Origin of the sequence: Paraburkholderia sp. J67 (assembly GCF_905220265.1) — a bacterium.
In the GTDB taxonomy this organism is placed as follows: Bacteria; Pseudomonadota; Gammaproteobacteria; order Burkholderiales; family Burkholderiaceae; genus Paraburkholderia.
This window is the reverse complement of record NZ_CAJMZK010000029.1, coordinates 1-56,025: the sequence shown is the minus strand read 5'-3', so window position 1 is coordinate 56,025 and position 56,025 is coordinate 1. Positions and strand designations below refer to the sequence as shown.

At 65.3% G+C, this 56,025-nt stretch carries 52 protein-coding genes; 30 read left to right on the top strand and 22 right to left on the bottom strand.

Going from position 1 to position 56,025, the window contains the following annotated elements:
- Window positions 1-621 precede the first annotated feature (621 nt).
- Window positions 622-870 (bottom strand): hypothetical protein, encoded by a 249-nt coding sequence (locus U5782_RS33925; RefSeq protein ID WP_322048224.1) that lies wholly within the window; start codon window positions 868-870, stop codon window positions 622-624.
- A 43-nt stretch (window positions 871-913) separates the two neighbouring features.
- On the opposite strand from U5782_RS33925, the gene U5782_RS33920 reads away from it, so the two are divergent.
- Window positions 914-2,272: a replication initiation protein gene (locus U5782_RS33920; RefSeq protein ID WP_322048223.1), complete on the top strand. Its 1,359-nt coding sequence runs from the start codon at window positions 914-916 to the stop codon at window positions 2,270-2,272.
- A 112-nt stretch (window positions 2,273-2,384) separates the two neighbouring features.
- On the opposite strand, the gene U5782_RS33915 is transcribed toward U5782_RS33920, so the two are convergent.
- Window positions 2,385-3,446 (bottom strand): ParB/RepB/Spo0J family partition protein, encoded by a 1,062-nt coding sequence (locus tag U5782_RS33915; RefSeq protein ID WP_322048222.1) that lies wholly within the window; start codon window positions 3,444-3,446, stop codon window positions 2,385-2,387.
- A gap of 24 nt (window positions 3,447-3,470) precedes the next feature.
- A complete protein-coding gene (parA, locus tag U5782_RS33910; RefSeq protein ID WP_167070396.1) occupies window positions 3,471-4,133 on the bottom strand; it encodes a ParA family partition ATPase in 663 nt (220 codons plus the stop codon).
- 762 nt (window positions 4,134-4,895) lie between these two features.
- Here parA and arsC point away from each other — a divergent pair.
- The 3 genes from arsC to U5782_RS33895 all read left to right on the top strand — a co-directional run bounded on the left by arsC (window position 4,896) and on the right by U5782_RS33895 (window position 7,610).
- Complete coding sequence (arsC, locus tag U5782_RS33905) at window positions 4,896-5,252, top strand: arsenate reductase (glutaredoxin) (protein WP_322048221.1); 357 nt, start codon at window positions 4,896-4,898, stop codon at window positions 5,250-5,252.
- Between the two features lie 96 nt (window positions 5,253-5,348).
- Entirely contained in the window at window positions 5,349-6,725 is a 1,377-nt protein-coding gene (locus tag U5782_RS33900; protein WP_322048220.1) for a gluconate:H+ symporter, read from the top strand.
- Window positions 6,726-7,055: 330 nt separating this feature from the next.
- Complete coding sequence (locus U5782_RS33895; protein ID WP_322048219.1) at window positions 7,056-7,610, top strand: NAD(P)H-dependent oxidoreductase; 555 nt, start codon at window positions 7,056-7,058, stop codon at window positions 7,608-7,610.
- Window positions 7,611-7,690: 80 nt separating this feature from the next.
- Here U5782_RS33895 and U5782_RS33890 read toward each other — a convergent pair whose 3' ends face one another.
- Both U5782_RS33890 and U5782_RS33885 read right to left on the bottom strand, forming a co-directional pair.
- A complete protein-coding gene (locus U5782_RS33890) occupies window positions 7,691-8,476 on the bottom strand; it encodes a hypothetical protein (RefSeq protein WP_322048218.1) in 786 nt (261 codons plus the stop codon).
- Between the two features lie 184 nt (window positions 8,477-8,660).
- Window positions 8,661-11,024, bottom strand: coding sequence for a response regulator (locus U5782_RS33885; protein ID WP_322048274.1), 2,364 nt, complete (start codon window positions 11,022-11,024; stop codon window positions 8,661-8,663).
- 654 nt (window positions 11,025-11,678) lie between these two features.
- Between U5782_RS33885 and U5782_RS33880 the strand changes: the two genes are divergently transcribed.
- From U5782_RS33880 to U5782_RS33845, 8 genes are all read left to right on the top strand, one after another.
- Complete coding sequence (locus tag U5782_RS33880; protein WP_322048217.1) at window positions 11,679-12,047, top strand: response regulator; 369 nt, start codon at window positions 11,679-11,681, stop codon at window positions 12,045-12,047.
- The gene (locus tag U5782_RS33875; protein WP_322048216.1) at window positions 12,040-12,663 is read left to right on the top strand and encodes a chemotaxis protein CheC; all 624 of its coding nucleotides are present in this window, start codon (window positions 12,040-12,042) and stop codon (window positions 12,661-12,663) included. The genes U5782_RS33880 and U5782_RS33875 overlap by 8 nt, the downstream gene beginning before the upstream one ends.
- Window positions 12,660-13,616 carry a diguanylate cyclase gene (locus U5782_RS33870; RefSeq protein ID WP_322048215.1) on the top strand — a complete coding sequence of 319 codons (957 nt, stop codon included), beginning with the start codon at window positions 12,660-12,662 and terminating at the stop codon, window positions 13,614-13,616. The genes U5782_RS33875 and U5782_RS33870 overlap by 4 nt, the downstream gene beginning before the upstream one ends.
- Window positions 13,617-13,927: 311 nt before the next feature.
- A complete protein-coding gene (gene hpnD / locus U5782_RS33865) occupies window positions 13,928-14,779 on the top strand; it encodes a presqualene diphosphate synthase HpnD (protein ID WP_322048214.1) in 852 nt (283 codons plus the stop codon).
- Complete coding sequence (hpnE, locus tag U5782_RS33860) at window positions 14,779-16,029, top strand: hydroxysqualene dehydroxylase HpnE (protein ID WP_322048213.1); 1,251 nt, start codon at window positions 14,779-14,781, stop codon at window positions 16,027-16,029. Before hpnD ends, hpnE begins: the two co-directional genes overlap by 1 nt.
- 15 nt (window positions 16,030-16,044) lie before the next feature.
- Entirely contained in the window at window positions 16,045-18,102 is a 2,058-nt protein-coding gene (shc, locus tag U5782_RS33855) for a squalene--hopene cyclase (protein ID WP_322048212.1), read from the top strand.
- Window positions 18,103-18,119: 17 nt separating this feature from the next.
- Window positions 18,120-18,827 carry a phosphorylase gene (locus tag U5782_RS33850; protein WP_322048211.1) on the top strand — a complete coding sequence of 236 codons (708 nt, stop codon included), beginning with the start codon at window positions 18,120-18,122 and terminating at the stop codon, window positions 18,825-18,827.
- A gap of 130 nt (window positions 18,828-18,957) precedes the next feature.
- Window positions 18,958-19,443 (top strand): acyl-CoA thioesterase, encoded by a 486-nt coding sequence (locus tag U5782_RS33845; RefSeq protein WP_322048210.1) that lies wholly within the window; start codon window positions 18,958-18,960, stop codon window positions 19,441-19,443.
- Window positions 19,444-19,548: 105 nt separating this feature from the next.
- On the opposite strand, the gene U5782_RS33840 is transcribed toward U5782_RS33845, so the two are convergent.
- Entirely contained in the window at window positions 19,549-20,571 is a 1,023-nt protein-coding gene (locus tag U5782_RS33840) for a VacJ family lipoprotein (RefSeq protein WP_322048209.1), read from the bottom strand.
- Window positions 20,568-23,198: an MMPL family transporter gene (locus U5782_RS33835; RefSeq protein WP_322048208.1), complete on the bottom strand. Its 2,631-nt coding sequence runs from the start codon at window positions 23,196-23,198 to the stop codon at window positions 20,568-20,570. The genes U5782_RS33840 and U5782_RS33835 overlap by 4 nt, the downstream gene beginning before the upstream one ends.
- 205 nt (window positions 23,199-23,403) lie before the next feature.
- Between U5782_RS33835 and U5782_RS33830 the strand changes: the two genes are divergently transcribed.
- Entirely contained in the window at window positions 23,404-24,012 is a 609-nt protein-coding gene (locus tag U5782_RS33830) for an ABC transporter substrate-binding protein (protein ID WP_322048207.1), read from the top strand.
- Between the two features lie 99 nt (window positions 24,013-24,111).
- Here the strand turns inward: U5782_RS33830 and U5782_RS33825 are convergent, their stop codons facing one another.
- Both U5782_RS33825 and U5782_RS33820 read right to left on the bottom strand, forming a co-directional pair.
- Window positions 24,112-24,750, bottom strand: coding sequence for a response regulator transcription factor (locus U5782_RS33825; protein WP_322048206.1), 639 nt, complete (start codon window positions 24,748-24,750; stop codon window positions 24,112-24,114).
- Window positions 24,747-26,246: a cache domain-containing protein gene (locus tag U5782_RS33820; protein ID WP_322048205.1), complete on the bottom strand. Its 1,500-nt coding sequence runs from the start codon at window positions 26,244-26,246 to the stop codon at window positions 24,747-24,749. The genes U5782_RS33825 and U5782_RS33820 overlap by 4 nt, the downstream gene beginning before the upstream one ends.
- Window positions 26,247-26,464: 218 nt before the next feature.
- Between U5782_RS33820 and U5782_RS33815 the strand changes: the two genes are divergently transcribed.
- The 3 genes from U5782_RS33815 to U5782_RS33805 all read left to right on the top strand — a co-directional run bounded on the left by U5782_RS33815 (window position 26,465) and on the right by U5782_RS33805 (window position 29,976).
- Entirely contained in the window at window positions 26,465-27,424 is a 960-nt protein-coding gene (locus U5782_RS33815; protein WP_322048204.1) for a glycerophosphodiester phosphodiesterase family protein, read from the top strand.
- A 233-nt stretch (window positions 27,425-27,657) separates the two neighbouring features.
- Window positions 27,658-29,745, top strand: a complete 2,088-nt coding sequence (locus U5782_RS33810) for a carbon starvation CstA family protein (RefSeq protein WP_322048203.1) — start codon at window positions 27,658-27,660, stop codon at window positions 29,743-29,745.
- 24 nt (window positions 29,746-29,769) lie between these two features.
- Window positions 29,770-29,976 carry a YbdD/YjiX family protein gene (locus U5782_RS33805; protein ID WP_027820406.1) on the top strand — a complete coding sequence of 69 codons (207 nt, stop codon included), beginning with the start codon at window positions 29,770-29,772 and terminating at the stop codon, window positions 29,974-29,976.
- A gap of 233 nt (window positions 29,977-30,209) precedes the next feature.
- Here the strand turns inward: U5782_RS33805 and ispH are convergent, their stop codons facing one another.
- Entirely contained in the window at window positions 30,210-31,154 is a 945-nt protein-coding gene (gene ispH / locus U5782_RS33800; RefSeq protein WP_322048202.1) for a 4-hydroxy-3-methylbut-2-enyl diphosphate reductase, read from the bottom strand.
- A gap of 475 nt (window positions 31,155-31,629) precedes the next feature.
- Here ispH and hpnC point away from each other — a divergent pair, with 475 nt between their 5' ends.
- Both hpnC and U5782_RS33790 read left to right on the top strand, forming a co-directional pair.
- Window positions 31,630-32,499: a squalene synthase HpnC gene (hpnC, locus tag U5782_RS33795; RefSeq protein ID WP_322048201.1), complete on the top strand. Its 870-nt coding sequence runs from the start codon at window positions 31,630-31,632 to the stop codon at window positions 32,497-32,499.
- The gene (locus U5782_RS33790; protein WP_322048200.1) at window positions 32,496-33,674 is read left to right on the top strand and encodes a glycosyltransferase; all 1,179 of its coding nucleotides are present in this window, start codon (window positions 32,496-32,498) and stop codon (window positions 33,672-33,674) included. The genes hpnC and U5782_RS33790 overlap by 4 nt, the downstream gene beginning before the upstream one ends.
- A gap of 119 nt (window positions 33,675-33,793) precedes the next feature.
- Here the strand turns inward: U5782_RS33790 and U5782_RS33785 are convergent, their stop codons facing one another.
- The gene (locus U5782_RS33785; protein ID WP_322048199.1) at window positions 33,794-34,390 is read right to left on the bottom strand and encodes a hypothetical protein; all 597 of its coding nucleotides are present in this window, start codon (window positions 34,388-34,390) and stop codon (window positions 33,794-33,796) included.
- Window positions 34,391-34,545: 155 nt separating this feature from the next.
- Complete coding sequence (gene hpnA, locus U5782_RS33780) at window positions 34,546-35,565, bottom strand: hopanoid-associated sugar epimerase (RefSeq protein WP_322048198.1); 1,020 nt, start codon at window positions 35,563-35,565, stop codon at window positions 34,546-34,548.
- 173 nt (window positions 35,566-35,738) lie between these two features.
- On the opposite strand from hpnA, the gene U5782_RS33775 reads away from it, so the two are divergent.
- On the top strand, window positions 35,739-36,035 hold the full coding sequence (locus U5782_RS33775) for an acylphosphatase (RefSeq protein WP_322048197.1): 297 nt from the start codon (window positions 35,739-35,741) through the stop codon (window positions 36,033-36,035).
- Window positions 36,036-36,098: 63 nt separating this feature from the next.
- Here the strand turns inward: U5782_RS33775 and egtD are convergent, their stop codons facing one another.
- Window positions 36,099-37,079, bottom strand: coding sequence for an L-histidine N(alpha)-methyltransferase (gene egtD, locus U5782_RS33770; RefSeq protein ID WP_322048196.1), 981 nt, complete (start codon window positions 37,077-37,079; stop codon window positions 36,099-36,101).
- Between the two features lie 378 nt (window positions 37,080-37,457).
- Between egtD and rarD the strand changes: the two genes are divergently transcribed.
- On the top strand, window positions 37,458-38,351 hold the full coding sequence (gene rarD / locus U5782_RS33765; protein ID WP_322048195.1) for an EamA family transporter RarD: 894 nt from the start codon (window positions 37,458-37,460) through the stop codon (window positions 38,349-38,351).
- A 48-nt stretch (window positions 38,352-38,399) separates the two neighbouring features.
- On the opposite strand, the gene U5782_RS33760 is transcribed toward rarD, so the two are convergent.
- Complete coding sequence (locus tag U5782_RS33760; protein ID WP_322048194.1) at window positions 38,400-38,945, bottom strand: DUF962 domain-containing protein; 546 nt, start codon at window positions 38,943-38,945, stop codon at window positions 38,400-38,402.
- 110 nt (window positions 38,946-39,055) lie between these two features.
- Between U5782_RS33760 and U5782_RS33755 the strand changes: the two genes are divergently transcribed.
- The 3 genes from U5782_RS33755 (at window position 39,056) to U5782_RS33745 (ending at window position 41,898) form a co-directional block, all read left to right on the top strand.
- Window positions 39,056-39,823 carry a Crp/Fnr family transcriptional regulator gene (locus tag U5782_RS33755; RefSeq protein ID WP_322048193.1) on the top strand — a complete coding sequence of 256 codons (768 nt, stop codon included), beginning with the start codon at window positions 39,056-39,058 and terminating at the stop codon, window positions 39,821-39,823.
- A gap of 135 nt (window positions 39,824-39,958) precedes the next feature.
- The gene (locus U5782_RS33750) at window positions 39,959-40,603 is read left to right on the top strand and encodes an HAD family hydrolase (protein WP_322048192.1); all 645 of its coding nucleotides are present in this window, start codon (window positions 39,959-39,961) and stop codon (window positions 40,601-40,603) included.
- A gap of 56 nt (window positions 40,604-40,659) precedes the next feature.
- Complete coding sequence (locus tag U5782_RS33745; protein ID WP_322048191.1) at window positions 40,660-41,898, top strand: dienelactone hydrolase family protein; 1,239 nt, start codon at window positions 40,660-40,662, stop codon at window positions 41,896-41,898.
- A gap of 54 nt (window positions 41,899-41,952) precedes the next feature.
- On the opposite strand, the gene U5782_RS33740 is transcribed toward U5782_RS33745, so the two are convergent.
- Entirely contained in the window at window positions 41,953-42,213 is a 261-nt protein-coding gene (locus U5782_RS33740; protein ID WP_322048190.1) for a hypothetical protein, read from the bottom strand.
- A 265-nt stretch (window positions 42,214-42,478) separates the two neighbouring features.
- On the opposite strand from U5782_RS33740, the gene U5782_RS33735 reads away from it, so the two are divergent.
- From U5782_RS33735 to U5782_RS33725, 3 genes are all read left to right on the top strand, one after another.
- Window positions 42,479-42,697 (top strand): hypothetical protein, encoded by a 219-nt coding sequence (locus U5782_RS33735; RefSeq protein ID WP_322048189.1) that lies wholly within the window; start codon window positions 42,479-42,481, stop codon window positions 42,695-42,697.
- A 71-nt stretch (window positions 42,698-42,768) separates the two neighbouring features.
- A complete protein-coding gene (locus U5782_RS33730; RefSeq protein ID WP_322048188.1) occupies window positions 42,769-43,614 on the top strand; it encodes a LysM peptidoglycan-binding domain-containing M23 family metallopeptidase in 846 nt (281 codons plus the stop codon).
- 25 nt (window positions 43,615-43,639) lie between these two features.
- Window positions 43,640-44,233, top strand: a complete 594-nt coding sequence (locus U5782_RS33725; RefSeq protein ID WP_322048187.1) for a YSC84-related protein — start codon at window positions 43,640-43,642, stop codon at window positions 44,231-44,233.
- Window positions 44,234-44,302: 69 nt separating this feature from the next.
- On the opposite strand, the gene U5782_RS33720 is transcribed toward U5782_RS33725, so the two are convergent.
- Both U5782_RS33720 and U5782_RS33715 read right to left on the bottom strand, forming a co-directional pair.
- A complete protein-coding gene (locus U5782_RS33720; RefSeq protein WP_322048186.1) occupies window positions 44,303-45,079 on the bottom strand; it encodes a DNA/RNA non-specific endonuclease in 777 nt (258 codons plus the stop codon).
- 306 nt (window positions 45,080-45,385) lie between these two features.
- Window positions 45,386-45,745 (bottom strand): DUF3564 domain-containing protein, encoded by a 360-nt coding sequence (locus U5782_RS33715; protein WP_322048185.1) that lies wholly within the window; start codon window positions 45,743-45,745, stop codon window positions 45,386-45,388.
- A 333-nt stretch (window positions 45,746-46,078) separates the two neighbouring features.
- Between U5782_RS33715 and U5782_RS33710 the strand changes: the two genes are divergently transcribed.
- The 3 genes from U5782_RS33710 (at window position 46,079) to U5782_RS33700 (ending at window position 48,604) form a co-directional block, all read left to right on the top strand.
- Window positions 46,079-46,501, top strand: coding sequence for a rubrerythrin family protein (locus tag U5782_RS33710; RefSeq protein ID WP_322048184.1), 423 nt, complete (start codon window positions 46,079-46,081; stop codon window positions 46,499-46,501).
- 129 nt (window positions 46,502-46,630) lie between these two features.
- Window positions 46,631-47,980, top strand: coding sequence for a heterodisulfide reductase-related iron-sulfur binding cluster (locus U5782_RS33705; RefSeq protein WP_322048183.1), 1,350 nt, complete (start codon window positions 46,631-46,633; stop codon window positions 47,978-47,980).
- A 42-nt stretch (window positions 47,981-48,022) separates the two neighbouring features.
- Complete coding sequence (locus U5782_RS33700) at window positions 48,023-48,604, top strand: DUF3501 family protein (protein WP_322048182.1); 582 nt, start codon at window positions 48,023-48,025, stop codon at window positions 48,602-48,604.
- 14 nt (window positions 48,605-48,618) lie between these two features.
- Here U5782_RS33700 and U5782_RS33695 read toward each other — a convergent pair whose 3' ends face one another.
- A complete protein-coding gene (locus U5782_RS33695; RefSeq protein WP_322048181.1) occupies window positions 48,619-49,080 on the bottom strand; it encodes a GNAT family N-acetyltransferase in 462 nt (153 codons plus the stop codon).
- Between the two features lie 105 nt (window positions 49,081-49,185).
- On the opposite strand from U5782_RS33695, the gene U5782_RS33690 reads away from it, so the two are divergent.
- Entirely contained in the window at window positions 49,186-50,697 is a 1,512-nt protein-coding gene (locus U5782_RS33690; protein ID WP_322048180.1) for a PLP-dependent aminotransferase family protein, read from the top strand.
- A 64-nt stretch (window positions 50,698-50,761) separates the two neighbouring features.
- Here the strand turns inward: U5782_RS33690 and U5782_RS33685 are convergent, their stop codons facing one another.
- The 4 genes from U5782_RS33685 to U5782_RS33670 all read right to left on the bottom strand — a co-directional run bounded on the left by U5782_RS33685 (window position 50,762) and on the right by U5782_RS33670 (window position 55,936).
- Window positions 50,762-51,874 (bottom strand): TAXI family TRAP transporter solute-binding subunit, encoded by a 1,113-nt coding sequence (locus tag U5782_RS33685; RefSeq protein WP_322048179.1) that lies wholly within the window; start codon window positions 51,872-51,874, stop codon window positions 50,762-50,764.
- Window positions 51,875-51,934: 60 nt separating this feature from the next.
- Complete coding sequence (locus U5782_RS33680) at window positions 51,935-52,708, bottom strand: hypothetical protein (protein WP_322048178.1); 774 nt, start codon at window positions 52,706-52,708, stop codon at window positions 51,935-51,937.
- A gap of 617 nt (window positions 52,709-53,325) precedes the next feature.
- Window positions 53,326-54,630 carry an FAD-dependent oxidoreductase gene (locus U5782_RS33675; protein ID WP_322048177.1) on the bottom strand — a complete coding sequence of 435 codons (1,305 nt, stop codon included), beginning with the start codon at window positions 54,628-54,630 and terminating at the stop codon, window positions 53,326-53,328.
- A gap of 13 nt (window positions 54,631-54,643) precedes the next feature.
- Entirely contained in the window at window positions 54,644-55,936 is a 1,293-nt protein-coding gene (locus U5782_RS33670) for an FAD-binding oxidoreductase (RefSeq protein WP_322048176.1), read from the bottom strand.
- Window positions 55,937-56,025 lie beyond the last annotated feature (89 nt).

Below are 56,025 nucleotides of genomic sequence, written 5' to 3'. Positions count from 1 at the left end.
CCGCCCCCTGGCACTCAAAAGGCGTTAGGTGAGTCTTTTCGGGAGCAAATTTTCGATGTGATTCGTCTAAAAGTGAGATTTTTCGGGAGCTAGTTGGCGTTCACTAACGCCAAAAGCTTGAAAGATAAAGCCATGAAATTCATTTCACCGATACCCGGAATTGATAAAGGTGAGGCTTTTCGGGATGAATGACAGGGAGCATTGAATCGTCGTTGATGCGGGTGAGGTTTCTTAAGGTGAGATTTTCCGGGGACTCAATGTCGTGGCGACGGTGTTTAGAGGATGTGGATAACCCTCGGAATTCATTGATTTTTTCTCTTCGCCGTCCTGAAGGTGAGTCTTTTCGGGGGCGTCGAAGAGGGTTTCCGTTGGCGATCCCGGCTAATAAAAGGTGAGGCTTTTCAGGAGTATATTTCGCTCGATGAACCCGCCAGTGGGACTGTTGAGGGCGCGAACTCGAGACGCTAGGCGCGCGTCAGGTGAGAACTTCCGGGAGCGATCCAGCGTAAAACGCAATGGAGAATCTGTTTCAGGCACATTCAGCGGGTATTCGTCAGCTTGCAGTCGGGCCGATGGCCTTTTTGTCGGCGGCGTTCGACTGGCCTGATGCGCACTTCGCGGTCAATTACGCGCTTCACCGTTGCGTTTGCGCCAGGAAATTTTTAAGGTGAGGTTTTTCGGGAGCGGATTGACACCCTTTGGAATCGCCAGGATTGAGCGCTTCCCTTCACAGCCCAGAATCTGCCGGGAGCCCCGCCGCCAGGCGGATTGCTCAAAGGTGAGAGTTTCCGGGAACGCTTCGCGGTGAGGCGAGAGATTGAAATGGCCATCACCGGCAATGGTGAGAGAGGCCCTATAGACGCGTTTCACCCCAGACGGTATCCTTTCGCGAAATCTCACCTCGACTCGACGCATGGCCACGAAGCGCGTAAAGAAAACCGATGTGGTGAGCCCCAGTTCGGCCGAATTGCGCAAGGCCGTCGAGGCGATCGCGATTCAGCCGAAAAGCGGCAAGATCACCCTGCTCACCCGCAAGCTCTTCAATGTGCTGCTCGCCGTCGCGCAGCAGGCAGACGAGGCTGGCGATACCTACCGTGCCCTGCTGTCCGACATCGTCGCGAACTCGGCGTTCGATTCGAACGACACCGCGCTCGTGAAGGAGCATCTGCGCCGGATGGTGTCGGTGCAGGTCGAATGGAGCCAGGGTACCTCGAGCCAGAAGCCCGGTCGTAAGTGGGGCATTTCCACGCTGATCGCCGATGCGGAAATTCTCGAAGATCCGACAACGCGCCGTGTCTGGGTCGAATTCTCGTTCGCACCCAAGATCAAGAAGAAATTGCTGGATCCGGTCCAGTACGCCCGCCTGAGCCTGCAATTCCAGAGCCAGCTGCGCAGCAGCGCTGGCCTTGCACTCTACGAAATCTGCGTGCGCTATCTCACGAACCCTAGCCATCTGACGATGCGCGAGACGTGGGAGTGGTGGCGCCCTATTCTTTCGGGCACGCCCGACACCGAAGCGGGCGACGAAGCCAAACGCGAATACAAGTATTTCAAGCGCGACTATCTGCGCCCGGCGATTGCGGAAGTCAATGCGGTCACCAACATCTTCGTCGAGCTGATCGAGCATCGCGAGGGGCGTCGCGTCGCCGAGATCCAGTTCCGCGTCACCGAACGCAAGCAGCCGATGCTGGCGCTCGACGAACACCCGAACGTGTTCGACAGCACGCTCGTGGATCGCATGGTCAAGATCGGGATTCCGCTCAAGGAAGCGCAGTCGCTCTACGCCGATAGCGAAGAGAACCGCATTCGCGCGGCGCTGCAATTGACCGAGCAGCGGATGCGCAGCACGAGCCTGCCGCCAGTGCGCAGCGCGGCCGCGCTCTTCAAGGACGCCTTGAAGAAGGGCTACGCGCCGCCGGTCGAGGATGCTGCGAACGCCGCCGCCTCAGGTCGTGCGATCGCTGCCGGTGCGGTAGCGGCGGACGATCCCAAGGCGCGCCTGATGGACGAGTACGCGGCGTACCGGCGCAAGGAAGCGCGCGCGCTCTACGATGAACAGGGCGATCTCGAACGCGAGATCGCGCGCACGTCCTTCGAGAACGACGAACTGCCGGGGCTGGGTGCGCATCTGCGCGACGACTGGCGCCGTCGCGGTCTGGATTCGAAGCTCGGGGAAACGGCGTTCTTCGACTGGCTGGCCCGCAAGACCTGGGGCGAGCCGACCGACGGCGATCTGCTCGCCTTTACGCTGAGTCAGTCGCGCGCGGCCTGAACCACGGCCCGCCTGGCCTCGCCGTCACGGTCGTACTCAGACAGCCTCCATAAATAAAAAAGCGGTCTTCACGTATTGCACGTGAAGACCGCTTTTTCTTTTCCAGTCCGGCTTACTTCGGCTTGAGCATCTCTTCGATCTGGTGAAGGATGGCGTCGCGCCGGTCCTTTGTCAGGCCCTTGAGTCGCAACTCCAGCCGGTCGTCCCCATATGACTTCAGATCGCCCACAGCCATCCCATCGAGCTTGATCTCCATACGCTGCGCGTAGCGCTGCCGTCCCGCAGGCTTCGCGTTTTCCTGCGGCGTGGCGCGTCCCTTGACGATATCCGCCACCTGACGCGTGCTGAGATCGTCAGCAAGAATGCGGTTGATCAAACGCAGCGTCGCGTCCGTGCCGCGCGCGCCGTGATAGCGGCCAACCTGGTACGCCATGTTCGAACCGAAGCGATCCGGACGCGCGACCATCTCATGCATCACCAGTTCGGGCAGCTTGCCGATCGACAGGGCGACGGCCACAGTCGACTCGTCGAGGCCCAGATGCTCGGCCAGTTCGCGCTGGCTCTGGAAGTGCTTGTCGTCGATAAAGCGCTTCCAGACGACGGCGTTGTCGAACACCGTTTGCGAGTCGCGCTGGACGTTGAGATCGTAGCCGAGCTTGTAGCTCTGAAGGCCGATGGGGAGATCGACCACGATCGCCTTCACGACTTCCTTGTTCGCTTCCTTGAGCGCGCGCACGCGTCGCCCACCATCGCTCACGAAGTAACTACCGGGCGCGGCGTAGTCCGGGATCACGTGGATCGCCTGCTGCTGGCCCTGTTTCGCAAGATTGACCGCCAACTCCGCAATCGACGACTTCAGATAAAAGTGGCGAGGATTGAATGGGCTCGGCTTGATGGCCTTCAGCGGCAGTTCGATGATCTGACCAGGACGGTAGCCCTGGTCGACGCGCCACGCGCGATACTCGGCGGACTCGTTTTCCGTCGCTGCGAGTATCTCGTCGGCGGCGGCAAGCGTCGGCTCGGGCTGGCTTGCGCGACCGACGCTTTCGCGCGTCTTGGGCTTGTCCTCGACAAGGCCGTCGATGGCGTTGAGTCGATCGAGCGCTGTACGCTTCTCGCTACTCGTCGTATCCGGCCGTGCCTGGAAACCTTTGGCAAATTGTGAGGACTTCATTCAGGCTCCTTTATGCGCATAAAGTCAGGAGAGCATCTCTGCGATCTCGTCAGCGCAGGCGCGCACTTCGACAGCGGCGAGTCGAGCGCCGCGGTCGTTCATTTGCAGGACGGTTTGTCCGAGCGCCATCGCCTGCTTGTACGCTTCACGCGTCGGGATTTGCGTCTTGAGCAAAGGAAAGCCGAGTTCTTCCAGCGCGCGCTTGAGCTCGCGCGTGAGCATGCGCTTCTCTTCGGTCTTGTTCAGCAGAAAGACGGCCTTCAGGTCTTCGTTCATGACCTGTGCCTGCTGCACCAGCTTCACGAGTCCGACGCTTGACCAGTAATCGGCCGGCGACGACGACGTGGGAATGACAGCGATCGTCGCCGCGAGGAGAACGACGCCAGAGACTTTCTCGGTGATCGACGGCGGGCAGTCGACCACGATGATGTCGTAGTCTCCGATGAACTTCTTGATCTCGCGATGGATCTGGCCACCGGCTTCCGAAAGATTGACCACCGGGAAGGGAATGCCGACGTCGCCGTCAGCGGATGCACTTGCCCAGTGAACCAGCGTGTTCTGGCCGTCGGCATCGACCACGAGTACACGCTTTCCCCTTTCGTGGAATGCTGCGCCGAGATGCATCGCGATCGTGCTCTTGCCGACCCCGCCCTTTTGCTGCGTGACTGCGATTATCTCTGCTGCCAATTGGTTTTCTCCTTTTGCTAATTGTTTTGGATTTTACCTGGATTAAGTTGTGATTCAACGGCAGGCGTCTGATTTTCGTCGGACGAAGATGCATCGTTGGCCGTTTGGCTGAGGTTTATGCGCATAAAGCGGCGACGCGAGGGACGGGACTGCGATGGGCATGGAGCCCGATGTGTGGGCTGCGACTGACAAACGATGCTGTCGAGCAGATAAAGGACGAGGCAGCGGTCAGCTTTATGCGCATAAACCTGCCACCGACGATGAGCCCCGGGCCTTGATGTGTTGGTTGCAGTACGGCAATGACTCCAAGCGCCGCCGCAAGTTTATGCGCATAAAGCAGTGCCTCACGCCACGACAATCCCCCTGTGATCCACTGAACTGCAAGGGCAAAGTGCGCAGCCTGCCAGGTGCTGTCTATTCGATCGGGGCGGGCTTTATGCGCATAAAGCCCGTGGAAGCGACGAGAGCACCGCCATCGCCGGATATACAACTAAACGCGTGTCTTTCGGCAAGGCCCCCGCTTCGAAGCCAAGATGCTTTATGCGCATAAAGCACCGCCCGAGCACGCGCGCGGCCAGTGCTTCCCCTCCCCCGCTTCCCCACCCGCCGGTAAAATTAGTGCGCCAAAGGGACTCATTCCCGTTTCCGCACACCGGCCAGACGGTGACGCGCGGCAGGATCTATTACCCATGACCTGGCCGCGCCCTAACCATGCGGTGCTGCGCTTCTCCATCCACTTCACCCGCACCTTTCGCTCCCACCATGATCACGATCTACCACAACCCACGCTGCTCGAAATCCCGCGCAACGTGCGAACTGGTCACAACCGCCCATGCAGCCAACGAACCCGTTGAAGTCGTCGAGTACCTGAAGACGCCGCTCACCGTTGAGCAACTGAAGACGCTCCACGCGTTGTTGGGTGGTCCGTTGCGCGACATGATGCGCACGAACGAAACCGAATATACCGAGCTAGGTCTCGCAGCAGAGACTGTCACCGACGACCAGCTTTACGACGCCATCACAAAGCATCCGATCCTGCTGCAACGCCCGATCGTTGTACGCGATGGCCGCGCCGTGATTGGACGTCCGCCCGAAAACGTCGCGGCGCTCTTCGCCTGACTCGCGCGGCCCCCCCGCCGCGGCCTCCCTACATGGCCATGCGCGGCATGGCCCCTTCCCAACCGTAGCGACAACTGACCGATCATCGAGAATCCCGTGGAGTCCCTTGCTACCTTATCTGCGTGGTCGTTTCACGACACGCGTTTGATCCTCGCCTGCGCACTGGGTCTCGCGCTGATCATCATCCTGATCAGCGCACTCAAGCTCGCGCCTTTCCTCTCGATCCTCGTCGGCACCTTCGCGGCCGGCTTTGCCGCAGGTGTGCCGCTCGAAGGTGTGGCGAGCGCTTTCAGTAAAGGCGCCGGGGCGCTGCTCGGCGATGTCGGCATCATCATCGCGCTGGGGGCCATGCTTGGCGCCCTGATGGCCGAATCGGGCGCCGCCGATCGACTGGTCTCCACGCTGCTCGATCACTCCACTCCGCGCACGCTGCCGTGGATGATGTCGCTCGTCGCCGTCATCATCGGGTTGCCGCTATTTTTCGAAGTCGGCCTCGTCATGATGGTGCCGATCATTTTCGTCATGGCGCGCCGCTCGCAGCAGCCCATCCTACGCATCGCGATCCCCGCGCTCGCCGGGATGACTACCTTGCATGCGCTGCTACCACCGCATCCGGGACCCTTGATCGCCGTTAGCGCGTTGCACGCGGATCTCGGCATCACGCTCGGCTTCGGCATCATCGTGGCGGTGCCGGCGGTGATCCTCGCCGGGCCGCTCTATGGTTCCTGGCTGTCGCGACGCATGCAGGTGGCCGAGCCTGAAGATCTGGGCAAAGTCTTCACGAGCCACGATCCGCAACTGGCCGCGCCGGGTTTCGGCGTCTCGCTTCTGACGATCCTGTTGCCCGCCGTGCTGATGCTCTGCCGCACAGTCGCGAAGCTGGCGCTTCATCCCGGCACACTCGCCTTCACCGTGCTCGATTTTCTGGGTGAGCCGCTAATCGCGCTCGGCCTCACCGTTTTGTTTGCAATCGTTGCCCTCGGTTGGTCACGCGGCATGGCGCGTGATCGTGTCGGGGACATCCTGCGCAAGAGCCTGCCGCCCATCGCCGGGCTTTTGCTGACGATCGGTGCGGGCGGTGGCCTCAAGCAGACGCTTGTGCTGGCGGGCATCAGCACGACCATCAGCAAGATCGCAGTCGGTGCGCATTTGCCGCTGCTTTTGCTCGCCTGGCTGATCGCCGTTGCGTTGCGTCAGGCGACCGGTTCGGCCACAGTCGCGACCACGGCGACAGCCGGTATCGTCGCGCCGGTGGTGACCGGACTGAGCGCCGCGCACAACTCGCTCATGGCGCTGGCCATTGGCGCGGGGTCGGTGTTCTTCTGCCATGTGAATGACGCTGGCTTCTGGATGGTGCGCGAGTACTTTGGTCTGAAGCTCAAGCAGACGGTGTTCGTCTGGTCGATCCTGCAGACCATCGTGTCCGTCGTGGGTCTCGTTCTCACGCTTGTGCTCTGGAGTCTGCTCACCTGAGCGTGCCGTAGCGCGCGACCCCTGCCCTATCGCTGTCGTCGCGGCGCATGGCCTCTGCGCCGCGACGACGCTGCACAAAACACAGGCGCCCTCTCGCGCTCGTTCGATCCCGACACATGGCCGATGCCATCGGGCTTCGGGCCAAGTTGTGCACAAGGTTGTCCCCCAAAACTGTGGATAAATCTGCGCGTCGCCGACTTGTCCACATCCCCCCTACTCCGCATGCGGACACCCTGACACACTCGCCTCAACACTCGCGCCTATGATGTGGGTTCTCTTCCCTGCGCCTCGCGCGCGCTCTCGATCGGGAACTCCCTGGAGGACACTGAGATGGCGTATCAAATTGCGGTCGTGGTTGGCAGTCTGCGCAAGGATTCGTTCAACCGTCAGCTCGCGCATGCGGTGAAGTCGCTGGCCCCTGCCGATTTTTCGTTTGAGTTTCTCGATATCGGTGTGCTGCCGCTCTACAGCCAGGACTACGACGCCGACTTCCCCGAAGTCGCGCGCCAGTTCAAGCAGAAGATCGAGGCGGCCGATGCGCTGCTCTTCGTGACGCCCGAGTACAACCGTTCGATTCCGGGTGTGCTGAAGAATGCGATCGACTGGGGTTCGCGCCCGTGGGGCAAGAATTCGTGGAGCGGCAAACCGGGTGCCGTGCTCGGCACCTCGCCGGGCGCGATCGGCACGGCGCTGTCACAGGCGCATCTGCGCAATGTGCTGGCTTATCTCGACGTGGCGACACTCGGCCAGCCTGAGATGTTCATCAAGCACGACGCCAGCCGGATCAATGAAAAAGGCGAGATCGTGAACGACGACACGCGCAAATTCCTGCAAGCGTTCGTCGATCGTTATGCGGAGTGGGTCAAGCGACAGCTGGGCCGCTAAAAGCTTCTCGTCGAGTCGGATAACAGTCGGTCAAGTCGCGGCGCCCGCCCTCAAAGCGTGCGCCGCGACAATGATCCTGTTCAATGCAATGTCGGGCGAGACCCCGTCACCGGCCGATCGGGTGCGTCGGACGCGCGGTGGTCGTGCGAATCCTCTTCGTATTCGATGAATTCGTCGGGGATGCGCAGCGCGCCCGAGCCAGGCGACTGCGTCGCCTGCGGTGCGGCGGGCACCTCGGGACTTGTGTGCATGGGGTGAGCCGGCGCGGGCGTACCCATCACCGCTCCCGCACCCGGCGCGCTTGCCGAGGCGAGCACGGTGGCTTCGGCTTCGTTCATGGTATGTCCGTCGGCGGCGCCCTGCCCTGCTCCCGCCGCAGTGGGCGCCATCGCATCGCCAGACCCGACAGGCGTCGCGCGTCGGCGCATCGCATCGGCCAGACCGGACAGCCCCAGTTCATCGAGCGCCGAGTGTTCGCGCACGACGGGGTCGGCATCGGCCGATGCCCATGTCCAGCCTCCGCCCCGAATCGCTACTTCTAGCGCGTGCTCGTCGCGCATCGTCTCGCGTGCGAGGTCGGCATGCGCTTCGTCGCTCACGCGCACGCCGATCAGCACATTGCCACTCGGCGTCGCGGCCGCGCCGGGAACATGAGGTGCCGGTTCGGGCACAGTGCCCGCATTGGCGCGTACATCCCCAGTCGAAGAGAAGAAGCTGGACACCATGCGCTCGATGCCGGCCAGCACGCCGGCCTCATGCACGGGCAATTCGATGTCGCTGGCCGGAAATCCGCGTTGGAGCAGCACATCCTGCGCGTGCCGCGCGGCGTCGTAGGTCTCGAACAGACCGGTTACGGTTTGTCTCATGGCTCACTCACTCCTCATCGTCAGCAGGCAATGGCGGCACGTCGGCGATTGATGCGTGGGCGCGCCGGCGGCCTCGTTCGTGCGACGTAGTCGCAATCCGCATGCCACGGATCGAGTCTGCGCCGAAAACGCAAACCCCGACGCCAAACCGGCGTCGAGCTGGCGGCAGGTGTGCCGGTTCGACCTACAGTGTCGCGTCCCGTTCCCGCCGCGCGCGCGTCTGGCGATCGCGCTGGATCGCTTCCAGCATCTTCTCGAGCAGCGCAATATCGAAGGGCTTGGACAGCACGCGCACGTCGACGTGGCGCGCGCGATCGAGCTCTTCCGCGTAGCCGGTCACGAGGATCACGGGCAGCGTGGGCGCGCGCGCCTGGAGTGCTTCCGCGAGATCGATGCCGTTCATCTCGCCCGGCATGTGGATGTCCGAGAGCACGAGGTCGAAGTGCGGCGCGTCGTTTTCATCGGCGCGAGCCGCAGGCGCAGCGTGCGCCGCATCGACGAGCGAAAGTGCGCTCGCCGCGGCGTTCGCGCAGGTGACGTGATGACCCATCATCTGCAACAGGGCTTCGGTGCCCGCCGCGACTTCGTCGTTATCTTCGACGAGCAACACGCGCAAACCTTGCTGCGGCTGGGTGCTGTCCTCGCGCGGTTCGGGCTCGCGCGGCACGGTCGCGACCGTGGCGGCGCGCGGCAGATACAGGTGCACGGAGGTGCCCGCGCCAATCGCGCTGTCGATTGCGGCAAGGCCGCCCGAGCGCTCGCAGAACGCGAACACCTGCGGCAGTCCGAGACCGGTGCCCATGCCCTTCGGTTTGGTCGTGTAGAGCGGTTCGAAGGCGCGCGCGAGCACGTCGGGCGACATGCCGACGCCCGTATCTTCGAGCGAGACATGCACGAAATCGCCGTCGAGCGGAAAGCCCTCGCCCGGCCGGAACGCCATGTTGCGCGCGCGTAGGGTGAAGCGCCCGCCGTTGGGCATGGCGTCGCGCGCGTTGACGGCGAGGTTGATGAGGGCGAGCTCGAACTCGGCCACGTCGACCAGCACCGGCCAGACGTCCACGTCGACATCGACGACGAGCGAGACCTTGGCGCCGAGCGAGGCGCGCAGCAATTCGCGGCAAGCGGGCAGCCAGCGGCCGACGTGAATCGTCTCGTTACGCAGCGGCTGCTTGCGCGCGACGCCGAGCAACTGGCGCGTCAGCGATTGTCCGCTCTTGAGCGCGCGCTCGACGGCGGAGAGTTCGCGCTCGAAACCGGCTGCGCCGCGCCGACGCGCGATCTGCACGTTGGCCGAGACGATCATCAGCAGATTGTTGAAATCGTGCGCGACGCTGCCGACCAGATTGCCGAGCGCCTCCATCTTGCGCGACTGCCGGTAGGCCGACTCGATCGAGCGACGCATCGACGCTTCGGCCTGCCAGCGCTCCCACGCCTCTTCCTCGGCGGCGAGGCGGCGCAGCGAAAGCCAGATCACGCACCACAGGGCGATCGAGGGCGTGAACATCGAGATAAGCAGCACGCTCAAATGCCGATACCAGCCGGCCCAGATCGCCGATGCGCGATAGGCGCAGGTGACGTAGACGGGATACGCGCCCACGCGCCGGAACGCGACGATCGCATTGCCGCCGAGCAGTTTCGAATGCATGCGCACGACGCCCGAGTCCTTGCCGAGCGCAAGCGCGGCGGCGAACGGCGTGCCGGGGCTGATGGCTTCGGGAATCGCGGCATGCGCGGCGCTGGCCGCGCCGGGCGCCGCCGCGCCGGACGCCGCCGGGGCGGCGCCTTGCGAGCGAGTTCCGGACGCGCGCGGCGGCGGTTCGAAGGCAAGGATCGCGCCGTCGCTACGCACGAGGCCGAGCGCCATCGGCGAATCGTCGCCGAGCAGTTCGTTGTAGAACTTGTTGAAATAGCGCGGCCGCAGCGCCACCGAAACGAGGCCGGCAAACTGGCCCGCCGCGTCGTGGCGCGCGATGCCGGTGTTGAAAACAGTTTCGCCGCTCACCTGCCCGACCATCACGCGCGAAACGTGATCGAGCACCCGGCCGCCCCGAATGCCGACGAAGTCATCACGCGTGGCGATCGAAATGGGCGGCGGCGGCGAGTAGCGACTGCTCGCCAGCAAATCGCCGTTGCGGCCGAAGATCGATACGGCAGCCACCTGCGGATAGCCGCCGCCGATCGCGTCGAGTTTTTCGTGAATCTGCGCTTCGTTCGCCCGGATGCCGTCGTCGTCGAGTTCTTCCACGCCGTCGACGATGCGCGCATCGAGCGCGTCGTTCATGTCGAACACCTTGAGCGCGTGCTCTTCGGCCACGCGCACGGTGCGCAGCGTGACGTCGGTGGCGTCGGCCTCGCGGGTGCGCAGATCGCTCCACGCCATCGCGGCGACATAGACGCAGGGCAGCACGATCGCGGCGAGCAGGAGCGCGATCAGCGTGCGGCGGCGCACCGTGAAGTCGTGACTGGGCGCCGCCGGAAAGGGCGCTTCGTCGGCGCGCGGTGGCGGCAGCGAGCGGTCGTCGGGCCCTGCGGGCCGGTCGGGAATCATCGTACGGAAAAGGCTGGAAGCAGCGGCGGAGCTTTTGACATCATAAACGACCACGGGCGCCCCGCCGGGTTCGGGGTCTCATCGAAATAAATCGAGCCAGGGACGAAACATCGCGCCACCAGACGGTATCCGCCAATGCGAATCGTACGCAATTGCGTGTAAGACAACGCAGAGGCGCAAAGTAAGTCGATTTTTCTGTCAGCGGCGTCGATTGCGCGAAAATCCGTGTAGCGCAAACGTACACAAAAGGATATTCGTCGGAGTTTAATTAAGGGATCGATCGATTATTTTCCAAAAGGGGCGAAATGAAGTCAGTTTTGTTCGTTGAACGATTATCGACGAGTTGCATTTGTTTCCGTTTGCTTCGAAAATCGCGAACACGATAAATAAAACACCCGAAAATGGGTGTTGTTTGCCGTGCCGCTTTGGCGTTTTTCGATCTGTAAGCCGAAAAGGCGTGGCTAAAACGGGGTTGCTTTCACCGGGTCTGCGTGCGCCCTGCCGTTTCATCGCCTGAACTGGCGGCAGGCAGGCGACGAGCGGGGAATCTCATGCATTACGCATAAAATGCGCGCCCCCCCTAAAGTTTTTGCGCGCGCCGCCGTTAATCCGTTCTAACGCATTCCGTCTAACGCACACTCATTCTGCATATCCATGTCCTTGCCCATCGTGATCGCCGACGATTCGCTGTTAGCTCGCAAGGTGCTCACGAAGGCGCTTCCCGAGGACTGGGACGTTGAGATTTCCTACGCGACAAACGGACGAGAAGCACTGGCACACTATCGCGCCGGGCGTGCAGAGGTCATGTTTCTCGACCTCACGATGCCCGACATGACGGGCTTCCAGGTCCTCGAAGCGCTCCAGCATGAAGACCTGAATACCTTCGTGATCGTCGTTTCCGCCGATGTCCAGCCGCGCGCCCAGGAGCGCGCATTGGCGCTTGGCGCGATGGCGTTCGTGCCGAAACCGGTCAGCCAGGAAGCGCTGCTACCCATCCTGAAGGAGTACGGGTTGTATGCCTGATCGAGTGTTCACGGAACTGCAGCGCGACGCCCTGCAGGAGATCGCCAATCTCGGCATGGGCCAGGCTGCCACGCGCCTGTCCAGCTTGCTGAATGCGTTCATTGAATTGTCGGTGCCGCGTGTGCGGGTGGTCGCGGTGCGCGAGGCGGCGCAGGCGCTGCGCGAAATGACCGGCATCGACGGCCCGGTGACCGCGGTGCGCCAGGGTTTTCGCTCCGAGATCAAGGGCGAGGCGCTGGTGATCTGCCGCAGCGGCGAGATCGGCGAACTGGGCGCGCTGGTGGGTGGTCCCTTCGCGGAATCGGCCTGGGACGCGCTCACGGAACAGGAATTGATCTTCGACGTGGCGAACGTGCTGACGGGCGCGTGTGTGTCGTCGATGCTCGACCAGCTCGGCCGCCTGCCGGTCTTCACCCAGCCGGGGCTGCTCGGCGAGGCGGTCACGCTCGACGACGTGTTCCAGCCAGGCCTGCTCGCCTGGGATCTGGCGCTCCTCGTGGAAGTCAACTTCGCGCTGGAAGACCAGCGTTTTCGCGCGCATCTCGTCATGCTGATGGCCGAAGAGTCGATCTACCATGTCAGCCGCGCCATCGACGCCATGCTGCACAGCCTATGACTACCCCCGCCTCGTCGCCATCGCTCTCGGATCTCGTCGCGGAGCGCGTGGGCTTCGGCATTTTCGTGCTCGATCGCGAGATGAACGTGCTGATGTGGAACCGCTTCATGCAGGACCACAGCGGCGTGCCCGCCGAGGCCGTGATCGGTCGCCCCGTTTTCGAGCGCTTCCCCGAACTGCCGCGCGCGTGGCTCACGCGCAAGGTCGAGAGCGTGTTCCAGCTCGGCAGCTTCGCGTTCAGCTCGTGGGAGCAGCGCCCCTACCTGTTCCGCTTCGACCACGACCGGCCCATCACGGGCGGTGTGGACTACATGCAGCAGGATTGCACCTTCATGCCGCTCATGCGCGAGCGCGAGGTGATCGCCGTGTGCGTGACGATCACTGACGTCACCCACGTCAGCGTGATGCAGCGCGAGCGCGAAGAGGCCGTCGCCAAGCTGCGCGAGTACGCGGATCGTGACGGCCTGACGGGTATCGGCAACCGGCGCTATTTCGAGACGCGCCTCGCCGAGGAATTCTCGCGCTGGCAGCGTTATGGCGGCGAGATGTCGGTGCTGCTGTTCGATCTGGACCACTTCAAGAAGATCAACGACGAGTTCGGTCACGTCGCCGGCGACACGGTGCTGCGCACGATGGCGCAGCGCGTCGCGAGCGTGGTGCGCAAGGAGGACATCTTCGGGCGCTTCGGCGGCGAGGAGTTCGCCCTGCTGCTGCCGTGTACGCCGCTCGACGACGCGATGCACGTGGCCGAGAAAATCCGCCACACGATCGGCGACACGCCCGTGGATGTGCAGGGCGATGTCGTGGCCGTGACGGCGAGCGTGGGTGCCGCCTCTGCGCGGCCCGGCTCGAACGACTACGAGGTCATGATCAACGAGGCGGACGCCGCGCTCTACAGCGCCAAGCGCCAGGGGCGCAACCGCTCGGTGGTGTTGCTGCACGAGCTCAACTAACTCATCGAGCGCGACCGCGCGTGGATGCGTGACTTTCTGATTGATCGCCCCATTTGAGCGACGATGGCCGATTTTTCGCGCCGTAGGGTATCTCCCGTCCCGCCCTATGATTCGGGCCCCATTTGCGCAACGGCCCCATCTGCGGTGACCGGCAAAGGTTGATATACTTTGGGCCGTTTGCGGCCTCGGACCCTGACGGTGTTCCGACAGAGCCGCTGCCTCGCGCGTGTCCGCGCGCGCGGGCGACCCGCGACATGCGGGCCCGAATATCTGTAACGCCCCGCCGAGGGCGCCCCCCAGCGGAGATCGTCTTGGCCGTTTCCAACCTCGTCGTGGACGATACACAGCAAACCGATGCTGCCGCCGCTTCGTCGGGCAGTTCGTTTTATCTGGCGATGCGAATCCTGCCGGCTGCGCAGCGCGACGCCATGTATCAGGTCTACGCCTTTTGCCGCGCTGTCGACGACATCGCGGACAGCGACCTGCCGCGCGCCGAGCGTGCGGCGGGACTCGACCAATGGCGCGCCGACATCGACGCGTGCTATGCCGGCACGCCGCGCGCCTCGCTCGCGGCGCTCACGCGTCACATCCATACCTTCGGCCTCCAGCGCGAGGATTTCCACGCGATGATCGACGGCATGGCGATGGACGCCGCCGAAGATATCTGCGCGCCCGACGAGGACACGCTCGACCTCTACTGCGACCGCGTCGCGAGTGCGGCGGGCCGCCTGTCGGTGAGAATTTTCGGGATGGAGGACGAGCCCGGCCGCCTGCTCTCGCATCACCTCGGGCGCGCGCTGCAACTCACCAACATCCTGCGCGATATCGACGAGGACGCCGACATCCGCCGCTGCTATCTGCCGCGCGAACTGCTCGCGCGCGAAGGCATCGCGGCTACGAGTCCGCACCAGATCGCCGCCGATCCGTCGCTGCCGCGCGTGTGCGCGACGCTGGTCACGCGCGCGCTCAAGCATTTCGCCGAAGCCGACGCGATCATGGACCGCACGCCGCGCGCGCAGGTCAAGGCGCCGCGCATCATGTCCGGCGTCTATCGCGTGCTGCTCGAACGCACCGTCGAGCGCGGCTTCGACCTGCCGCGCACCAAGCTTGCCAAGCCGCGCGCACGGCTCATGTGGATCGTGGCGCGCTACGCGCTGTTCTGATGCCCCGGCTAGTCCACGTGATCGGCGCGGGTCTCGCGGGTCTCGCGGCGGCCGTCCGGTTACAGCGGCGTGGCGTGCAGGTCGCGCTACACGAAGCCGCCGGACAGGCAGGTGGACGATGCCGTTCCTGGTACGACCGCACGCTGGCGGCCACGCTCGACAGCGGCAATCATGTGGTGCTGGCGGGCCATGCCGAAACACTCGCCTACGTGCGTGCGATCGGCGCCGCCGATGCGTTGACGGGCCCGGAAGAACCGGGCTTTGCGTTCATGGATCTCGCGGCGCGCTCGCGCTGGAGCGTGCGTTTCTCGCGCTCGCGCCTGCCCCTGTGGATCGCCGATGCCAACGCCCGCGTGCCCGACACGCGCCTGACCGACTATCTCGCGGTGCTGCCGCTGCTGTTCGCGAAGCCGGGCCGCAGCATCGGCCAGATCATGCCGTGCGTCGGCCCGCTCTGGGATCGTCTGCTGCGGCCGCTCTATCTCGCCGCGCTCAACGTCGATCCGCGCGATGCCAGCGCGGAACTGGCGGGCGCGATGTTGCGCGAGGCGCTGACCATCGGCGGCGAAGCATTTCGGCCGCTCACGGCCCGCAATGGCCTGTCGAGCGCCTTCGTCGACCCGGCGCTGCGCATGCTGCAACATGGCGGCGCGGCGATCCGTCTCGAATCGCCGCTCAATGAGATCGCGTACGACGATGCGGCGCGCCGCGCCGTCGCCCTCGATTTCGACAGTGGCCAGGTGCTGCTCGGCGCCGACGAGGCCGTGGTGCTCGCAGTGCCGGCCGCCGCGGCCGCCGCACTCGTGCCGGGGTTGCAGACGCCGCAACGCCATACGGCGATCGCCACGCTGCATTTTGCCGTCGAGCCGCCGCCGGGACTGGCCACGCCGATGGTGCTGGTCAACGGCACGGCGAACTGGCTCAGCGCCAGCGCGGGCCGTCTCGTCGCGACGATCCACGATGCGGGCGCGCTGCTGCAACTCGCGCCCGACGAACTGGCCCGGCGCGTCTGGGCCGACGTAGCGGCCGCCACGTCGCTGCCGGTGGAACCGCTGCCCGCGTGGCAGATCGTCAGCGATACACAGGCGGTTTTCGCCGCCGAGCCGCAAGAAGAACTGCGCCGCCCCGCGGCGCGCACCCGCTGGAACAATGTGACGCTCGCGGGCGACTGGACAGCTACCGGTCTGCCCGCGACGATCGAAGGCGCAATCTGCTCGGGCCGCAAGGCCGCGGATCTGCTCCTGTCTTGACACCAGGATGTACCGATGAACGATCTTTCCCAGACCCTGCCGGGCGACGACCTCGCACAGGCGCGCGCTGCCGCATCGACGCTCGATGTGGCGTCCGACGTTGCGTCCGACGTTGCGCTTGATGCAGCTTCCGCCCTCGCGCTTAATGCCACGCTCGATCACGACATCGCGCGCGCGACCGACGCGATCCTCGCCGATCAGCGCGCCGACGGCCACTGGGTCTACGAACTCGAAGCCGACGCCACGATTCCCGCCGAATACGTACTGCTGGTGCACTACCTCGGCGAGGAAGCGAACCTCGAGCTCGAAGGCAAGATCGCGCGCTACCTGCGCCGCATCCAGCTGCCCGGCGGCGGCTGGCCGCTCTTCACCGACGGCGCCATGGACGTGAGCGCGAGCATCAAGGCGTACTTCGCGCTCAAGATGGTCGGCGACGCCGAAGACGCCGAGCACATGGTTCGCGCGCGCGAAGCGATCCTCGCGGCGGGCGGCGCGGAAAAGGCCAACGTGTTCACGCGTATCCTGCTCGCGCTGTTCGGCGTGGTCACCTGGTACGCCGTGCCGATGATGCCTGTCGAGATCATGCTGCTGCCCAAGTGGTTCCCGTTCCATCTCTCGAAGGTGTCGTACTGGGCGCGCACCGTGATCGTGCCGCTGCTCGTGCTGAACGCGAAGCGGCCGGTCGCGAAGAACCCGCGTGGCGTGCGCATCGACGAACTGTTCCGCAGCGCCCCCGTCAGCACCGGTCTGAACGAGCGCGCGCCGCATCAGAGCCCCGGCTGGTTCGGCCTGTTCCGCGCCGTGGACGGCGTGCTGCGCGTGGCCGATCCGCTGTTCCCGGCCTATCTGCGCCAGCGCGCGATCGACGCGGCCGTGGCCTTCGTCGACGAGCGCCTGAACGGTGAGGACGGTCTCGGCGCGATTTTCCCGGCGATGGCCAACGCCGTGATGATGTACGACGTGCTCGGTTATCCGGCCGATCATCCGCACCGCGCCATCGCGCGCCAGTCGGTCGAAAAGCTCGTCACGATTCACGCCGATGAAGCCTACGTGCAGCCCTGCCTGTCGCCCATCTGGGACACCTCGCTGGCGGCGCATGCGCTGATCGAAACCGGCGACGCGCGCGCACGCGAGGCGGCGCGCCGCGGCCTGGAATGGCTGGTGCCGCTGCAGATCCTCGACGTGCGCGGCGACTGGATCTCGCGCCGTCCCGACGTGCGTCCGGGCGGCTGGGCGTTCCAGTACGCGAACCCGCACTACCCCGACGTCGACGACACGGCTGTGGTCGTCGCCGCGATGGAGCGCGTGGACAAGCTCGACCAGACCCGCGACTTCGACGAGCCGATCGCCCGTGCGCGCGAGTGGGTGGTCGGCATGCAGAGCGGCAACGGCGGCTGGGGCGCCTTCGAGCCCGAAAACACCCACGAGTACCTGAACAACATCCCGTTCTCGGACCACGGCGCACTGCTCGATCCGCCCACCGCCGACGTCTCGGGCCGCTGCCTTTCGATGCTCGCGCAACTGGGCGAGCGGCCGGTGTCGAGCGAACCCGCGCGCCGCGCCTACAACTACATCCTCGCCGAGCAGGAAGCCGACGGCAGCTGGTACGGCCGTTGGGGCATGAACTACATCTACGGTACGTGGACGGCGCTGTGCGCGCTCAACGCCGCGGGCCTCGAACACCACGACGCGCGCATGAAGCGCGCGGCGCAGTGGCTCATCGCGATCCAGAACGACGACGGCGGCTGGGGCGAGGACGGCACGAGCTACAAGCTCGACTACCGTGGCTACGAACGTGCTACGAGCACGGCGTCGCAGACGGCGTGGGCGTTACTCGGCCTGATGGCGGCGGGCGAAGTGAATCATCCGGCGGTCGCGCGCGGCATCGCGTACCTGCAGGCGACGCAGTGCGAACACGGCCTCTGGGACGAAACGCGCTTCACGGCGACGGGCTTTCCGCGCGTGTTCTATCTGCGCTACCACGGCTATCGCAAGTTCTTCCCGCTGTGGGCGCTTGCGCGCTACCGCAACCTCAAGCGCGAGGGCTCGACGCTCGTGAAGGTCGGTCTGTGATGGCGGTGCTCGCATCCATGAAAACCAGCGGCGCGCTGCCCGTGATCGCCGTGACCGGCATGGCCTTCGAGGCCAGCATTGCGGCGGGTAAAGGCCGCGACGGCGTCGAAGCCGTCTACGCCGCACGCGCCGATCTGCTGGAGCGCGCGCTGACGGCGGCGCTGGACCGGGGCGCGTCGGGCGTGATCAGCTTTGGCACGGCGGGCGGTCTGGGGCCGGATCTGGAACCGGGCACGCTCGTGATCGCCGAGGCCGTGGACGGCCCGTTTGGCCGGGTCGAATGCGACCGGGCCTGGAGCGAGCGCCTCGCGGCGGCGCTTCAGGCGTCGCCGCTGGCGGCGCAGACGCGGCGCGGCGTCGAGGCGGCCGTGGCCGCGCCGCTCACCGGCGCGGCGGACAAGGCCGCGCTCCACCAGTCGAGCGGCGCGCTAGCCGTCGACATGGAATCGCATCTGGCCGCCGCAGCGGCGGCGGCACGCGGCCTGCCATTCGCGGTGTGCCGGGCGGTAGTCGATCCGGCCTGGCGCAGTCTGCCGAAGGCCGCGATGGCAGGCCTGCGCGATGACGGCTCGACGGCCGTGCTGCCGATCCTGCGGGAACTGGCGCGCGATCCGCTGCAACTGGGCGGCCTGCTACGCGTGGCGGCGGACGCGGGCGCGGCGCGCAAGGCGCTGACGGCCGCGCGACGCGTGCTGATCGCGTCGGGCGCGTTTTTTCCGCGCTGATTGGCGGGTCTGATTCGTCGGGAATATTGAAAACCTAGGGAAAACCCCTATATCTGGTATTATCTCAGCGTTAACCCTAGGTCCGTTGCTTTTGAGGTCCAGGGACGGATCAAGCATGGGAGTACCAGACATGAATTTTCATACCCGCAAGTGGGTCAAGCCTGAAGACCTGAACCCTAACGGCACCCTGTTCGGCGGCAGCCTGCTGCGCTGGATCGACGAAGAGGCGGCGATCTACGCGATCTGCCAGCTCGACAACCAGCGTGTCGTGACCAAGCTCATCTCGGAAGTGAACTTCGTGAGCTCGGCGCGTCAGGGCGACATCATCGAACTGGGCATTACCGCCACCGACTTCGGCCGCACCTCGATCACGCTGCGCTGCGAAGTGCGCAACAAGGTCACGCGCAAGAGCATCCTGACGATCGAAAAGATGGTGTTCGTGAACATGGGCGTTGACGGCAAGCCCGCGCCGCATGGCCGCGAGCGCATCCGCTACGCCGAGGAAGCCTACGAGCGCTATCGCCAGACCGTGCAGACGGCTGCGGACGCAACCGCCCTGGCCGTGGCGAACGAAGCCGAACGCGCTGACGCACAGGAAGACGAAGCGGTGCATTGAGCGACGCTGCTTTGCGCTGAATGAAAAACCCGGCAAGGTCGTGGACCTTGCCGGGTTTTTCGCATCTACGCCGCCCGCCAGTCAGGCGGGCGCATCACATCGCCTTCAAGGCGCCGATGCCGGTTGCGCGGTCGCAGCCGGTGCCGAAGCCGCCTTGGCCGGTACCGCACCCGAAGCCGCCTTCGGCGCGGAAGCGGCAACCGGCGCCGAAGCCGTCGCGTTTGCGGCAGCGGCACCCGTCGCCCCGGCGGCGACGCCTGCGGTGCCCGCTGCGGCAGCCGCACCTGCACCCGCGCCTACCGCGCCGGCAGCCGGCGCACCCGCCGCACTCCCCTCGCCCGGGTCCTCGTAATTCGGCAGATCGCTATTCGATTTGCCTGCACCGCCGTTGTCGTCGGTGGCGCCCGGATCGCCGTAATCCGGCAGCGGCGCATTGCTACCCTGCGAGCCGCGAATCATCGACTGGCGCTGCTGGCGGTACGCGTCGCGCACGAACGAATACTTGTCGAGCGCCGCTTGCTGGAGCAGGTCGGTCGCGCCAAGCAGATCCGAGCGCGTGCTGATGAACTGCGCGATATACATCGGGTTGCGTACGGCCGGCTCGATGTAGTTGAGCAGGTTGAACTTCACGTCCACGCCCATGCCGATGCCGTCACGGATCGAGCTCGGCCCGAACACCGGCAGCACCAGATACGGCCCCGCCGGCACGCCGTAGTGCCCCATCGTCAAACCGAAGTCCTGATGGTGCTTGGGCAGGCCTGCAGCCGTTGCGAAGTCGATCAGGCCGCCCAGACCGAAGGTCGAGTTCATCGCGAGACGCATCAGATCTTCGGTGGCGTCGGTGATCTTCAGTTGCAGCAGATCGTTGGCAAAGTTGCTGATATCTCCGAGGTTCGAGAAGAAGTTCGAAATCGCCTGGCGCATCGGCTGCGGCGTGACCTTCTGGTAACCCTTCGCGATCGGCTGCGCGATATGGGTGTCCAGCGCGTCGTTGAACTTGAAGATCGCGCGATTGGCCGGTTCGAACGGGTCGCCCGGTTTGCGGTCGGGACCTGTCGCGCAGCCTGACGTCACGAGGAGCGCCAGGCTCGCTGCCGCCATGGTGAGCGCGGCTTGTTTTTTCATCATTGATCGATCCCCTGCATTTGCGATCGTGCGCGCTTGGCGCGCGGCTTGCCCATCAGCACCGGCTGGAACACCACGGCGCCGATGAGCGTACATAACAAGGACAGCGCAAGCAGTTTACCCATGCTCGACGTGCCCGGATGGTGCGAAAGCCACAGGCTGCCGAACGCCGTGGCGGTGGTCGCGGCCGAGAACAGCACCGCGTGTGTGAGGCTGGAGTGCAGCAGGCCGGTCTGCCCCGCGCGCCAGGCCATCACGAAATAGATTTTGAACGCGACGCCGACGCCCAGCATCAGGGGAAGCGCGATGATGTTGGCGAAATTGAGTTGGATACCGAACACAACGCACAACTCAAGCGTCACGAGCGCCGATACCAGCAGAGGAATCAGCGTGCGCAGCACGTCGCCGAAATGGCGCAGCGTGATCCACAGCAGCGCCGTGATGAGCAGCACCGACCAGCCCGCCGCCTGCAGGAACGCCAGGATGATCACGTTGGCCGAATGCAGGATCGAGATCGGCCCGCCAATGGCGCCGGGCTCCGCCTTCTTCACCGCGTGCGAGAAGCGCGCAAGCATGACGTCGTCGTTCGGATCGACGCCTGCCGGCACGCGCGGCGCGACATCGACAATCGCCTGCCCTGTGACCGACGACACCCAGTCGCCCACCATCTCGGGCGGCAGATTTTCGCGCGTGATTTCCGACGGTTGCAGCAGACGTTCGAGCTGTGCGAAGGCGAGCTTGAGCGGCAGGCTGAAGGCGGTTTCGGCCTTGTCGCGCACGGCGGGACTCGCGGCCGCGAGCTTCATGAGGCCATCGGACAGATGCTTGGCTTCGGCGGCGCCCGGACCCGGATGATCGCCCGCCGCGAGCGCGAGCTGATTGGCCGCGCGCTTGAGCGTGTCCACGCGCACGGCGTCCGTGACGGGCGAGGAAGGCTGTTGCGTGAGCGCGGGCATGAGCTGCTGCGAGGCGCTCGCGATCAGCATGAGCTTCTGTTGCTGGTCCGTGGGGATCAGCGAGCTGAGCGTGGTCGCGCGGCCCACTTCGGGCAGCTTCGCGAGGTTCGCCGCGATCTTGTCCGCATCGGCGAGCGTGGGCGCGAGCACGCTCACGTCGTTGATCGAGATGACGGGGGAATTCTTCAGCGCGATCAGCGTGGCCATCGACTCCGTATGCGGGTCCTTCAGATGCAGCGGATTGAAGTCGAAGCGCAGGAAGTACAGCAGCGGCGATGCGCCCACCACGAGGATGAGCGTGCCGATCAGCACCGGCTTGCGATGCTCCGCGAGCCACGTGTCGACCGGCGCGAGAAACGCGAAGCCCGGCGAGGCGCGTTCGCCGCGCGGCTTGAACACGCTGATGAGCGCGGGCAGCAGCGTCATGTTCGCGACGTAGGCGACGAACATGCCCACGCCCGCGATCTGGCCGAGCTCCGAGAGACCCTTGTAGGCGGTCGGCAGGAACGAAAAGAAGCTCTCCGCCACGGCAATGGCCGCGAGCGTGAGCGGCACGCCGATCAGCCGCGCGGTCTTGAGCAGCGCGACGTCTAGCCGGTCGTCCTGGAAGCGCTCCTCGCGATACTTCACGCCGAACTGCACGCCGAAGTCCACGCCCAGTCCCACGAACAGCACCATGAAGGCCACCGAGAGCATGTTGAACGAGCCGATCATCGCCAGACCGAGCGCCGCCGTGACGGCGAGACCGACCACGAGCGTGATAAGCACCGCGCCGATCAGGCGGCCCGAGCGCAGCGCCAGCCAGAGGATCAGCAGCACGACGAGCGCCGTGATCGCGCCATTGAGCGCGGCGCCGTCCTGCACCGACGCGAACTCTTCGTCGGCAAGCGGCTGCTCGCCGGTCAGGCGCACGCGCGCGCCGTATTCGGTGTCCAGATGGAGCGACGCGGCGGTGTCGCGGATCGCCTGCGAGGCGCTCGCGCCGGCCTTGAGCGCGGCGAAATTGAGCACCGGCTGAACGGTCACGAAGGAGAACGCGGGTTTCGTCGCGGCATCCTTGTCCACCAGTGCGCGCCACGAGAACGCGGCGGGCTGGCCGGCGAGCACCTGATCGACCGTGGAGGCGGCGCTGCCGAGCAGGCTCGCCATCTGCGGCAGCTTCACCTGGCCGATCGTGAGCGGCAGTTGCAGCGTGGTCGTGAGCGTGCCCGCGAGGCCCGCGAGACTCGGATCCTTCGCGAGCTGGTTGATGAGCGGGCGCGCCTGCACGAGCTGGCCCGTGGTCGACAGCACCGTGGGCGTGGACGGGAACAGCAGGCCGTTATGTTCGAAGAACGGGCCGCCAGCGGGCTGCGAGATCGCGCTAAATTCGCGCTTGTCCTGCCTGAGGGCGTCGGCGAGCTTGTCGGCGGCGGCGTCCGCGAGTTCGGGCGCTTGCGCCTCGACCACCACCAGCAGCGAGCTGCTGCGTTGCGGGAAGGCCTTGTCCTTGGCGTCGCCCAGCGCGGCCCATTCGGCGGTGTTCTCGACGAGGCCGCTGATGTCCGTGTTGATCTTGAAATGCTTCGCGACGTAGACGCCGCTCAGCACGGCGAGCGCGAGTGCGAGTGTGATGACCCACGCCGCGCGGCGCACAGACCAGGCGACGAGGTGGATGATGAATGGCTTCAGCATAAAGGCGAGGGGGCCTTGTCGTTTAACTATTCTTGATTGAAGCGCTCAAGTATACCGGCCTCGCTCCACGAGGCGTGCCTCGCGCACACGAGCGAACGCAGTAAAGCCGTTATACTGGCCCAGCCGGGGCGCGATCGCAGTGGGCGTTGCACCGCAACCCGCCCCATCCCGCCGGCATCCGATATTCACTGTTCCAAAAACGCGTATGAAACGTTATCTGACCGCATTTCTCGCCGCCGCCGTCCTGTCCGGCGTTTCGGGTGCTGCTTTCGCCCAGTCGTCGCCGGACGCTGTCGTCAAGGCTGCCGTGGAAGGCACCGTGAAGGCGATGCAAGCCGACCCGCAGGCTCGCGGCGGCGACATGAACAAGATCACGGAAGTGGTCGAAACCCATTTCGTGCCGGCCACCGATTTCCAGCGCACCACGCGCATCGCGATCGGCAAGGCGTGGACCACGGCCACGCCCGAGCAGCAGCAAAAGTTGTACGAGCAATTTCAACTCCTGCTTGTGAAGACCTATGCATCGTCGCTTGCGCAACTGCGTGACACCCAGGTCAACTTCAAGTTCGTGCCGTCCAGCACGGGCGCAGCCGCGAAGGACACCGTGGTGCAATCGCACGTGCTGAGCAACGGCGGCGACGACGCCATCGATTACCGCCTCGAGCGCTCCAGCAACGGCTGGAAGATCTACGACATCAACATGATGGGTGCGTGGCTGATCCAGGTCTATCAGACCCAGTTCGCCGACCAGATCGCCAAGGGCGGCATCGACGGCCTCATCAAGTTCCTCGTCGATCACAACGCACGCAGCTAAACCAGCTTAGGCGTTCAGCCAGATTTCGCACGGCGCGTGCTCGCAAGAGACGCGCCGTGTGTGTTTTTGCGGCTGAGGTTGTGGTTCTTCCTTGTGCGCTTACTTCCTGCGGTTCTCCACCGCGAACTTGATCAACTCCGCCTGACCGTCGATATCGAGCTTGCGCTTGAGGTTGAGCCGGTGCGTCTCGACCGTGCGCACGGAGAGCCCCGCGCGCTGCGCGATCTGCTTGCTCGAAAGCCCTTCGGCGAGCGCATCGAGAATGTCGCGTTCGCGCGGCGTGAGCCGCTCGATCGGGGTCTCCTTGAGCGAGGCCTGGAATACGCGGGCGCCCAGCCCCGCGCTGAAGAACGTCTGCCCCGCCAGCACGGCCTCGATCGCGCGCACGATCTCCGCACCCGGCGAATCCTTGAGCACATAACCGCTCGCGCCCGCGCGCAGCGCCTGCGTCACATATTCCACGTTGTCGTGCATCGACAGCATCAGCACGCGGATGGCCGGAAAGCGTTCGTGAAAGATGCCCGCGAGCGCGATGCCGTTCATGCCGGCCATGCCGACATCCATCAGCGCGAGATCGGGTTCGAGCGTGGCGGCCAATGCGATGGCTTCGTCGGCGTTGCCGGCCTCGCCCGCGACTTCGAGGCCCGGCACGGCTTCGAGCCGCGCGCGCAAGCCGTCGCGCACGAGCGGATGATCGTCGACGAGCACGAGGCGCGCCGCTTTGTCTGGTTCGGTCATGGTGTCTCTATGGGCTTCTGTGTGGCGTTCTGGCTTGTCGCGCTGTGGGCCTGGATCGGCACCCAGGCGGTCAGAATCGTGTGGCCAGGGCGCGAGCTGATGCTGAGCTGTCCGCCCAGCGGTTCCAGCCGCTCGCGCATGTTACGCAGGCCCATGCCCGCGCGCGGATCGGCTTGCGCTTGCGCGACGTCGAAGCCGCGCCCGTTATCGGCGATGGCGAGCGTCACGCCGTCGCGCGCGATGTCGAGCGTGAGCATCGCGCGGCGCGCCTGGGCGTGCTTCACGATGTTGGTGAGCGCTTCCTGTGCGATGCGAAACAGGACGGTGTTCACGGCGTCAGGCAAGGGCGCGGCGTGCGGGAGCGCGTTGGCGCTGCCCTCGCCCGTCTGCGTGAAGCCGAACGCCATGTCCGATTCGTCGGCGAGTTCGCGCGTGAGTTGTTCGAGCGCGGCGGCAAGGCCCAGATCGTCGAGCATCGCCGGGCGCAGCGCGTGCGAGATGCGGCGCACTTCGCGCAGCGTATCGGACAAACGCGTGAGGCCGGTCGACAGCGACGCCTCGGCGGCGGGCACGCGGGATTCGCCGCGCTCGAAGCGCGCGAGCGCCGATTCGAGCAGCAACTTCGCGGAGACCAGCATCTGGCTGATGCCGTCGTGAAGCTCGCGCGAAAGGCGCGCGCGCTCCTGCTCCTGCGACTCCACGACCTGTTGCGCGAGCCGCTTGAGCTTGGCGTCGGTGCTGCGGTACTCGCTCACGTTGAGCACGAGCGCGCCGAGCGCGAACACGCCCACACCCGCGAGCGCGATCACGCCGAGCCATTGCAGCGTGCGCTCGATATTGGCCGAGGCGCGTTCGTCGATATGGGCGAGCGTGGAATCGACATCGTCGAGATAGATGCCCGTGCCGACCATCCAGCCCCAGCGCGGCAGCGCCACCACATAGCCGAGCTTGGGCGCGAGCTTGCCCGTCGAGGGCCGATGCCACATGTAGCGCACGTAGCCGCCGCCGTGCTGCGCCGCGGTCACGAGTTGCTGGATGGTGAGCGAGCCTTGCGGATCGCGCAGATTCCACAGATCGTGGCCGACGAGACCCGGCTCGCGCGGATGCATGAGCGAGCGGCCGTGCATGTCGTAGACGAAGAAATAACCGTCGGGGCCGAAGTCCATTTTTTGCAGCACGGCGAGCGCGGCGCGCTGGCGGGCGGCATCGTCGGCGGGGGCGCGGGTTGCGCCGCTGGCCGCGCCGCTTGCTGCTGCCTCATCGGGTGCGTAGAGCGGCGCGATCGCGCTCGTCGCGAGTTCGACGTAATGGCGCAGCTCGATCTCCTTGCTCGACAGATAAGCAGCCTGCATGGTTGCGTGCTGCGTCTGCGCGAGCGAGGTCGCCTGCTGCCGCACGCCGATGCCGATGCTGGCGATCGCGGCGAGAAATGGCACGACCGCGAGCAGGAAGATTTTCGTCTTCAGGCGATCGTTGAAGAAAAATGGGGCAGGCATGGCGGCGTTCGGGTGCTGAGTGTGCAAGCATAACCGGGCGCGCGCGTTGGGGTGGGCCGGGGATGAGGGGCGCCGCGGCCTTGGCGCGATGCCTGTGCGCGCAACGATCTCGCGTTTGCGCAGGATCGATTTATCGAGATCGCCGGGCCGCGATGACGGCGATACTGTTCGCGTCTTCTGAAGCGTCCTGTTTTGCAGCGCCTTTTATTGAACCAATCATGATTCGAACGATGCGTTTGCGTGCCCTCGTGAGTGTTTCGATGGCCCTATGGCTTGCCGCATGTGCGGGCGAACGCGTATCGCCAGACGCTGCGCAGCAACCGGCCGCGCAAACCGTGCCGCTCGTCATCGCGCATCGCGGCGGCACGGGCGATGCGCCCGAGAACACGCTCGTCGCGATCCGCGCGGCGCTCGCGAATCACGCCGACGCGATCTGGCTGACCGTGCAATTGAGCCGCGATGGGGTGCCGGTCCTCTATCGCCCCGCCGATCTTTCCACGCTCACCGATGCACACGGCCCAGTCGCTTCCATGACTGCTGCGCAACTTGCGCGCGTCAACGCAGGCTGGCAGTACGAGGCCCAGGGCGCGTGGCCCTATCGAAAAGCGCCCGTCGGCATTCCGACGCTCGCCGAGGCGCTGGCCGCGATTCCCGTCGATATCCCCGTGATTCTCGACATGAAGGCGCTGCCCGCAGCGCCGCAAGCGGCCGCTGTGGCGCGCGTGCTGGATGAGGCCGATGCATGGCAACGCGTGCTGCTCTATTCGACTGAGGCGGCTTATCAGCAAGCCTTTGCAGCGTTTCCACGCGCACGCGTGTTCGAGTCGCGCGACGCGACGCGCGGGCGTCTCGCCACCGTCGCGCTCGCTCATGTTTGCGAAGCCGCGCCGCCCGCCGGCACGTGGACCGCCTTCGAATGGCGCCGCGCGCTCGATCTGAGCGAACGCTTCACGCTGGGCGAAGCGCATTCGAAAGTCGCCGATGCGCAACTGTGGTCGCAACCCGCAGTCGCGTGCTTCCGTACGCATCCGGACGTGCATATCGTCGCGATTGCCGTGAACAGTGCGCCCGACTACCACGCGGCGGCCTGTGCGGGCGTGGATGCCGTGCTGGCGGATTCGCCGCGCCAGATGACGCCGGTGCGCGACGCCTTGCGGCGAGGCTATCGCTGCCCTTGAGCGCAGGGTGTTCACGATGGTCTACGTAAAACTACGCAGAGGCCTTACGTAGTTGTCCGGTTGTGGCAGGCGAAGCGAAAGCGAATACTTAGCGCCCATAGCGTGCTGCCACTGTGCGCCACGCGCCGCGCCGTCTTTGACTAGTATGAAGAACGGCCGGTCGCCCCCGGATTTCCGATGTCAGGGGGCACGAGACCACCCATCAAGACCTAAAACAAGACACAGGAGACGCCATGAGTCGGGCTTCCAGTTTTGCCGTCTGGACGATCGTCGCGCTGCTCGGCGCGTTCGCGTTCGGCACCATCGCGCTCGCGCACGGCGAGCGAATTTCTGCACTGTGGATCGTGATTTGCGCGGTCTGCGTCTATCTCATCGCTTACCGTTTCTACTCGCGTTTCATCGCGAACACTGTGCTGCAACTGGACGGCCTGCGCATGACGCCAGCCGTGCGCCACAACGACGGGCTCGACTACGTGCCCACCAACAAGTACGTGCTGTTCGGCCACCATTTCGCGGCGATCGCGGGCGCGGGCCCGTTGGTCGGCCCGGTGCTGGCGGCGCAGATGGGCTATATGCCCGGCATGCTGTGGATTCTCGCGGGCGTGGTGTTCGCGGGCGCGGTGCAGGACTTCGTGGTCCTGTTCCTGTCCACGCGCCGTGACGGCCGTTCGCTGGGCGACCTCGTGAAGATGGAGCTTGGGCCGATTCCGGGCGTGATCGCCCTGTTCGGCACCTTCCTCATCATGATCATCATTCTCGCGGTGCTCGCGCTGATCGTGGTGAAGGCGCTCACGAACTCGCCGTGGGGCACGTTCACCGTAGCCGCGACGATTCCCATCGCGATCTTCATGGGCCTCTACGTGCGCTATATCCGCCCGGGCAAGATCGGCGAGATCTCGATCATCGGCTTTGTGCTGCTGATGGCGTCGATCGCGTTCGGTCAGCACGTGCACGATTCGCCCACGCTCGCCGCCTGGTTCACGTTCACGGGCACGCAGCTCACGTGGATCCTGATCGGCTACGGCTTCGTGGCTTCCGTGCTGCCGGTGTGGCTGCTGCTCGCGCCGCGCGACTATCTCTCGACCTTCCTGAAGATCGGCACGATCCTCGCGCTCGCCATCGGCATTCTGGTCGTCGCGCCGGAACTCAAGATGCCCGCGTTCACGAAGTTCATCGACGGCACGGGTCCGGTGTGGTCGGGCAACCTGTTCCCGTTCCTCTTCATCACCATCGCGTGCGGTTCGGTCTCGGGCTTCCACGCGCTGATCTCGTCGGGCACCACGCCCAAGCTGCTCGATAACGAAACCAACGCGCGCTTTATCGGTTACGGCGCGATGCTGATGGAGTCGTTCGTCGCGATCATGGCGCTGGTGGCCGCTTCGGTGATCGAGCCGGGCGTGTACTTCGCGATGAATGCACCGCTCGCCGTGCTCGGCGCGACGCCGGATGCGGTCGCGCACACCGTGGGTCAGTGGGGCTTCGTGCTCACGCCCGACATGCTCACGCAGACGGCCCAGGCCGTGGGCGAAACGACCATCGTTGCGCGTGCAGGCGGCGCGCCGACGCTGGCGGTCGGCATGGCGCAGATCCTGCACCAGGTGATCGGCGGTCAGGCAATGATGGCGTTCTGGTATCACTTCGCCATCCTGTTCGAAGCGCTCTTCATCCTGACGGCCGTGGACGCGGGCACCCGTGCGGGCCGCTTCATGCTGCAAGACCTGCTGGGCACCTTCCATCCGGCGCTCAAGCGCACCGAGTCCTTGCCTGCGAACCTGATCGCCACCGGCCTGTGCGTGGCGGCGTGGGGCTACTTCCTGTACCAGGGCGTGGTCGATCCGCTCGGCGGCATCAACACGCTGTGGCCGCTCTTCGGCATCTCTAACCAGATGCTGGCCGGTATCGCGCTGATGCTCGGCACCGTCGTGCTCTTCAAGATGAAGCGCGAGAAGTTCGCCTTTGTCACCGCTGTGCCGACGCTGTGGCTGCTGATCTGCACGCTTACCGCAGGCATGCAGAAGATTTTCGACAGCAGCCCGAAGGTGAGCTTCGTCGCGCATGCGCAGAAGCTGTCGGCGGCGCTCGCGGACGGCAAGATCCTCGCCCCCGCGAAGTCGGCCGAGCAGATGCAGCGCATGATCTTCAACGACTACGTGGATGCCGCGCTCTCGGGCCTGTTCATCTTCGTGGTGGTCAGCATCGTGGTGTATGGCCTGATCGCGATTGCGCGTGCTCGCCGCGCGGATCGTCCGACCGTGCAGGAGACGCCGTACGAAGCGCTGCCCGCAGGCGCGACCGTGGCCGTGCGTCACAGCGCGCACTGATCGATCGACGCGACGGAGCCCATCATGTTCTCGGAACTTCGCGACAACGTGCAGACGGCCGGGCGCTATCTCGGCCAGGCCATGCGCCTGATGGTGGGTCTGCCGGACTACGACGGCTACGTCGCGCACATGCGCGCGACGCATCCCGATCGTCCGGTCATGACCTACGAGGAGTTTTTCCGCGAGCGGCAGAACGCGCGCTACGGGTCGGGCGCGGGCAAGTGCTGCTGATGCGAGGTTGAGCGATCAACCGTCGATACAAAAAGCGCGATGGCGAGAGCCGTCGCGCTTTTTTTCTGCGTGGAGGCACGTCAGCGAGAGCCTCCCGCAAACCCTCACCTTTCGCGCGCGGAACTTTAAAAAGCGCCGCAAAAGCGCCGCCAAAACAGAAAGGGCGCAACGGTCTGCACCGTTGCGCCCTTCATGCTTCAAGTCCGCCCAGCTTGCCGCTGGCAGCGTCCTGCTTAAACTTCGCGTGCGACCAGCGGTTGCAGCAGCTTTGCCGGCAGCTTGAATTCCACCTTTTCTTCGCGGCCTTCCATCGTGGTCACGTCGACCGGACCCAGCTTGCGCAGCGCGTCGATGACGTTTTCGACCATCTCTTCAGGCGCCGATGCGCCCGCCGTGATGCCGACGGTTTGCGCATTGGCGAACCACTCGGTCTTCACTTCCGAACCATCCGCGACGAGGTAGCTCGGCAGACCCGATTCGCTGCCGATTTCGCGCAGGCGGTTCGAGTTGGAGCTGTTCGTCGCGCCGACCACCAGCAGCACGTCCACTTGCGACGACAGTTCGCGCACGGCGGCCTGTCGGTTTTGCGTGGCGTAGCAGATGTCGCGCGTGTCCGGGCCGACGATGTCGGAGAAACGCTTGACCAGCGCGTCGATGATGCCGCGCGTGTCGTCCACCGACAGCGTGGTCTGCGTCACGTACGCGAGCGGCGCGTCGAGCGGCAGATCCAGCTTCTGCACGTCCGCCTCGCTCTGCACCAGCAGCACGGTGCCGGGGATCTGGCCGATCGTGCCTTCGACTTCCGGGTGACCCGCGTGGCCGATCAGGATCAGCGTGCGGCCCGCGGCGACGTACTGGCGGCCTTGCACGTGAACCTTGGTGACGAGCGGGCAGGTCGCGTCCAGCACGTCGAGCTCGCGCTCGTCGGCTGCGCGTTCGACCGTCTTCGCCACGCCATGCGCGCTGAAGATGGCGACGGCGCCTTGCGGCACTTCGTCGAGCTCTTCCACGAAACGTGCGCCCTTGTCGCGCAGGTTCTCGACCACGTGACGGTTGTGGACGATTTCATGGCGCACGTAGACCGGCGCGCCGTGCTTCTGCAATGCGCGATCGACGATTTCGATAGCACGGACAACCCCCGCGCAAAAGCCGCGGGGTTGGGCAAGGATCACTCGCATAGGGTGGCGAACTCCGACTGCCGCGATGCTGAGAGAACCCTTTCAGGCTCGCTCGCCGCGGCGATCATTATTAATAAGTAACTGATAGATATATGCATCCGCCTGGGGAGGGCGGAAAAACCAGACGCGCATTTTAACCCCATCGCTGCCGCTTTGCTGCGCAGCGCACGAGAAGGTCCTGCACGCGCACGACGTCAATCCGCTTTCCGCCCCGATTCTGACGCGCTCTACGTCCCATGTGGCGGGATGGCAAGGCGATGAAAGGCCCGCGACGCGGGTGTGACGCCGCAGTGACGTCGATGTGGCGCAAGCGCGACGCTTCGCGACATGAAAGGAAAGCAAAGCACGTTATTTCGTGCCAGAGCGCTGCTGAAGGGTTGGCGCGGTGCAACATGACGCGGGAACCCTTAAACTAACGTCCCCGCTGCCGGAGCGCCCGGCGCCGTGCGGGCCCGACCCCAATCTGGACGCCTCGATGGAAGCCGACCACTACGACGATTTTCCGGTAGCGAGCGTGTTGCTGCCGAAGGCGCTGCGCGCGCCTGTCGGCGTGATCTACCACGTCGCGCGCACGCTCGACGACATCGCCGACGAAGGCGACTGGAGCCGCGAGGAGCGCCACAGCCGCCTCGCCGATTTCCGCGACGGACTCGACGCCGTGGCCGAAGGGCGGCCCGCGCCGGTGCATCCCACCCTGTTCGCCAAGCTCGCGGACGTGGTGCGCCGCTGTCGTCTGCCGCTGCAACCGCTCTACGATCTGGTGTCGGCGTTCGACCAGGACATCGACACCACGCGCTACGCCGACCGTCTCGAACTGCTCGACTTTTGCCGGCGCTCGGCGAACCCGGTCGGGCATCTGATGCTGCACCTCATCGACGAGGCGACGCCCGAGAATCTCGCCGACTCCGACGCCATCTGCACGGCCTTGCAACTCGTCACTTTCCTGCAGGACGTGCCGGCCGACTGGCGGCGCGGCCGCATCTATCTGCCGCAGGCCGATCGCGAGCGCTTGAACGTAACCGATGCGCAGATCGCGGCGGGCGTGGTGGACGACGCGTGGCGCGCGCTCATGCGCCACGAAATCGCGCAGGCGCGCGCGCTGATGCTCAGCGGCGCGCCGCTCGCGCTGAGGGTGCCGGGGCGCTTCAGCCTCGAATTGTGCAGCGTGGTCCACGGCGGCCTGCGCATGCTCGATGTGATCGAGCGTGCCGATTACGACGTATTTCGCGCGCGGCCCGCGCTGCGCGCATCCGACTGGGCCGTGGTGCTGATGCGCACGGCGGCCATGTGGCTGTCGCGCCGCGTGGGCGTGCGCGCACCTTCGATCAAGAGTAAAAACGCATGATGACAACGATTTTCTTTGCCGTGTCCTGTCTTTCGCTGCTGATCTGGCTCGTGCTGCTGTTCGGCCGCGGCGGCTTCTGGCGCTCGCGTCCTGCCGCGCCGCTGCCCGTGATCGAGCCCGCGGCGGGCTGGCCCTCGGCCTGCGCCGTGGTGCCCGCGCGCAACGAAGCCGACGCGATCGGCGAGGCCGTCACGTCGCTGCTGCGCCAGGAGTACGGCGGCGAGTTCCACGTGATCGTGATCGACGATCACAGCACCGACGGCACCGCCGAAGCCGCGCGCGCCGCGGCGCTCGCGCTGCATTGCCCGGAAAAGCTCACCGTCATCACCGCGAAGCCGCTGCCCGCGGGCTGGTCGGGCAAGGTCTGGGCGCAGTCGCAGGGTATCGAGGCCGTGCGCACGCTGGGCCTGAACGCCGACTACCTGCTGCTCACCGACGCCGACATCGGACATCCCGCCGACGCGCTCGCGCAACTCGTGGTGCGCGCACAGGCGGAAAAGCGCGATCTGGTGTCGCTGATGGTGCGTCTGCGCTGCGACTCGTTCTGGGAAAAGGCACTGATTCCGGCCTTCGTGTTCTTCTTCGCCAAGCTTTATCCGTTCGCGTGGGTCAACGACGCGCGCAACAAGACGGCGGCGGCGGCGGGCGGCTGCATGCTGGTGCGCCGCAAGGCGCTCGAAGAAGCGGGCGGCATCGAGTCGATCCGCGCCGAGCTTATCGACGATTGCAGCCTGGCTGCGCGCATCAAGCATCGCGGCGAAGGCCATCATCCGATCCGTCTGGACGTGGCCGCGAAGAGCGTGTCGCTGCGCCCCTACGATTCGTGGAAAGACATCTGGAACATGATCGCGCGCACCGCGTTCACGCAGCTGCACTACTCGGCGTGGCAACTGGCGGGCACGCTCCTCGGCATGACGGTGATCTATCTGGCGCCGCCCGTCGTGGCCCTCGTGCTGGGCGCGAAGGGCTGGCCCGCGTGGCTCGCCTGGGCGCTGATGTGCTGTGCGTACTCGCCGATGCTCGCCTACTACCGCCGCTCGCCGCTGTGGGCGCCGTTCCTGCCGGTCGTCGCGCTGTTCTATGTGGGCGCCACGTTCGCATCGGCCTGGCGCTTCTGGCGCGGCAAGGGCGGCCAATGGAAGGCGCGCGTGCAGGCGCCGGTGCAAGGGCGCTGAGTCCGCAATCGAGCTGACGTGGCGCGGGCTGTCCCCCGCGCCCGCCGATAAAAAAAGCCGTCGCGTGTGAACGCGACGGCTTTTTTATTGCTGCTGTTATTGCCGGATGGCCGCCGCGCTTAGCGCTGCGTCAGCATCATGTACATCTGCACGACCATGTCGGGCGAGAACGTGAACGGCACCCAGCCATGGCCGGTGTGGCGCATCACCAGCAGGCGATCGCCGTTCGACTGCTTCTGCACCGCCATCATCGGATTCTTCGTCGAGGCGAAGCGCCAGCCGGGCGGAATGCCGGGCGGCTGCTCCGGTTCCATCGAGGCGCGCACGTTCGCGAGTTCCTCGATCAGCTGGCTCACCTGCATCGGATGCAGCGACACCGTCTGGCCGCCGATCGTCATCGTGATCTCGTTCTGCGCGGGACGGCCGACTTCCAGCGTCGCACGGGAATCGGGCGCGACAGTCTCAGCGGGCGCCGGGGCGTCGGTCTGCGCAGCGTGGGCGACGGATTGCGTCTCGGCAGGCACGGCGTCCTGCTGTGCGCTGTCCTGATCGGCGTGATCGTGAGCGGGGGCTTGCGGTGCGGCTGCGAGTGCTGCCGTTTCGGTCGGTTCCGGGGCCGCAGCAACGGCGGCACGCAGCGCGTGCGCCGCGCTGGCGGCCTGAATGAGCTGATCGACGCCTACGTCGAGCGCGCCGATCTGGTCTTGAAGATTCATGCGAGGCCTCTGGTAAGACCGCGATTTTACCCACACTGCGCGCGGCTTGGTCAGCGGTCGTTGTAAGCAGGTCGCAACAAAAGTTGTAACAATTGGTCCAGCGACCCGCTCGCAGGGCGGTTGACGGGGTCTCGATGCGGCTCCGATGTGACCCGTTATGCGTCCAGATACCCGGCTTCGCGGAACCAGTCGAGGGCGTCTTTCAGGCCCTCGCGATAGGGCCGCGCACGGTAGCCCAGTTCGCGCTCGGCCTTCGCCGACGTGAAATACATCTTGTTCTTCGACATCCTGAGCGCGTCGACGGTCACGAACGGCTCGCGCTTCGTGAAGCGCGCGACGGCTTCCGCGCCCATCGCGAGCGGATAGAGCGGCCAGCGCGGCAGCGCGATGGTCGGCGGCTTGCGGCCGACCATGCCGGCGATGTCGGCGAGCATCTGCTGCAAGGGCAGATTCTCGCCGCCGAGGATATAGCGCTCGCCAATGCGCCCGTGTTCCAGCGCGAGGAAGTGCCCGTTCGCCACGTCGTCCACGTGCACGAGATTCAGGCCCGTATCGACGAAAGCGGGCATCTTGCCCGTCGCCGCCTCGACGATGATGCGGCCGGTGGGCGTGGGCTTCACGTCGCGCGGCCCGATCGGCGTGGAGGGATTGACGATCACGGCAGGCAAGCCGTCGCGCTCGATCATGCGCTCGACGGCGCGCTCGGCGATCACCTTGCTGCGCTTGTAGACGCCGATCGCCTGATCGGCCTTCAGCGGCGAGGTTTCGTCGGCGGAATTGCCCGAGCTCGTGACCTTGAGCGTGGCCACGCTGCTGGTGTAGACGATGCGCTCCACGCCCGCGTCCAGCGCGGCGCGCATGGTGGCCTCGGCGCCTTCGAGGTTGGCGCGCTCGATTTCGAGCGGATCGGGCGCCCACAGGCGATAGTCGGCGGCCACGTGGAAGAGGTAGCGCACGCCGTCGAGCGCCTTGCGCATCGAGGCCTGGTCGCGCATGTCGCCGGTGACGATCTCGACGTCGAGCGCTTCGAGGTTCTTGCGCGGGCTCGTGGCGCGCACCAGCAGGCGCACGGCAAAGCCCTTGTCCAGCGCGATGCGGGCAACGGCCGAGCCGACGAAGCCGGAGGCGCCGGTAATCAGCACAAGGTCCTTGTTGGCGCGGGAGGTGTCGGTCATTCTGGTTTCGCTTTCGGGTTCGATGATGGGCGCTCTGTCCGTGGTCTGGGCAGGACGCCGCAGTGGCACGGATTGTACGTGGCGAGGGTCCGGCGTGTGCGCGCGCGGGCGTCTACAATGCCGTCCGTATTGCCGTCCGAATGTTGGATGCAAGGGAACAGGAGAAACGAACGATGAGCGAACCGGATCTGGATGCGCGCGTTGAAACGTATTACGTGCACGTGCGCGGAACGGTGCAGGGCGTGGGCTTTCGGCACGCGACGGTGCGCCAGGCGCACGCGCTGCGCATTCGCGGCTATGTCGCCAATCTGGAGGACGGCTCGGTCGAAGCCGTGATTCAGGGCACGGCGAACCAGGTGGACCGCATGCTCTCGTGGCTGCGCCACGGGCCGCCGGCCGCGCGCGTGAGTTCGGTGGAGAGCGAGGAGCGCCACACCGAAAAGCGTTACGAGCGTTTCGAACAGCACTGAATACGCCGCAAGAAAAAAGCGGTGCGCCCTGAGAAGCGCACCGCTTTTTCTATTTTCGCGAGGTCACGCCACCGCGAGCAGGCTCTCCGCGAATCCCCACTCCTTTTCGACCCACTGCCGCGCGCAGGTGAAGCCCGCATCGGCGGCGATCGCCGGGATTTCGTCGGCGTGATACTTGTGGCTGCTCTCGGTCCAGATGGTCTCGCCCGCTTCCATGTCGATTTCCAGCCGTGCTGCGCCCACATGCGCGTGGACGTGACGCTTCGCGCGCAAATGCATCTCGACGCTGCGCGCGTCGGGATTGAAGCGCGCGACGTGCTCGAAATCGTGCAGGTCGAAGTCGCCTTCCAGCTCGCGATTGATGCGCGAAAGCAGGTTCAGGTTGAAGGCGGCCGTCGCGCCGATGGCGTCGTCGTAAGCGGCGATCAGCGTATCGACCGGTTTCACGAGATCGGTGCCCAGCAGCAGCGTGTCGCCGGGCCGCAGCATCGCGCGGATCTCGCGCAGGAAGCGCGTGGCCGCGAGGCGCGCGAAATTGCCGATCGTGCTGCCGAGAAACAGCACCAGCAGGCGCTCGCCGTTCTTACGCGTGCGGCTGACTTCGGCGAGTCCGGCCAGATAGTCGCGCTCATAGCCGACGATGGAAATGCGTTCGATATCGGCCAGTTCGCGGCGGCACAACTGCAAGGCGGTGCGCGAAATCTCGATCGGGCAATAGGAGGTCGGGCGCTTGCGGCACAGCGCTTCGAGGATGCGGCGCGTCTTGCGCCCGCTGCCGCTGCCGAGTTCGGCGACGGTGACGTCGGCGGGCAGCGCCTCGACGATTTCGTTGGCGTAGCGCGTGAGCAGGCGTTCTTCGGAGCGGGTGACGCCATATTCGGGCAGCACCGTGATGACTTCGAACAGCGCCGAGCCGACTTCGTCATACAGATACATCGACGGCAATTCCTTCTGCGGCGCGTGCATGAGGCCGGCGCGGACGTCGGCGGCGAAGCTGGCGAGCGCGGGCGATTGCGGATCGGGACGGGAGGCGGGCAAGGACATGCGGGCTCCTGATGCATGGGACGGCAGGCGGCCGGGGCGCGCAAACACAGGACATGCGCGCGCCGGACGAAGGGCGGTTCTCCAGCAAAGACTTCCGTTCTAGTCCATCGCGTCGGGCAATTCACGGACTAAATTGCGGTTTTCGCTGCGTCAGCAGCGGGCGCATCGGCCGTGCCCGCCGTACCGGCGCGGCTTGCGGCGCATTAGAATGCCGGCTGGCGCGCGGCCGCAGACAGCGCACCTTATTCAATAGCCGATTCAAATGACAACGTTTTTTCTCGCGCCGCCAGTTTTTTGCATGGCCGCGCGCCGGACTCCTTCGTCCCGCTCGCTCCGTATTTCATCTCCCTTTCAAGCGGCCCGCGCCGTGATCCGCCGATGAACACCTACGATCCGAAGCGCGGCATCACGCTTTCCGTAGGCGCTTCGGCGCTGTTCGCGCTGATGTCGGCGTATACCTTGCTGCTCGCGCCGCTCGGCGGCCTCGACATCTTCGCGTGGCGCGTGATCTGGACCGCGCCCGGCGCGCTCGCGCTGCTGGTGTTGCGCAAGCGTCTGCCGCAGTTGCTGGAACTGGTGATGCGCGCGATTCGGGAGCCGCGCGTCGCGCTGATGCTGGTGGCGAGCGCCGCGTTGCTCGGTGCGCAGTTGTGGGTGTTTCTGTGGGCGCCGCTGCATGGCCGCATGCTCGAAGTGTCGCTCGGCTATTTCATGCTGCCGCTGGTGATGGTGCTGGTCGGGCGCTATTACTATCACGAGCGTCTGGAGCCGCTGCAATGGCTCGCGGTCGCCTGCGCGGCCGTGGGCGTGGTGCACGAACTGTGGGTCACGCACGCGTTCTCCTGGCCGACGCTGCTGACCTCGCTCGGCTATCCGCCCTACTTCGTGCTGCGCCGCAAGATTCACGCGGATTCGCTCGTGACCTTCGCCGTGGAGATGGTCCTGCTGCTGCCCGTCGCCTTCATCGAAGTGCACGCGGGCGGCTCGCTCGCGCTGCTTGGCCAGCACAAGGCGCTCGCGTGGGTGCTGCTGCCGGGGCTCGGCGTGCTGAGCACGATCGCGCTCGCGACCTATCTGAAGTCGAGCCGCCTGCTGCCGATGGCGCTGTTTGGCATCCTCGGCTATGTGGAACCGGTGCTGCTCGTGATCGTCTCCGTCACGCTGCTCGGCGAGCATCTGGGGCTGCGCCAGCTTGCGACTTATGTGCCGATCTGGGTCGCCGTCGCGTTGACCGCGCTGCATGGCGCGCGGCTCGTGCGCGTTTCGCGCTGAGCGCGCGCTTTCAGCGACGCCTTCGAGCGATCGAGCTTCAGCGCAACGTCAGCGCGCCGCGTGAGCGCGCGGCGGATTGATGCGCGTAGGCCCGGCCTTTGCCTCGATCGCGGCGTGCAAGGCCGGACGCCAGCCGAGACTGAACAACACCTCGGCGAGCACGAAAACCGGCCCAACGATGAGGCCGACCAGATCGTCCACGAAGGCCGGCTTGCGATGCTCGTAAGCCACGTGGCCGACGAACTGGAACACCCAGCCCACCACGAACAGGCCGACGCCTGCCGCGAGCCACACGGCGGTGCCCTGCTGCGAGAGCCACGCGCCGATCGTCAGGCACAGCGCCGCGACGACGGCCATCATGAGCCCGAGCGGCACATCCAGCACGAGGTAGTAGAGCGTCGACGCCCCGAACAGCAGCCAAGCCGGCGAGAATGGCACGGCGGCGAGTGCCGGGGTACTCGACAGCACGGGCCGCGAAAGCAGCACGGCGAGCGCAAGCACGATCATCGGAATGCCGACGAAATGCGTGGCGATATTGCGCGTATCGCGGTGATATTCGGCGTACTGGGTGAGCTGGTCGGTCAGGTTTCTCATGGATGCCCCTTTGTCTCCAAAATCATTATGATCGTCGGGCGCACTGCCGCAGACCTTCGGCTAGCCGACAATCGCGGGTTTCCTCGGTCGCCCGCGCCTCACATGAACTGATGACCTCACGCCCCGACGCCTCCGCGCTGACATTGGACACCGCTGCGCCCTGCCTGACGGCCGTGCTCGAACGCAGCACGTGGTTCGCTTCCGTGCCCGCGGCGCTGCGCGCCAGCCTGCGCGCGGCGGGCCGCGTGCGCACGCTGCGCGCGGGCGAACGCCTGTTCCTGCGCGGCGATCCGGCGGACGGCGTCTATTGCGTGCTCGAAGGCGCGGTGCGCGTGTGCGCCGCGAGCGCGGGCGGCCGCGAGGCGCTGCTCGCGCTGATGGGCCCGGCGAGCTGGTTCGGCGAGATCGCGCTGTTCGACGCGGGCATGCGCACGCACGACGCCTATGCCGAACGCGACACCACACTCTTTCATGTACCGCGCGCGGCGCTCGCTGCGCTGCTCGACGAAACGCCCGCGTACTGGCATGACTTTGGCAGGCTGCTCGCGCAGAAGCTGCGCATTGCCTTCACCGCCATCGAAGAAAGCGCTCTCCTGTCTGCTGCACCGCGCGTGGCGCGGCGTCTTTTGCTGCTGGCGGCGGGCTACGGCGATGCGGGCCTCGATGCGCCCGGCGACGTTGCCCAAAACGCGGCCCGACCTGACGCGGCCCGACCTGTTGTTCACGTGCCGCAAGAAGATCTCGCGCTGATGCTCGCGCTCTCGCGCCAGACCGTGAACCAGATCCTGCGCCAGTTCGAGCGCGACGGGTTGCTCTTGCTGCGTTACGGCGAGATCGAGATCGTCGATGCGGCGCGGCTGGAGCAGCAGGCGCGTTGATTTCGCCGACGCGGGCGCCCCGCCATTGCAGCCGCGCGCCCTTTGCCCCGACAATGACGCGGGCTTACAGCGGGCTTGCCCCGCGCCCCCTCTTTCAACCCGCCGCCTGAGCGCGGCGCAATCCGATACCGCTTCATGACCGACCGCGTCGTTGCCGCCTTCGATTTCGACGGCACCATCACCACGTCCGACAGTTTCCGCGCCTTCATGCTCGACGCCGCTGGCGGCCCGCGTTTCGTGCTCGCCGCGCTGCGCTGCCTGCCGTGGCTCGCGGGCATCGCGCCCGGCTGGTCCGACCGCGGCCGCACCAAGGCACGCTTTCTATACGCCGCGCTCGGCCCTGTGCGCCGCGAAGCGCTGGAGGCAGCCGCGCAACGCTTTGTCGACACGCGCCTGCCCGATCTGCTGCGCCCGGAGATGCTGGCGCGTATTCGCGAGCATCAGGCGCTCGGTCACGAAGTCGTGCTCGTGAGCGCCTCGCCCTCGATCTATCTGCGCAAATGGGCGCCAAAGGTGGGTATCGGCACGGTGCTCGCGAGCGAGCTGGAATGGCGCGATGGCGTCTACACTGGACGGCTCGCGGGCCGCAACTGCTGGGGTCCGCAGAAGGTCGAGCGCCTGAGCGCCTGGTGGGGCGAGCACGCGCCCACCACGCTCTACGCCTACGGCGACAGCCGCGGCGACCGCGAAATGGCGCAACGGGCCAACTACGCCTGGATACGCGGCGAAGCGCCGCTGCCGCCGCTTGCTCCGACGGGCGGATTCGGCCCGGCAGCCTGACGTCACGACTTCGCGACGCCCTCACCCCACGAACACGAACACAAGGAGACGACCCGATGAACGGACAATGGACCACGGTGAAGTCGCGCGACGGCGGCGAATTCCGCGCCTACACGGCGCTGCCGCCCGAGGGCAGCGGCCCCGGTCTCGTGCTGTTGCAGGAGATCTTCGGCGTGAATGCGTCGATGCGCGCGACGGCCGACCGCTACGCGGAAGAAGGCTACGTGGTCATGGTGCCGGACCTGTTCTGGCGACTGGAACCGGGCGTCGATCTGGGCTACGAAGGCGCGGACATGACGCGGGCGCTCGCGCTCTACGAGCGCTTCGACGCCAATCTCGCGATAGAGGACGTCGCCCAGACGCTCGCCACGTTGCGCGCGCACCCTTCGCACCGTGGCAAGGTGGGCGCGCTCGGCTATTGCCTGGGCGGGCGCCTGGCGTATCTCACGGCGGCGCGTACCGACGTCGATTGCGCGATCGGCTACTACGCCGTGGGCCTCGAAAACGCCCTGAACGAAGCCGATACGATCCACTGCCCGCTGATGCTGCACTTCGGCGCCGAGGACAAATGGTGTGACGCGGCCACGCGCACGCGCATCGAAGCGGCGCTGGCGGGCAAGCCCGGCGTCGAGCTCTACACTTACCCCGGCTGCGACCACGCGTTCGCCGCGCCTGCGCGTCCTCAATACGACAAGGCCGCCGCGATGATGGCCTACTCGCGCTCGCTCGCGATGCTGCGCCGGGTGATGGGCCCGATCTACGACTTCAACGCGCTCTGGGAAGAACACTGCTATCACGAATTCGTCGCGCGCAACCCGAACGACGTGATGCCGACGATGGTCGCGCAGCCCTACGTCAACCACATCCCGACGATGACGGGCGGCGTAGGCCATGACGAACTCAAGCGCTTCTACACGCACCACTTCGTGCATTCGAACCCGGAGGACACGCGCCTGATTCCGATCTCGCGCACCATCGGCTCGGACCGCGTGGTGGACGAGTTCATCTTCTGCTGCACGCACGACCGCGAGATCGACTGGCTGCTGCCGGGCCTCGCGCCCACGGGCAAATACTTCGAAGTGCCGATGCTCGCCGTGATCTGTTTTCGCGGCAGCAAGCTCTATAACGAGCACATCTACTGGGACCAGGCTTCGGTGCTTGCGCAGATCGGCGCGATCGACCCGACCGGTCTGCCGATCGCGGGCATCGAGAGCGCGAAGAAACTGCTCGACGAGACCTTGCCGTCGAACACGCTCATGCCCGCGTGGAAGACCAGCGAAGGCAAGCCTTTCTAAGCTCGCCTGTTTGAGCGCGAGACGCGCCGGGCGGCCCGCTCGCGCGTGTCTCGATCACTGGAACGGATTGGCGATGACGCCGGGCTTCGCGTCCGGCTCGTCCTTGACCTGCGCAGGCAGATGCGGATCGGCCTGCAGTTTCGCGACCACGCTGTCCAGCGCGGCCTTGAGCGCGAGCGCCGCGGCGAGCCCGCGCTTGTCGCGCGTGAGTTCGAGCGTGCCGGCCAGCGTCACGCGCGTGGTGCCGTTGGTGAGCGTGAGCGCGTCGCCCTGCACGTTCAGGACATCGTCGTCGTTTGCGTATGCGTCGAACACCTTGTATTCCTCCTTGAGCGCGATGTGCGTAGGGCTCGCATTATAAAAAGCGCGACGTGCCGCCATCAAACGGCATCGACAGAAAATCCACCGAATCCGACTTTGGCAAGCGTGCCAGGCCGCGCGCGAATGTGAAACCATTGTCACGCCTTTGAAGCCGCGCTGCGCTCACGCTGACATAGATCAAGACCGAATCGCGAATCCGCTGCACTTCGCGGCAAACCGATGATGATGACGCACCTGCCGTTTGAACAAGGAGTGCGTCATGGGAATTCTAGACAAGGTGGCTGAAATCGCCGGCGCGGTGGCCGCCGTCGAGGCCGAAAAAAAGCTCAATCCTCAAGCATCGTTGCTGGCCGAAGGCGTCGCGGCTGTGATGGGCTACAAGGGCGGTGGCGCGCTGGCGGAGCTGGCTGAATCCAGGGCTCGCGCATCCGGCGACGCGTCGTCGGGCGACGCATCGCCCAACGACCCGCAGGCCTGACGATGCGGATCGCGCGTTTTGTGCGTGCGCGAGGGGCGTTCCTCGCGTTGGCCAGCGCCGGTGGCGCATGCGTGACGCTGCTCGCAGCCTGCACCTTCACGCCGTGGCAGTCGCTCGGTCGTCCCGGCGATGACGGTGGCGCCGCCGCGTCGGGCGCCGTCGCGTCGGGCGCTGCCGATTCCGCCACCGAGGCCAGTACCGCCGCCGCACCCGTTGCTTCGCCGATCCTCACCCCCTCGCCCAAAGTCGTCGCCGAAGTGCCGGCGGCGGGCGCGGGCAAGGCCTTCTATCGCGTGAAGGCCGGCGACACGCTCTACCACATCGCCGCGGCCCACGGTCAGCGCGCCGCCGATATCGTCGCGTGGAACAAGCTGCCGGCGTCGGGCAAGGTGAATGTCGGGCAGCTGCTGCGCGTCGCACCGCCTGCGAAGAGCGCGGCCACCGCACCCGCACCGGCGCCAGCCGCGCCCACCCCCCCGCCCGCAACTGCGCCTGCCGAACGTACCGCCGCCGCTCCGCCTGCCGCCAAACCGCGCGCCGCCACAACATCCCGCTTCGTGTGGCCGATGAACGGCAGCGTCGCGACGACGTTCGCGCCCGGCAAATCGCGCGGCATCGTGATCGCGGGTGCGCCCGGCGAACCGGTCAAGGCCGCCGCCGCTGGGCGCGTTGTGTACGCGGGCAGCGGCATCCAGGGCTACGGCAAGCTCGTGATCGTCAAGCACGATGCCCGTCTGGTCACTGCCTACGGCCGCAACGGCCGCCTGCTGGTGAAGCAAGGCGACGCCGTCAGGCAGGGCCAGACAATCGCCACAAGTGGTGCCGATGCCGCTGGCGTCGGCACGCTCCTTTTCGAAGTCCGCGAAAACGGCAAGCCGGTCGATCCACAAGCCCGACTGCCGCGCCCGCAATCGTAGTCGTTGTTCCGGAGTCCATATCGACATGGAAAGAACGAATAGAAGACAGTTTCTCGCAACCGGCTGCGCGGGCGTCGCTGCGTTGGCCGGGCTCAGCGGCTGCACCACCACGCCGGCGAGCGCCAGTTCGCCCGATGCGAACCTGCATGCACGCCGTGAGATCGATGCGGGCGTGGATGGCGCGCTCTCGCGTCTCTATGCCACCGTGAAGGGCTCGCGCGAGCTGTTCTCGAAGGCGCGCGCCGTGCTGGTGTTCCCCGACGTGATCGGCGCGGGCTTCGGCGTGGGCGGGCAGTACGGCAAGGGCGCGTTGCGCGCGGGCGGGCGCACGGTGGGCTACTTCAGCACCACTGCGGGCTCGCTCGGCTTCCAGGCGGGCGCGCAGTCGCGCGCCATTTTCTACGCCTTCATGACGCGGGGCGCCTACGAGCGCTTCCGCAGCAGCAGCGGCTGGTCTGCGGGCGCGGACGGCACCGTCGCGCTCGTGAAGATGGGGGCGAACGGCGTGGTGGACACCACGACCGCTGTCAATCCGATCGAGGCGATCGTGCTCACCAATGCGGGTCTGATGGCTGGTGTGTCGCTCGAAGGCTCGAAGGTTTCGCGGCTCGACATTTGAGAAGGCTGCGGTAACCCGAAAAGGCGCGGCGCGGTTCAGGCGCCGCGCCTTTTTTTCATGCCAAGGCGCTCACCAGCCCCATTTGCGCACAGTGAACGCGTGGCCATTGAACGCCACATTGGTTTTCGCGGCGACATTCGCCGGAATGCCCGGGAAAGCGATGCCCGCCTGCGTGCTCAGATCGCGCACCGAACGGATGTCGAAGCGGTCGACCGTGGTGTTATCCGCCACGATGGCGAACGCGAGCTGCTGCGACGGCACGTACACCACCTTGAAGATCTGCGTGGGCACCAGCACGCGCGTCGCGCCGATCGTCTGCAACTGCGCGCCCGTGAAGAGCGGCCCGGTCACGACGTAGGCTTCGCCGTATTGATCGGCGAGCTTGCGCACGGCCGTTTCGATATGCGCCCACAGGCGCTGGTTGTTCTCGCGGTTCTGCGGAACGATGTTGGCGAGCGAAAACGACTCGGCCATCGCCTGCGGATTCCAGCGATTGCCCGCCGGGCTCATATGGCCGCGATCAAAACCGCTGCGCTTGTAATCGGCGAGCGTCGCGCCTTCGCCGGCCGGCAGACGGTCGTCCTCGAAGAAGCGGTTGGTGCGCGTCATGTCCTTCGCGGCTTCGAGGTGATCGCGCGTGAGGTGCTCCGCCGACCACAGCGGCCCATGCGTGATGCCCGAGTGCAGCACGACGAAATCCGAATAGCAGAGCACGCGCGTCTTCGGCGCCATGCGCTGGTTCGTAAGCGTGGGGAACTGGCCGTCGGGGACGAATGCGGTACAGGCGGGCGCGGCGAATGCATGGCCTGCGAAGGCCAGGGCGAGACAGGCAAACAGCTTCTTCATCGGCGAATCGTAAAGGCGAAAAGCACGCGGGCGATGCGCGACATGCGTGAAATACGCGCGTCGCCGCGTTCATAAAGGGCCTGAAAGTATAGCGGTCGCGCCCCTGCGCGGCCACACGCAAGTCATGCGCCGCGCGTCAGCGGCGCAGCGTGCGTGCGCTCAATACGCGTGCCGACGTGCGCATCGCGCGCCACCACGCGCCACGATGCGCAACGAATGTGACGGCGCCGCAAGAGGCGGCACCGTGAAGGGGAACAATGAGAGAAACAGCGAGAGAAAACAGCGCGCCGGAATCGCGCGCTGCGATCAACCGGCGAACAGCGCGTTTTCCGCGTGGACGGTCTGGCGATCCACGGCTTGCAGGCGCCACTGACCTTCCATCGGCGCATGCGAGGTTTCGCACGACCACGTGGCGTCGCCGTGCGCGGAGCTGATTTCCTGGCGGCGATTCACGTGCAGGCCGCGCAGGGTGCAGAGCGGTTGATCGGCGAGCGGCGCGCAGAGCGCCGTTACGCCGTTGGCATCGCGCATCTCGCCCCATGCGGGGAGGTCGATGCCGTCGTGCGACTCACGCGACCAGCGTTGCTGGTCGGTATCGAGCCAGAGCACGGCATAGTCATGATTGACCGTCGGATCGGGACCGTTGATCAAAATCGTTAGTCGCATGTGAACTCCGTAAAGGGCGCGCTGGCGCGCGCGTGGCGGATTGGACAAGATTTCAGTCTAGAACGTATGTTTCCATGTGCAAGTCGATTATTCACATAGTGGGACGCTCTTCTCCTCAGCCCAGGCCATACGGGCGTTTGGGCGCCTGTGGCACGGCGTCGCGCAAGGGTTTGGGCTGTTTTGGCGAGGCGCTATCGGCGGGATTGAAATTCGCAATTGGGAACGCGAACGGCATTTCCTAGATTGATAGAGCGGCGTAGTCCGCATGGCTGTCTTGCTGCACCGCACGAAGATGCGTAGCGCCGCGTCCCCACATACAGGATGGAGGCACACATGACCCAGCTCAAAGGCTCGAAGACCGAGCAAAATCTCAAGGACGCCTTTGCGGGCGAATCGCAGGCCAATCGCCGTTATCTCTACTTTGCCGCCAAGGCCGATGTCGAAGGTCAGAACGATGTCGCCGCGCTGTTCCGCTCGACGGCCGAAGGCGAAACCGGCCACGCGCATGGCCACCTCGAATATCTGGAAGCCGTTGGAGACCCCGCCACGGGGCTGCCGTTCGGCAGTTCGCGCCTGAATCTGCAAGCGGCGATCGCGGGCGAGACGCACGAATACACCGACATGTATCCCGGTATGGCCAAGGCCGCGCGCGACGAAGGCTTCGACGAAATCGCCAACTGGTTCGAGACGCTCGCCAAGGCCGAGCGCAGCCACGCGAACCGCTATACGAAGGCGCTCGACAGCCTGGTCGAATAGGTTCGCACGCAGCAGCACGCTTGCTGGCGGGCAAAACGCATACGCGGCGCGCGGTCGCTCCGCGCGCGCCTGCGTGTGCACACTCGCGCACGTCATGAGCGACAAAACTAACTAGAAAAAGGAGACGTCATGCCCCACAAGGAAGGCAGTCTCGAAGCGCCTACACGGCATCCGCTCGACTGGCAATCGGACGCGTTCTACGACCCGACGCTGCTCGACGAAGAACTGTCGCGCGTATTCGATATCTGCGCGGGCTGCCGCCGCTGTGTCTCGCTGTGCGGCGCTTTCCCGGCGCTGTTCGATCTGGTCGACGAAACCGATAGCGGCGAGGCGCACGATGTCGATAAGGCATCCTATGGAAAAGTCGTCGATCAATGCTATCTCTGCGATCTCTGCTACATGACGAAATGTCCTTATGTGCCGCCGCATCCGTGGAACGTCGATTTTCCGCACCTGATGCTGCGCGCGAAGGCCATTGACTACCGCAACGGCAAAGCGCAATTGCGCGATCGCGTGTTGTCCAATACCGACGCGCTGGGTCATCTCGCGGGCATTCCCGTCGTTACGCAAACCGTCAATGCGGTGAACGGCACGAAGGCAATGCGCGCCGTGATGGAAGATACGCTGGGCGTCGACCGGCATGCCTGGCTGCCCTCGTTCGCGACGCGAAAATTCCGCAGCGCGGCGCGCAAGGCCGCGTCGAGCGACGTGCGCGATGGCGAGCGCACACCGGGCAAGGTCGCGATTTACGCCACGTGCTACGTGAACTTCAACGAGCCGGGCATCGGCCACGATCTGCTGGCGCTGCTCGATCACAACGCCATTCCTTACGTGCTGGTGAAAAGCGAAGCGTGCTGTGGCATGCCGCTGCTCGAACAAGGGAACCTTGAGGGCGTGGCGAAGAAGCAGGCCGCGAACATGCCCGTGCTCGCACACTATGCGCGCGAAGGCTACGCGCTGCTGGGCGCGGTGCCGAGCTGCGTGCTGATGTACAAGCACGAGTTGCCGCTGATGTTCCCGGATGACGCGGATACGCGCGCCGTGAGCGACGCCTTCTGGGACCCGTTCGAATACTTCGTGGCGCGCAATCGCGACGGGCTGTTGAAGACCGACTTCCGCACGCCGCTGGGCAATGTGTCGTATCACGTGCCCTGTCATGCGCGGGTGCAGAACATCGGCCGCAAGACCGCCGATCTCCTCTCGCTCGTGCCTGAAACGAAGGTCAACGTGGTCGAGCGCTGCTCGGGCCACGCGGGCACGTTCGGCGTGAAGAAGGAGTTTCACGCGATGGCGATGAAGATCGGCACGCCGGTTTTCAAGCAGATGGCGCAGGGCACGCCCGATTTCATTTCATCGGATTGCCAGCTTGCGGGTCACCATATCGTGCAGGGCATCGAAGAGAACAAGCTGGGCACGGCGGACGGCGGCCCACCACTTGCGCATCCGCTGACGCTATTGCGCAGGGCTTACGGAATTTGATTCGCATTGCGATATAAATTGCTGGATCATGAGGATAAACCGATGACGATCGCCAGAAACTCCCTGCTGTCGCTGGAAGTCTATTCGAAGCAGCGCACCGCCTTGCGAGGCCAGATTATCGAGCACAAAAAGCGTCGCGCGGTGGCGCTAGGCAATCACCTCACCTTCCTCTTCGAGGACGAAGCGACGATCCGCTATCAGATCCAGGAGATGCTGCACATCGAAAAAATTTTCGACGAAGACGGCATCCAGGGCGAACTCGACGCTTATCTGCCGCTCGTGCCGGATGGCAATAACCTGAAAGCGACCCTGCAAATCGAGTACGACAACGAGATCGAGCGTCGCGCGGCGCTCGCGCGCCTGATTGGCATCGAGGATCGTGTGTTCATGCAGGTGGATGGCGAGCCGCCCGTGCACGCGATCGCCGACGAAGACCTCGAACGCGATAACGCCGAAAAAACCTCGGCCGTGCATTTCGTGCGCTTCGAATTCACGCCCGCGATGATCGAGCGCTTGCGCGCGGGCGCGGCGCTGTCGATCGGCTGCGATCATCCGCACTATCGCGTGCCCGCGCAGATTATCGAGGGCGAAGTGCGCAAGTCGCTATTGAGCGATCTCGTGTAAAGGATGCGCGGGCGTCACACGTCCTTGCGATACATGACGAAGCCGGGCTTCTCGGCGACGTCATCGTAAAGCCGCATGGCCGTGTGGTTCGTCTCGTGCGTGTGCCAATAGACACGCTTTGAATTCGACGCCTTCGCATGCGCATAAACCGCTTCGATCAGCGCCCGTCCCACGCCTTTCCCGCGCAGATCCTCGACGGTAAAAAGATCCTGCAAATAGCAGATCGGACCGTCGAGCGTGGTGTTGCGGTGATAGATGAAATGCACGAGGCCCACCACGCGTTCGCCATGCAGCGCGACTAGTGCATGCATGGGCTCGTAGCCGTCGAAAAAGCGCGTCCACGTGGTCGCGGTGATCGACTCGGGCAGTGCGGTCGGCCCGAAGCGGCCATAGAACCGGTTGTAGCCGTCCCAGAGCGGACGCCACGCGTCGTAGTCGGCGGGCGTGACGCTGCGCACCTGGATCGTCTGACTCATCTTCGTTCTCCTTGTCTATTCTTCAATCGATAGCAGACGCCAGCGTAAGCGATTTGTGGCACCATTGTTAGTCCCACTGAGACGACAAAAAATGGAGCCACGAGATTGGACTACGCGCTGATGATGTCGGCCTACGAGAGCCGGGCGCGCGCGAGCGCGTCGCGCCGCCTCACGCAACAGGACCTGCTCTACGAGAGCCTGCGCCGCGCGATCCTCGATGGCGATATCGGCTGTGGCACGCGGCTCGCGTCGAGCCGCACGCTGGCCGAGGAACTCGATATCGCGCGTAATTCGGTGCTCTATGCGTACGAGCGGCTGGTGGAGGAAGGATTCGTCACGGCCACGCGGCATGGCTCCATCGTCAACGACGTGAAGGCCACCGCGGCGCGGCCTTCGGCGCAGGTGGAGCCGCGCGAGAGCGCGCCGCGCTCGCTCTCGCGCCGCGTGCGCGAACTGCCGCCGCGCCGCGCGCCGGGCAGCGAGGCCGTGGCGCTGCGGCCCGGCGTGCCTGCGCTCGACGCGTTTCCGCTCGCGCAGTGGCGCACCGCGCTCGAACGCGCGATGCGCGAGGTGGAGGCGAGCGAACTGGGCTACGGCGACAGTGCAGGCCTGCCCGCGTTGCGTCAGGCCATTGCGCAGTATGTGCGCGTCTCGCGCGGCGTGCGCTGCCAACCGGACCAGGTGTTCATCACGGACGGCACGCAAACCAGCCTCGACCTTTGCGCGCACTTCTTCGCCGACGAAGGCGAGCGTGTCTGGATCGAGAATCCTGGCTACCTCGGCGCGCGCGTCGCGATGCTCACGGCGGGCCTCTCGCTCGTGCCGATTCCCGTGGATGCGGCGGGCATGGCCGCGCGCGAGGAGCACTGGCGTGATACGCCGCCGCGCCTCGTCTATCTCACGCCGTCGCATCAATATCCGCTTGGCTGCGTGCTGAGTCTCGAACGGCGTCTCGCACTGATCGAACGCGCGCGCGCGTGCGGCGCCTGGATCATCGAGGACGACTACGATAGCGAACTGCGCCATGACGGGCCGCCGCTGCCCTCGATTCAAGGCCTCGCCGACGACACGCCGGTGATCTACCTCGGTACCTTCAGCAAGACGCTGTTTCCGGCATTGCGCATCGGCTTCATGATCGTGCCGCGCCAGATCGTCACGCAGATGGAAACGGCGCATCGCACCCTGGTGCGGCAAGGGCGCGTGGCCGAACAACGCGCGCTGGCGGATTTCATCGAAAGCGGCCGTTATGCGCGGCATTTACGGCGGATGCGCAAGCTCTATCTGGCGCGCCGCGATGGACTCGTGGCGGCGATCGAAAAACATCTGGCGGGGTTGATGACGGTGTCGGCCGACGCCGGCGGGATGCACTTGAGCGTGCGACTCGATGCGCCGGTCGACGACGTGGCCGTGAGCGAAGCGGCACGTGCTCACGGCCTCGCGCTTTCGCCGCTCAGTGCGTATTGCCTGAGGGGCCTGGCTGAAAGCGGCACAGCGCCTTACAACGGTTTCCTGCTCGGCTATGCGGAGGCCACGCCCGAAGCGTCCGACGCGTTGATGCAGACGCTTGCCGAGGTGGTCAAGGCGATGATCGAAGCGACGGTGGAGTGCGAGGTCTAGCCGCGTACGCGCGCAGTCTGCTCACACTCGTCGTCGCCCACGCGTGATTCTGGCTCCACGCGAACTATTTGCCACACAGCAGCAGGAGGCGCTCCTGGTCTGAACAGGGGCGTCCGTTGCCCGCTTGAGCGGTGGCGGCATGTTGTGGGGTAGCTGTGCCCGCAGTCGCCTGCATCGCGGCGCGATGAGCGAAACACGCCTTCAAACGCCGCTCGACCGGTTGATAGTATTGCCAACCTTTTCCGAGCCCCGGCAATTCGAGCTTCACCTGTTTCCACTTGGGATGCCCGTGCTCCTGAAGGTTGTCGAAGTTCGCACAGAGCGAATCGGCGAAGCGCCTCAGGTTGCCCACCGTATCGCGCAGATTGTAGTCATAGGTCACGAGGAAGGCCTTCACCGTCCATGTCGGCACGTCTTCCTTCAGCCAGTTCGGATAGCTCGATGCGTGGATCGTGGCCGGAAAGTAGGTTTGCTTCGCGCGCGTCGATTCGGGCGCGTTCGGATCGACTTTCAGGAAACGGATCTGCGCGAGCAGATTCGGGTTCATGTCGGTGAAGAGCTTCGCGGGTTGCCCGGCGACGATGATCGCGACGTCGATCTTCTTGACGATCAACGCGGCGAGTGCATCTTCGTTGCTCAGGTGCTGGGCGTTCTGGTCGGGAATCGGCTGCCCGAACATCAGGCGGTAGAGTGTCGACGCCGATTGCGCCGTCCCGCTGCCGATCAGCCCAACGCTGATCGTCTTGTCCTTGATTTCATTGATCGTCTTCATCGGCGAATCGTTGCGGACCACGAAATAAATTTCCTCGTCGTACAGCGGCATGATGAGCCGCAGCGGGCGAATCGTCGTGCCGGCATCTTCGTTACCGGAATTCGCCATGTCGACATAGGCCTGGTAGACGTCCGACTGCACCAGCGCGAGCTTTACGCCAGGCTCGAAACGCATGCGCTGGACGTTTTCCGCCGAGCCCTTCGAAGGCAGCACTTCGAGGTCGATGCCAGCCGGCTGCGCCACCCATTTCGAAAGATCCTGGCCGATCTGAATGTACGTGCCGCGCTCCGGCCCGGTGGTGATCTTGTAGTGCGCGTCTGCCGCGGCGGCGGGGGACGTCGTCGCGCAGAGCAGGGCGAAGAGCCCCGCGAGTGCCGCCAGTGCCGCTAGAGTCGTCTTGAGCATGGTCTCTCTCCCGCTTTGGATGTGATGGACGGCGGACTGCGTTGGGTTGGTGAATCCTGCTCAATGCGTGGCGTTGGGCGGTGCGGCCTGCTTCCAGCCGTATTGCACGATCGCGCGTTGCCGTGCGTCGGCGCCTGGATTGGGCGTGGGCGTAGCCTGATTCGACGGCGTCGTGCTCGGGGCTGCCGCACTGGCAGGCGCCCATGCGGAAGCCAGAATGGCGTGCTCCATGACCGCTTGCGCTTGCGGGCTGCTCGAATCGATCGCAAGTGCCTGCGAAGCCTGTTGCTGGGCGCAGGCCCAGTCATGCTGGTTCACGCAGCGGTCCGCGTTTTGCAGCGCGCTGTCGCGTTGCTGCTCGCGTCCCGCGATGTCACGTTGAACGTCGCGTGCATCGTTGTTATTCGGATCGCGCGCGAGCGCGGCGGCGTCTGCGGCCTTTGCATCAGACAAACTATGCGCGGCGAGGCTCGCACGCGCGGCACGCAGGCTCTCGGGCACATCGGCGAATTGGGTGGCGGGTTGGGCGGCCGGCTGCGGTGCCGGTTGCTGCGCGGTCACGCTGGGTGGGGGCGGCGTGGCGGTGCTTTGCAGCGTCGTATTGGTCGGTTGCGCAGGCGTGGCGGACGAGATCGAGCCCCCCGACGAATGCACGCCTGAATCGTCAGGCGTGCTTTCCGGTTTGGGATTGGCGCCCAACAGCAGGTACGCGGCGTACACGAGCCCGACAGCCAGTACGACGAGCCAGATCACTTTCGGGAAGCTTCGCCGCGCACGATGGCCGGACGACGCTTCGTGCTCGATTTGCAACTGGGGCTGGAAGTCTGGTTTCATCGAAGGTTGCTCCGATGCGATGACGCTGCCCGCTGCCGGCGGCGTGGCGCCAGGCGTGATCGACGTGCCTTTCGAACGCACGCGCAGCGGGGCTCTTTCGAGGGGATGATTCGCACCGCAGTAGGGGCAGCAATCGACGTGCTGCTTGAGCACGCCGCCACAGTGCCTGCACGCTGCGGGGAAACGCTGGTCACGAGTAATCTCAGCAGACATGCTGTAGCCCCACCGTGATGGCGATGCCATTTCGGCATGCTCAGGATCGTCGTTGAAGCGATTGGCGAGGAATCGCGGAACTGACGAACTACATGCGCAGGAATGCGGCGGGGCCAGACCGGGCGCAGCCGCTGTAAGAAAATATGGGTGGTTTCCCACAGCGCGTCAATCGCCGTTGTTACCTACCGCACACAACATGGCTGCAACATGCGGATCGACGGCTGAATTGCGGGTATTCCGCTAGATTCCGCACGGTTTTTGTGCGCGATTTTTCAGAAGAAAAGGGCGCGTTATTTGGTGTGATGAATCGGGTAATACATGATTCACCACTCTCAATAACGCGCCCTTTAACCGCACACTGCCTGGAAAGAACTGAGGAAAACGAACGTTTTATTCAGGCGAATTCAAAACATCTCCAGAACGCGGTGATACATCATCCCGATCTCCAGCGCCGGCCTGCGCCAGGCGGGTCCGCCCGGAAAGCGCGCGTGGCGCAGCTGGGAGAATAGGTCGAACGACGCGCGCTCGCCCGCAATAGCCTGCGCCACTACCCGCCCGGCGATGCCCGTGAGCGCGACGCCATGCCCCGAGAACCCCTGCACGTAGAAATAGTTCGGATCCACCGCGCCAAAATCGGGCGCGCGATTGCGTGTGACGTCGACGAACCCGCCCCACGCGTACTCCACCTGCACGCCTTCGAGTTGAGGAAACACGCCCGTCATGCGCGCCTTCATCGTTTCAGTGAGTTGCGCGGGCGCCGCGCCCGTCGAGTCCGCACGGCCGCCGAACAGCAGGCGGTCGTCGGCGGACAGACGGAAATAGTCGAGAAAGAAGTTGTTGTCGCAAATCGCCGCGCGGCCGGGAATCAGCGCATCGGCGCGTGCGCGTCCGAGCGGTTCGGTGGCGATGATGTACGAGGCGATCGGCGCAATGCGGGCTTCGATGGGGGCGGGCAGTACGCCACCTGGCGCAGCATTGCAGCACGACACCACGAAGCGGCAGCGCACTTCGCCGCGCGCGGTCTTGACCACGGGCTTCGGGCCGCGCAGCACGTCGAGCGCGCGCGAATGCGCGAACAGTTGCGCTCCTTCCTCGCGGGCCGCCGCGGCGAGACCCAGGCAATACTTGAGCGGATGCAGATGGCCCGAAACCGGATCGTAGACGCCCGCGAGATAGCTCTGCGAATTCACGCGCTTGCGCGTGGCGTCGGTGTCGAGCCATTCGAGCTTGTCGTAGCCCCAGCGCTCGCGCGCCGCGTCCATCCACGAGCGCAGACTCGGCACGCGCTTGGGTTTGGTTGCAACCGTCACATAGCCCGCCGTGAAATCGCAGTCGATGCCGTAGCGCGCGATGCGCTCCTTCACGAGCGCGACGCCCTCGATCGATAGCGCCCACGCCGCGCGAATGCCTTGCGGCCCGAGCTGCTTTTCAAGCACTTCATCCTTGGCGAAGCCCACAAGCGTTTGGCCGCCATTGCGACCCGATGCGCCCCAACCCGGCCGATGCGCGTCGAGCACGACGACCGACAGCCCGCGCGCTCGGCATTCCAGCGCGACCGATAGCCCCGCGAAGCCGCCACCGATCACGCAGACGTCCGCGTCGATAACGCCTTCGAGCACCGGGTCGTCGTCGGCAGGGCGCGTGGCGGTAGCTTCGTAGTACGAGTGGCGGGCGAGCACGTCCGCCTGGGCGTCGAGGTCTAGTTTCATCGGTGCGGATCCATTAAAGCAGGTCTTTCATTCGATACCACGCCATCGCGAGCACAAGGGCAGGGGTTCGCAGTGTAGCGCCGCCAGGAAAGTCACGGTGGCGGATCTTGCCGAACAGATCGAAGCGCGTGGCCTGACCGTGAATCGCCTCGGCGATCAACGTGCCCGCGAGACCGGTGGTGTTCACGCCGTGGCCCGAAAAGCCCTGCGCGAAATACACCGTAGGCGAGAGGCGGCCAAAATGCGGCGCGCGATTCATGGTGATATCGACGAAGCCGCCCCACGCATAATCGACCTTCACGTCGGCCAGTTGCGGGAAAGTCTTCAACATGTCGCTGCGCATCGCTTCGCCCAGGTTGCGCGGCTCGAAGGTCGAATAGCTGACCTTGCCGCCCCAGAGCATGCGCGTGTCGGGGGCAGGGCGGAAGTAGTCGAGCACGAAGCGGCTATCGCAAACGGCCGCCTGCGCGGGCATCAGCGCGCCCATGCGCTCCTTGCCAAGCGGTTCGGTCGCGATCACGTAGGTGCCCACCGGCATGATCTTGCGCGCCAGTTCCGGCGCAAGCTCGCCCAGGTAGGTATTGCATGCGAGCACAACGAATTTCGCGCGCACCTTGCCGTGCGCGGTTTCGATCGTGTGCCCGCCTTGCTCGTCGCGCATGCGCGTGACGGCGCTATCCTCGAAAATCTGCACGCCCGCCTCGCGCGCCGCGCGAGCCAGTCCCAGCGTGTAGTTGAGCGGGTGCAGATGACCGCTATCGGGATCGTAGAGTCCACCCGGATAGCGCGCCGATTGCACGTACTGGCGCACGCCTTCGCCATCGACATAGCGGAAGCGGTCGTAGCCGAAGCGTTGCGCGGCTTCGTCGCGCCAGCTCTTGAGGTCACTGACGTCGCGCGCCTTGTTCGCGGCGGTGAAATAGCCCAGGGTCAACGCGCAATCGATCTGGTGCTTCGCCACACGCGACTTCACGATATCGAGCGTCTCCAGCCCCATATCCCACATCTGCTTCACTTCGCCCTCGTTCATGAACTGCGCGAACGTGTCGATACCGCAAGCGAAGCCGCCGATCAGTTGCCCGCCATTGCGCCCGCTTGCCGCCCATCCGACCTTCGAGGCTTCGAGCAGTGCGACGCGATAACCGCGTTCAGCGAGATTGAGCGCCGTCGATACACCGGTGAGGCCCGCGCCGATCACGCAGACATCGGCGTCGATCGTGCCTTTCAGCGAGGGATGGCGGGTGCTGTCGTTGGCGGTCGCCGCGTACCAGGACGGGGCGTGAGACTGATTGGCGAATTTGAGCATAGAAGAAAACGTACGAAATAAAGCGGGCGGCGGTGCGGAAGACTCCGCAGGCGCGCCGCCCGCTACGCACTCCTTAGAACGAGTAGATG

Coding starts and splice junctions, on each gene's coding strand:
- U5782_RS33850 (WP_322048211.1), top strand. CDS start 18,120: ATGAAAACCAGCGGCGCGCTGCCCGTGATCGCCGTGACCGGCATGGCC.
- U5782_RS33915 (WP_322048222.1), bottom strand. CDS start 3,446: ATGAAGTCCTCACAATTTGCCAAAGGTTTCCAGGCACGGCCGGATACG.
- U5782_RS33885 (WP_322048274.1), bottom strand. CDS start 11,024: ATGATTCCCGACCGGCCCGCAGGGCCCGACGACCGCTCGCTGCCGCCA.
- U5782_RS33735 (WP_322048189.1), top strand. CDS start 42,479: ATGGGAATTCTAGACAAGGTGGCTGAAATCGCCGGCGCGGTGGCCGCC.
- shc (WP_322048212.1), top strand. CDS start 16,045: ATGAACGATCTTTCCCAGACCCTGCCGGGCGACGACCTCGCACAGGCG.
- U5782_RS33670 (WP_322048176.1), bottom strand. CDS start 55,936: ATGCTCAAATTCGCCAATCAGTCTCACGCCCCGTCCTGGTACGCGGCG.
- U5782_RS33870 (WP_322048215.1), top strand. CDS start 12,660: ATGACTACCCCCGCCTCGTCGCCATCGCTCTCGGATCTCGTCGCGGAG.
- U5782_RS33805 (WP_027820406.1), top strand. CDS start 29,770: ATGTTCTCGGAACTTCGCGACAACGTGCAGACGGCCGGGCGCTATCTC.
- U5782_RS33675 (WP_322048177.1), bottom strand. CDS start 54,630: ATGAAACTAGACCTCGACGCCCAGGCGGACGTGCTCGCCCGCCACTCG.
- egtD (WP_322048196.1), bottom strand. CDS start 37,079: ATGTCCTTGCCCGCCTCCCGTCCCGATCCGCAATCGCCCGCGCTCGCC.
- U5782_RS33710 (WP_322048184.1), top strand. CDS start 46,079: ATGACCCAGCTCAAAGGCTCGAAGACCGAGCAAAATCTCAAGGACGCC.
- U5782_RS33810 (WP_322048203.1), top strand. CDS start 27,658: ATGAGTCGGGCTTCCAGTTTTGCCGTCTGGACGATCGTCGCGCTGCTC.
- U5782_RS33680 (WP_322048178.1), bottom strand. CDS start 52,708: ATGAAACCAGACTTCCAGCCCCAGTTGCAAATCGAGCACGAAGCGTCG.
- U5782_RS33820 (WP_322048205.1), bottom strand. CDS start 26,246: ATGCCTGCCCCATTTTTCTTCAACGATCGCCTGAAGACGAAAATCTTC.
- arsC (WP_322048221.1), top strand. CDS start 4,896: ATGATCACGATCTACCACAACCCACGCTGCTCGAAATCCCGCGCAACG.
- hpnC (WP_322048201.1), top strand. CDS start 31,630: ATGGAAGCCGACCACTACGACGATTTTCCGGTAGCGAGCGTGTTGCTG.
- U5782_RS33720 (WP_322048186.1), bottom strand. CDS start 45,079: ATGAAGAAGCTGTTTGCCTGTCTCGCCCTGGCCTTCGCAGGCCATGCA.
- U5782_RS33775 (WP_322048197.1), top strand. CDS start 35,739: ATGAGCGAACCGGATCTGGATGCGCGCGTTGAAACGTATTACGTGCAC.
- U5782_RS33760 (WP_322048194.1), bottom strand. CDS start 38,945: ATGAGAAACCTGACCGACCAGCTCACCCAGTACGCCGAATATCACCGC.
- U5782_RS33845 (WP_322048210.1), top strand. CDS start 18,958: ATGAATTTTCATACCCGCAAGTGGGTCAAGCCTGAAGACCTGAACCCT.
- U5782_RS33880 (WP_322048217.1), top strand. CDS start 11,679: ATGTCCTTGCCCATCGTGATCGCCGACGATTCGCTGTTAGCTCGCAAG.
- U5782_RS33725 (WP_322048187.1), top strand. CDS start 43,640: ATGGAAAGAACGAATAGAAGACAGTTTCTCGCAACCGGCTGCGCGGGC.
- U5782_RS33895 (WP_322048219.1), top strand. CDS start 7,056: ATGGCGTATCAAATTGCGGTCGTGGTTGGCAGTCTGCGCAAGGATTCG.
- U5782_RS33790 (WP_322048200.1), top strand. CDS start 32,496: ATGATGACAACGATTTTCTTTGCCGTGTCCTGTCTTTCGCTGCTGATC.
- U5782_RS33785 (WP_322048199.1), bottom strand. CDS start 34,390: ATGAATCTTCAAGACCAGATCGGCGCGCTCGACGTAGGCGTCGATCAG.
- U5782_RS33695 (WP_322048181.1), bottom strand. CDS start 49,080: ATGAGTCAGACGATCCAGGTGCGCAGCGTCACGCCCGCCGACTACGAC.
- U5782_RS33745 (WP_322048191.1), top strand. CDS start 40,660: ATGAACGGACAATGGACCACGGTGAAGTCGCGCGACGGCGGCGAATTC.
- hpnA (WP_322048198.1), bottom strand. CDS start 35,565: ATGACCGACACCTCCCGCGCCAACAAGGACCTTGTGCTGATTACCGGC.
- U5782_RS33835 (WP_322048208.1), bottom strand. CDS start 23,198: ATGCTGAAGCCATTCATCATCCACCTCGTCGCCTGGTCTGTGCGCCGC.
- U5782_RS33700 (WP_322048182.1), top strand. CDS start 48,023: ATGACGATCGCCAGAAACTCCCTGCTGTCGCTGGAAGTCTATTCGAAG.
- U5782_RS33830 (WP_322048207.1), top strand. CDS start 23,404: ATGAAACGTTATCTGACCGCATTTCTCGCCGCCGCCGTCCTGTCCGGC.
- U5782_RS33750 (WP_322048192.1), top strand. CDS start 39,959: ATGACCGACCGCGTCGTTGCCGCCTTCGATTTCGACGGCACCATCACC.
- hpnE (WP_322048213.1), top strand. CDS start 14,779: ATGCCCCGGCTAGTCCACGTGATCGGCGCGGGTCTCGCGGGTCTCGCG.
- U5782_RS33815 (WP_322048204.1), top strand. CDS start 26,465: ATGATTCGAACGATGCGTTTGCGTGCCCTCGTGAGTGTTTCGATGGCC.
- U5782_RS33755 (WP_322048193.1), top strand. CDS start 39,056: ATGACCTCACGCCCCGACGCCTCCGCGCTGACATTGGACACCGCTGCG.
- U5782_RS33840 (WP_322048209.1), bottom strand. CDS start 20,571: ATGATGAAAAAACAAGCCGCGCTCACCATGGCGGCAGCGAGCCTGGCG.
- ispH (WP_322048202.1), bottom strand. CDS start 31,154: ATGCGAGTGATCCTTGCCCAACCCCGCGGCTTTTGCGCGGGGGTTGTC.
- U5782_RS33875 (WP_322048216.1), top strand. CDS start 12,040: ATGCCTGATCGAGTGTTCACGGAACTGCAGCGCGACGCCCTGCAGGAG.
- U5782_RS33890 (WP_322048218.1), bottom strand. CDS start 8,476: ATGAGACAAACCGTAACCGGTCTGTTCGAGACCTACGACGCCGCGCGG.
- U5782_RS33685 (WP_322048179.1), bottom strand. CDS start 51,874: ATGCTCAAGACGACTCTAGCGGCACTGGCGGCACTCGCGGGGCTCTTC.
- rarD (WP_322048195.1), top strand. CDS start 37,458: ATGAACACCTACGATCCGAAGCGCGGCATCACGCTTTCCGTAGGCGCT.
- U5782_RS33715 (WP_322048185.1), bottom strand. CDS start 45,745: ATGCGACTAACGATTTTGATCAACGGTCCCGATCCGACGGTCAATCAT.
- U5782_RS33825 (WP_322048206.1), bottom strand. CDS start 24,750: ATGACCGAACCAGACAAAGCGGCGCGCCTCGTGCTCGTCGACGATCAT.
- U5782_RS33705 (WP_322048183.1), top strand. CDS start 46,631: ATGCCCCACAAGGAAGGCAGTCTCGAAGCGCCTACACGGCATCCGCTC.
- U5782_RS33920 (WP_322048223.1), top strand. CDS start 914: ATGGCCACGAAGCGCGTAAAGAAAACCGATGTGGTGAGCCCCAGTTCG.